Below are 57,671 nucleotides of genomic sequence, written 5' to 3'. Positions count from 1 at the left end.
AGACACATTTACGTCAGTGTAGTTGACACCATTAAAATTAAATGTAAATCCAATTGGCGTAGCAACAACAGCGTTATCCCAGATACCTGAAATTAGTTGTGTTTTTGTGCTTTCATTCAAAAGGGTCATAGCGGCACCACCTGGATAAGCCGCAGCCGAAGCAGTATAATTCGATGCAACCTGACCATAGCCAGTAAATCCGAAGCAAAAAGTAAAAAGAGCGGCAAAAAATAAAAACTTGCGAAATGCCATAGAAACAGGCACTCCAGTTTGGGGGAATGTTTTTATCATGTTGGGCGTTTTAGGGTTTGTGGTATTTTTTAGAAAAATCCTTAGCTTACCGACACATTTACGCAACTCACCGCAAGAATTCTTAATGAATTAACCTTAATGTAATAGATAAGCGGATAAATTTACACTAAACTTCGAATTTCAAATGTGGACAACTCTTAAAAACCGCACTTTATCGACCAACTCTCTGGTTTCCTCGACGAACGGTAGTATTTTAACTTTATAATCAGTTGGTTAAAATCTTTTATGTAAGAAATCTTACCACAGTTTTCAAAAATGACAACGGTTCAAATTTAAATAAAATTTAACACGATAAATTAGGATTTGGAGTGACTTATCAACAATGCGAATTGGTTGCTAACACATTAAGATTCTCGTCCTGAGAATTTTTCGTTCGCTGTAAGGCATAAAAAAAACCTTCCTGCCACAGAAGGTTTTTCGTCCAACTAACTTAACCTAAAAATTATAAATACTATTTCTTATGCGATGTTGTTCTCATACTGCATTGCCTTTTTGAGCAAAGTGCGGCTCAAAATTCTGTTTGGCGTCATGCCACAGTTGATAAGGATTTTCTTTGGAGTTTCATTTTCCTTGGCAGATTTGGCCTGCATAACCGGACTAACCTGTTTTGCACCCATAAACCATTGTACCAACTCCATCTGGCGGTTTGAGTTTGTAGTAGTTTCGGCTTTTGCTTCGCTTCCGCCAACTGTAACATTCTCGATTGCAACCGATGTTTCAGTCGAGTTGATCTTGGCTTGTTGCCCAAAAACACCTGAGCAAGAAAGCAACAGGAAAGCCAACATCACGAACAAACGCATAGCTGTCGCATCTGCATTGGTCTTCAGGACATCCTGACGTGTTGAAGTTAGCTTTAGTGTTTTCATTTCTTTCGTTGGTGTTGGTTATTTTCTACATGTCAAAAGTAGTTCAGCGATTTGCCTGTGTGAAATATTTCCGACCAATGACCCGAAAACTCGTTCAAGCTTGCATTTCATCGAATCGAAATACTTTGGCCGTGCAAAAGTGTTTTTCGTCGACCGGAAATCACTGTAACCGACACTTTATCCCAACAAAAAACCCTTTCGATGTGAAAGGGTTCCTGATTTTTAAGAGTGAAAACGATCAGTTGGCGACCTTTTTTATCACTTCCTGCTTTTCTGCGGAGTAGATCTTGAAGATCAACATCTGGTTCGATCCGCCGACGGTAAATACAGCCTGTGTAGCGTTGATGTCCTTGATTTCCTTGACAAGTTTGCCAAGTACATCATAAACCTTGATCGAAGCCATATTCATGTTTCCGCTGTTCACGACGAAATTCTCCTTGTCTTTGTAGACGATGACCGAATTGTCGTTGAACACAGGATTTTGCGTCTGAAGTGGATTTTGGTACAAGATCTCGAAACGGGAATTGAAAACGCCTGCGTCCGAAGCAAAGCTGTAAGCGCCGGTGTTAAGATCGTGAACCGTTCCGGTAGTGTTGTCGCGAACAAAAACGTCCTGTCCGATTTCAAACAATCCGTCTTTGTGGTCAATGGCAATCTGGAAAGTTCCTGCAGTTGTCGCTTTGAAACCCATCGGAACCACATCGGTATCGACGAAAGGCAAAGGACGACCTTGGATCACGAACCGCTCCTGACCGATCATCGAGTAAAATGAAATCTCTCCGTCGTTGAAGAATCGTCCGTCAATTTGGGCATCGTTATCCATTGTCGAACCTTCGATGTATCCGACAAGCGTCTGACAGAAAGCATTGTTCGCACCCGTGGCGTTCAGCCAAACCCTGTGTCTCTCGATCGTATTTGCCGAACGGAAGAATTGGTTGGCGTTGTCGCCGGAACGCTGGCCATTGTTGAAAGTCACTTGCGAGCCGGAAGCCGAAGCCTCGACGAAGAAACCTTGTCCCGTGCGGATGATTCCCTGAGGATCGAAAACCTGAGCCTCGCCGTTTGCGACGAATCCGCCGCCTGATGTCCAGGAACAATAACTAGGACTTACCGGATTATTGGTTTTTCTCCAGAAATAAAGCGTTCCGGTAATATTCGAACTGTTGTTGCTGACGAAAGTCTGCATGTCGATAGACGAAGGATAAGGATTTCCGACAGCGTTGAAACGTTGTCCAACCGCAATATTCGTCAAAGGCACAGTCACGTTTCCGTTGTGAAGCACGCCAGTGAATTCTCCCGACCAAATCGTTGGAGTCGTCGGATGGTTGTTTGGTGTTCTTATCAGATATCCGACACCCGAATCAAACAAAGTCGTAGCCGGAGCCGCGATCGTGTTGTATTGGTTGATTCCGACATTATACGTGTAAAAACGCGTTGCCAAAGTCAAAGGCGAGAACGGTTGCAGGTTTTGTCCGCTTACCGGAGAAGACCAAAGCGTGTAATCCTGACGGATCAAAGCCGAGCTGTTGCGCTTCACTTTCGAGATTCCGGTGTTGGCCACGTTGTTGATCTGGATCAGGTTCGAGTTGTTCTCGGCCGTGAAAGTTCCTTGCGAAAGGATCGCATCGGTTACCGTCAAATCGTTTCCACTGGTTAGCAAAAGTGTTGTGGAAGACGCCATTGTGATCGAATACGCGAAAGCATCGGCACCAATTATCGGCTGATTCGTAGCACTTGGAATCGTTACGACCGTGTAATTCTGAGGCACTTCGTTGCAAGTCCAGTTTCCGGCCACGTGCCAGTTCGTATCGACATTTCCGGTCCATGTAGAATTGTTGTTGACCGAAACCACGGCAACCGAAGAATATTGGACCGGGCAAGCCGCGTTAGAAACAGCCACTCTATAATAGGTAGTCTGGCTCACGTTCGAATAGTTGTAAGTCGCACCCGAGTTCACAAAAGGAATTCCCGCAGTCGCGAAATTGTCAAACGAATATTCCCAAGACAATTGCGTTCCTGTGTAACCCGTCAAGGTCAAAGTTCCGGAATTGGTGTGCGAGCAAAAAGTTGCGTTTCCGCTCAAAGTTCCACCAACGTTCACAGCAGAAACAGTTATGGTCGCCGCAGACGAAGTTGCAGTCGCACAAGATCCGCTTTGTACGATTGCGCGATAGGAAGTTGTTACCGAAATATTGGTGTACGTCAATGAAGTCGTCGTATTCGCGATTGCAGTGAACGTCGCAAAGTTGTCAGTTGAGGATTGCCATCCGATCACGTTTCCGACATTTCCGGTCAAAGTCAAAGTGCCTGAATTCGATGAAGCACAAACCGTGGCGCTCGTTCCAACCGTTCCACCAACCGAAGCCGGAGTTACCGTGATTGTCGCAGCAGTTGAATTTGCTGTCGTACAAGTTCCGCTTTGAACAACCGCACGATAAGAAGTCGTGGTCGCCAAGTTCGTATAAGTCAATGAAGTTGTCGTGTTCGAGATCGAATTTACCGTTGTGAAGTTGTCCGTTGAAGATTCCCAACGAATTACGTTTCCGACATTTCCTGTCAAGTTCAACGTTCCGGAATTCGTCGGAGCACAAACCGTGGCGCTGGTTCCAACCGTTCCACCAACCGAGGCCGGAGTTACCGTGATTGTCGCCGCAGTCGAATTTGCTGTCGTACAAGTTCCGCTTTGGACAACCGCACGATAAGAAGTCGTGGTTGCCAAGTTCGTATAAGTCAATGAAGTTGTCGTGTTCGAAATCGCCGTAAAAGTCGCGAAGTTGTCAGTTGACGACTGCCATCCAATCACGTTTCCGACATTTCCTGTCAAGTTCAATATTCCGGTGTTCGTCGGAGCACAAACTGTCGCGCTCGTTCCAACCGTTCCACCAACCGAAGCCGGAGTCACAGTAATTGTCGCTGCAGTCGAATTTGCCGTAGCACAAGTTCCGTTTTGAACAACCGCACGATACGAAGTCGTCGTTGCCAAGTTCGTATAAGTCAATGAAGTTGTCGTGTTCGAAATCGCGGTAAAAGTCGCGAAGTTGTCCGTTGACGATTGCCATCCGATCACGTTTCCGACATTTCCTGTCAAGTTCAGTGTTCCGGTGTTCGTCGGAGCACAAACTGTCGCGCTCGTTCCAACCGTTCCACCAACCGAAGCCGGAGTTACCGTGATTGTCGCAGCAGTTGAATTCGCCGTTGTACAAGTTCCGCTTTGAACAACTGCACGATACGAAGTCGTCGTTGCCAAGTTCGTATAAGTCAATGAAGTTGTCGTGTTCGAAATCGCCGTGAAAGTCGCAAAGTTGTCAGTTGACGATTGCCATCCGATGACGTTTCCGACATTTCCGGTCAAGTTCAGTGTTCCGGTATTCGTCGGAGCACAAACCGTAGCGCTCGTCCCAACCGTTCCGCCAACCGAGGCCGGAGTTACTGTGATTGTCGCCGCAGTTGAATTTGCTGTAGCACAAGTTCCGCTTTGGACAACCGCACGATAAGAAGTCGTGGTCGCCAAGTTCGTATAAGTCAATGAAGTTGTCGTGTTCGAAATCGCCGTAAAAGTCGCGAAGTTGTCAGTTGACGACTGCCATCCGATCACGTTTCCGACATTTCCTGTCAAGTTCAGTGTTCCGGTGTTCGTCGGAGCACAAACCGTCGCGCTCGTTCCAACCGTTCCGCCAACCGAAGCCGGAGTTACAGTGATTGTCGCCGCAGTTGAATTTGCCGTTGCACAAGTTCCGCTTTGGACAACCGCACGGAACGAAGTCGTAACCGTCAAGTTCGTGTAAGTAAGCGAAGTCGTCGTGTTCGAAATCGAAGTTACCGTTGCGAAGTTGTTCGTTGAAGATTCCCAACGGATCACGTTTCCGATATTTCCCGTTAAGTTCAATGTTCCGGTGTTCGATGTGAAACAAACTGACGCGCTTGAATTCACTGTTCCGCCTGCAGATGCCGGTGTCACTGTGATTGTCGTTGCCGTCGAATTTGCCGTGGCGCAAGTCCCGTTTTGGACGATAGCACGGAAAGATGTCGTAGCAGAAAGGTTCGAATAAGTAAGTGAAGTCGTCGTATTGGCGATTGGCGTTCCGGCCGTCGCGAAATTGTCGAGCGAAGATTCCCATCCAATCACAGATCCAACATTCGATCCAAGCGTGATCGTTCCGGTATTTGTTGGTGCACAAACCGTAGCCGCGCCCGAAGTCGTTCCTCCAACAGAAGCCGGAGTTACGGTAATCGTAGCAACCGAAGAAGTCGCAGTTGCACAAATACCACTTTGTACGATTGCACGATAAGCTGTTGTGGCCGAAAGGTTCGTATAAGTCAACGAAGTCGTAGTGTTCGAAATTGACGTTATCGTTGCGAAGTTGTTTGTTGAAGATTCCCAACGGATAACATTTCCAACATTGCTTACAAGATTGAGCGTTCCGGTATTAGTGGGTGCACAAACCGTGGCACTCGAATTTACCGTTCCGCCTACAGAAAGCGGATTGACAGTCAAACCTACCGTAGTCGAAGCAGTACATCCGGTTCCATTCGTGGCTGTAAGCGTGTAAGTTTGGCTCGTAGTAGGATTCGCCGATGGATTTGCCGATGTCGTGCTGCTCAAACCGGTTGCCGGCGACCAGGAATATGTGACGTTTCCGCAAGTACTCGTGAAAGTCATCGACCAAGAGTTGAACGTTCCCGAGTCGTTGGCCACGTTATCTGACACGACCAACGTCCAGATTCCTGTTGCGTTTCCTGTCAGTGTAGAAAAAGCTGTTTCCGGAGTGTAGGTTCCATTGATTGTTACGTTACCTGTAGGCAAAGCCGTTCCGCCGGCTTGAAGTGTAGCCACAATGTTGTCGCCGCTTCCTCCTTTTTTGGTGATCAACGGAATCATTTGTCCGTAAGGTGAACTCAGGTAAAGTTCCAAATCACTGTTATACGTGTGGGTCACGTTTACCGTCATCGATGTCAATTGAGCTGCCGTAGCGCAAGTCGAAGGAATCGTGATTGCCGAATAAACGGTCGTCAAATCGGCGATGGTTTGGGCTGTCGTATTGTTTCCTGTCGGACTTCCCGGCAAAGTCGTAACCGACGAAGCGAGAGCCGAAGAACTTCCGACGCAAATTGTAGCCGGAGTTGCAGTTGCGCTAACAGTTACAGGATTGACCGCCAAAACCGGACCAACTCCCGTTCCCGCAGCATTCGTCACTCTAACATTTCCGGCAGTGTTTCCAGCGGCCAAAGTCGCAGAAATGCTTGTCGCGGAATTCACTGTGTAAGAGGCGACCGCCGCACCGTTAACCGTAACACCGGTAATTCCAGTGAATCCGGAACCTGTAATGTTAAAGGTTGAACCCGGGCAACTTGAATATGTGGACAGACTAGTGACGATTGGTTTCGCGGCTGTATCGGTCAGGAAACAGTTATCAACATAGTAGGTTCTTGCGCCACCGGAGAAAAAACCATTGGTATCATCGGTAACTTTGTAGATCTGAATGATGATGTTCGAGGCGTTGTTGAAAGTCGCCGGGAGTGTCAGGGTTCGGGTCGTAAACGTCGTTGCTGCGGAATAAATTGTCCCATTTGTCCAAGTCGTTCCATCAAGACTCGCCCTGGCACGCACCGTACCGGCATTTCCCGTGGCATTGACCCTATCGCAGTACGAGAAAACCAAGTTGGAATATCCGGTTGCGTTTACAGTAAACTGATAATAAGCTCCCGTGTCTACATTCGCGGACGTGATTGAATTCGTGTTGAGACAGGCCGAAGTATTGTCGTAAGCGTATTCGGGTACGTTGGCTGTAAAAGTTGGAGTGCCGACCGCATTGTCCACCGAAGCGACAACGGTGTTTTCAAAGTCGAATCGGAAAACTGTCGTCTGAGCGAAAGCCTTCGATCCAAACAACATCAGCAACAGCACAACAAAGACGTTTCCGCAAAAGCGAAGTAAAGTTCCTTTCATAAGGTGGATTTGAGAGATATACCCGACAAATGTAGACATTCTTACAAATAAAAAAACCCTTTCTCGACGAAAGGGCTTTTTAATGAGGAGTTTATCGATTAACGTACGGTTTTTCGGATAATTGTGCGTCCGTCGGTTGTTTGTATACTGAGAATCATCACTTGATTAGCTGCGGTTCCCGCCAGTGTCACGGTATTGGCGCCGATGTTGTCGACTTGCTGCAACAGTTTTCCGACCACATCGTAAACCTTCACAGACGACATCTCGAGAGCGCCGCTGTTGATGATAACGTTATTGGCCTGAGTGTAAACTACCACGGCGTTGTCTGCCGGCACTGGATTGTTCGTTCCTAGCGAGTTCTCGTAAAGCACTTCGAATCGGCTTTCGAAAACACCTGCTTCCGAAGTGAAACTGTAAGCTCCGTCATTCAGGTTGTGAACCGTTCCTGACAGATTATCTCTTAAGTAAACATTTTGTCCCGATGCGAAAAGACCGTCGGCCTGATCAATCGCGATCGCGTAAGTTCCGGCTGTCGTCACCTTGAATCCCATCGGAACCACATCGGCTGCATCAAAAGGAAGCGGACGTCCTTGAATAGCGAATTTTCCTTCCGTAAGTTTTGAATAAAACTCGATTTCGCCATCGTTGAAGAATCTTCCGTCGATTCCGTTGTCTTTGGCAAGCGTTGCTCCAGTCACATATCCGATAAGCGTCTGTGAAAACGCACCTTGCGCTCCTGTAGCATTCAACCAAACGCGGTGACGCTCCACGACATTGGCCGAACGGAAAAACTGGTTCGAGTTGTTGCCCGAGCGCTGTAGGTTGTTGAAGTTCACTGAAGCATCGTTGTCTGCCGATTCCACGATAAAACCTTGACCTGTACGGATAATCCCGTTCGGATCGACGTTTTGTGGTTGCCCGTTGCTTACGAAACCAAGACCTTCTGTCCATGTGCTGTAAGTCGGATTGGCTGTGCTGTTGGTTTTTCTCCAGAAATAAAGCGTTCCGGTGATCGCGCCTTCGTTATCGTTGACGAAAGTAAGCATGTCAATCGGAGACGGATAAGGGTTTCCTACCGCGTGGAAGTTCTCGCCTTCTCCAGCCGCGGCGATTGAAACCGAAACCGGACCGTTTCTCAATGTTCCGTTGAATTCCCCGTTCCAGATTGTTGCAGTTGTTGGATGATTGTTAGGCATTCTAATCAAATAACCGACACCTTCGGCGAAAGGCGTAGTATTCGGATTGTTGACCGTATTGTATTGATTCGAGCTAGAGTTGAAAGTATAGAAACGTCCAACGAGCGTGGCGGGAGAAAACGGCAACAGATTTTGTCCGATTACAGGAGAAGACCAAAGCGTATAATCCTGACGCATCAAAGCCGAACTGTTTCTCTTCACCTTAGTGACTCCAGAATTCACAGCATTGCTGATCTGGATAAGGTTGGCGTTGTTTTCGATAGTGAAATTGCCCGTAGAAGTGATAGCGCCGTTAACCGTCAGGTCGCGACCTGAAAGAAGCGTAAGCAAAGTGCCGCCTTGAAGCGTGATCGTGTTTGCGAATGCATCTGCGGTGATTGTCGATTGTGGTGTTCCTTGCGGAATCAAGACATCGCTAGTAATGATCGGCACAGAGCCGCAAGACCAGTTTCCGGCCGTGTTCCAGTCAGTGTCGACATCACCCGTCCAAACCGTGGCGTTAGTCAAAGTGATCGTAGCATTTCCTGTCATGGCGGCAGTGACGTTGCAAGTTCCGGAGTTGTTGATCGCGTTTACGGTGTAAGTTCCGGCGATTGCCTGGTTTCCGAAGTTCAAAGCCGAGCCTGTTCCCGCAACGACCGATCCTACATTCACATTTCCATTTCTGACCAATTGGTAGCTGATTCCCGTTTCAGATCCGGAAAGTCCTACTGGAATTCCGTTGCTATTGCAGGTTGATCCGCCTCCTGTTACTGTGAAAGCCGATGGTGTCTTGCAGATTACGTTTCCGGAGAAAATAAAATCATTTATACTAAAAGTCCCGCCGGGAGCACTGGCTCCATAAGCATAAAACCTAAATGTCACAGCACTTTGAACTTGCTGAAAAGATGAAAGAGATATTGTAGTTCCAGAACCAGTTGCCGTTCCGATGTTGGCTGTAAATCCATCAATACTTGATCTGAATGCAAAACTCGTCGGCCCCGAACCTGATGCTTGTGCGTTGTACACAAAACTAGAAAAGTCAATTTCATATCCTGAGGCAGGTGTAAGTGTAAATTCAAAATAATCATCAGCATCAAACGAAGTAGAATTCCAACCTTGCGCGCTATATCGGTCATTTGCGGAAGCTGCAGAAATTCCAGGCCCGCGCGAAATTCCGCTTACCGTAAGATTCGAGGCGAAAGTCTGACCGATAATATAAGGGTTCGACGTAGAAGGATTCGTTCCGGTGATGGTATTGGCGAAAATAGAAACCGGAGCCAAAGTAATAACGACATTTCCTGTAGTAGCCTGAGTAAGCGTTCCGCTGTTCGCGTGCAAAGTGTAAGTTCCGGCGGCATCGATCACAACGTTCGAGAAAGTTGCAACACCTGCAACAGCCGAAGCCGTCAAAGTGCCACTAATGCTTCCCGGTCCTGACGCTTTCGTCAAAACAACCGAGCCCGTGTAATTTGTATCTGTCGAGTTGTCCGGACGTTTGGCTTCCACGGTAAAAGATGTCAAAGCAACACCTACGTTTCCGGTTGCAGGAAATCCGTTGAAGGCAAGATGGTTGGCCGCGGCCAAGGTCGTAAACGTCAAGACCGGTCCGTAATGGTAGGTTGTTCCGTCAAGCGCGTAAGCTCTGAACGAATAAGAAGTTCCAGGAGCAAGTGAAGTTAACGCCAAAGAATAATTTCCTGTGGTCAAACCTGCTACGGGCGTTGTAGTTGTTCCGGTTCCACCGTTTGTAGGTGTTCCGTTTACCGACGTCTGAGAATAGACGAAACCTTTCGCAGAAGTCGACGGACAGCTTCCCAAAGAAGTAAGCGCTCCGTTAAGCGTTGCAATTTGGTTATTGATTGCCGTCGCAGCGGATGTCGTAACCACGGCATCGACTTGAGAAGCGCCCGATCCGGTAAGTCCGATTGTTGGTGAATTACTTCCTGACGTGCTGCTTGTAACTGTTATCGTACCTGAACTTGGCCCAGCCAAGGTTGGCGTGTAGATTACGTTAAAGGTTGCTGAACCGGATGCCGGAATCGTCGTGCTTGAAAGTCCGCTGAAAGCAAACTCCGGATTGCTCGTCGCCAATGAAATTCCGCTGGCCGCAGCCGAACCCGTGTTGTTGATCGTATATTGTACCGTGCTGCCTGAGCTTCCCAAACAGATGTTTCCATGAGCGGTTGGCGTTCCTGAAATCGTCAAAACCGGAGATGAAGAACCAGTAACAGTAAAGGCCGCACTAACTCCAGGAGCAAGATTTTCACCACTTGTGCGCGTAGCCGTAATCGTGGCGCCCGTGCCCGCAGATGAAAGCGTAACGCCACTAACGGTGACAGAAGAAGTTCCTGCTGCGATCGTTCCAGTTGTCGTTCCACCGATTACACCTGCAGTTCCGTTTGTGGAAAGTGCGAAAGTGGATGCGCTCGTAAGGTTGACTGCAACTCCGTTGTAATTTTGGGCTTGTACCGTCACACTGAACGACGAGCCTGCAATTGGCGACGCCGGAGAAATTGACGTAACTCCATATTTATAAGCCGGTACTATTTCGCCTGTTGAAAGCATTATGGCTGAATAGTCTACCGATGAAATCGTGAATTTGATTTGTGACAACTGAGCCGCAGTCAAACCTGCCGTAGAAGTTCCCACCAAAACTTTTCCCGCAGTTCCGGTTGTTGCCGCTCCCACAGTTCCAGTCCAACCCGTAATCGTCAACGTTTTTCCTGCCGTCCAAGACAATGCATTACTGGCCGCAAATGCTATCGTGTGATTTGTAGATCCCAATGCCAATGTCGAATTTTCAGAAAGCGCCAAAGTTCTTGTTACGGAAGTTCCCTGAGTAAATCCTCCCGTCGTTAAAGTTCCTCCGTTAAAAGTAACCGTTCCTGATGTCGGCAATGCATTTGCAGCTCCAAGTGCGAGCGAACCTGATGTAATAGTAGTTCCACCGCTGTAAGTGTTTGCTCCTGAAATCGTGAGGATACCTGTTCCTGCTCCTGTTTTGGTAAGTTTTCCTGTTCCGCTAAGAATTGCGGTTATGTTAATGTTTCCGGTGTTGTCGGTGGCGACAATATTTTCGGTCGTATTGCCCAACAAAACTCCCATCGGTCCAGCCTGAGATGCTTGCAAAGTAAGTACGCCTGTACCGTTGTGCCTAATAATCGTATTCGGTACTGAATTGATGGGCGCTCCAAAAAGACGAAGAAGACCTGATGAGCTACTGCTACCAATGTTCAAAGCAGTAGTTCTTGTGTTATCTACAACAACAGCTCCAAGATTGAGACTGCTGGTATTCATGTTGATTCCGACAGTCGTACCGCTAAACGCACTTGTAAACGTGGCAACATGCATGTTCGATGTCGTTGTGGTGCTTTGAGAACCCGCATAGCTTCCGCCGACCCAGTTATTTCCAGTGTACCAAGCAGAGTTACTGTTGGCTCCCCAAGTTGCACTCGTATTTTGGGCCGATAACTTCCCCGAAAAACCTAGCGTCAAGAGGCAAAGCAATGCCAACGCTTGAACAAAACGTACTTTTTTTCCCATTAGGTTATATTTAAGTTTGGACATTTTCCTACAAACAATTGACACTGTAAGCAAAAAAATGACTGTAAAAATACTCATTTAAAGCACAAAGCCTAGTTTTCGTGAATTAAAAAAACCTTAATAAAAAAAGCCCTCCGTTTCCGGAAGGCTTCTTTTCAAAAAAAACAACACAACTTTATCTTTTGATAACTCTCAAAGTCTTTATGTTCTCACCTTGGCTTACAATGATGTTGTAAACTCCAGATGGATAGCGTTCACCGAATTGTTGCATTTCAACAAGTTCAGTAGCGAATTGACGCTCTTCGACAAGCTTCCCGATCATGTCATAAACCTTTACTTTCACGATTTCTTCACCCGTTACGTCCATGTCAAGCGCAAAGCTTTCGGCGTATGGGTTTGGATAAACGACAGCTCTGAAAGTACCTTTTGGCAAACTCTCTTCACCTTTCACGACTTCTCTGGTCGCGCCTGGTGCAGTTACCAAACAAGCTTCTCCGTATGGACTCCAAGATCCGGCAGTCATTACCGCCACACGAACGGCATATTGTCCGCCTGGAGCGTAATTGGAAACCATGTTGAAGTTGAAGAAGTGGTAAGGTTTGTCAAGTACAAGCGTAGTGAAATCTGTGAAGCTCGTGATTTCGAAACGGTAAGATGTTACGCGGTTCAAGCTTACAGTCGGGATGAAAGTACCAGGATTCGGAGCCACGTAATCGCAGTTTACCAAAGTTGGAACAACCGGCGAACTCACGAAACAAGGCGTTCCGTAGTTTCCGTAAGCACCTGTTGTCTTCATGGCAACTTCTATTGAGTAAGTCGTTCCGTAGTTGAAAGTGTTCAACATGGTCAAAGCGAACCAATGAAGCGATCTGTCGATGGTTTGCACCTGATTGGTGTTCGTATCGGTAATTCTGAAACGGTAGCCGGTAACGTTTTGCAAACTCGTTGTCGCAATCAAAGTGCTAATCGAAGCCAAAGTCGCTCCACATTGTGATGGATTGATTGCCGATGCGCCGCCCGAACCAGCAATTGCCGGAGTCGAAACATTACAAGGCGCTCCGTATTGTCCCGCCCAGTTTCCTGAGATCGCGATTTCCACTTCAATCTGGTAAGTCGTCGCGTAATCGTAAGAACCAAGAGACGTCAACTGGAAGTTTGGCGAAGTTCGGGTCGTAACCTGAACTTGGTTCGTAGCAAGATTCGTCACGCGGAAACGGTAACCCGTAGCGTGATTTTTCGTGATCGCTCCAATGTGCGTGCTGATTGACGGCAAAGTCGTTCCGCATTGCGATTCGAGGATTTGCGTGAAAACCGGCGCTCCGCCTTCGTCTGTCTGACCGTTGCAGTTATCGTCGATTCCGTTGCCAGGAATTTCGGTCGCTGCCGGATTGATAGCCGCGTTGGTGTCGTTACAATCGATCCCGATGTTGGTTGTAGTGTATCCGACAGGGATTGCCGCACCGTAACAAACAGTTTCAGTCGCACCTGTAGTGTATCCGTCTCCGTCGAAATCAACGAACAAAGACGCACTTCGGTAAACGTTCGCATTGTTGTCGTTACAGTCCAAACCGATGTTCGAGGCCGTAAAGCCAGCCGGAACAACCGATCCGTAACAGATCGTTTGCGTAGTTCCGTTGTTGTATCCGTCGGCATCATTATCCACATAAAGCGCTGCAGATTGCCAAACGCTGACATTTCCGTCGTTGCAATCTGTGTTGTTTGTCACGCCACACGCAACCTGAATCAACGATCCGAAACCGTCGTTGTCAAGATCTGCATATTGGATCTGGTTGTCGTTGCAATCTGAGTTGTTTGTCACGCCACCGCAAGCCACCAAAGTAGTCGATCCGAAACCGTCGTTGTCGACATCGGCATAACGCAATTGGTTGTCGTTGCAATCTGTATTGTTTGTCACGCCTCCGCAAGCTACCAAAGTAGTCGATCCGAAACCGTCATTGTCAAGATCTGCGTAACGCAATTGGTTGTCGTTGCAATCTGAATTGTTCGTCACGTAACCTTGTGGTTGTGTACAAGTCTGGATTGAGACGTTAGGATTTCCGAATCCGTCCGCATCCAAATCCTGATAAAACGTAGTTGTTCCGACAAGGGACAAGCTAGGATCTTCTCCATCGACAAGTCCGTCACAGTCGTTGTCGATTCCGTCGCAGATCTCGACCGCACCCGGATGCACCGCGCTGTTCAAGTCATTGCAATCGCCGCTGACAGTCACGTAACCCGCAACCGGAACGCAGCTTGAAATCGAATCGTCTGGATTTCCATATCCGTCTCCGTCAGCGTCAGCGTAATAAGCGATTCCGCCGGCGTGAACCGTATTGTCGTTGTCGTTGCAATCGTCGTTGTTCGTAACGCCGTCGCAAGCCGCAAATGTATTTGATCCGAAACCGTCACCATCGGCGTCAATGTAAAGCAAAACGCTGTCATCACAGTCGATGTCGATGTCTTGGTCAGTATAACCTTCAGGATTCGAGTTTCCGTAGCAAACATCCACAGATTCACCTGTATTGAAACCGTCTCCGTCCGCGTCGACGTAGAAAGTTCCCATTCTCCAGATATTGGCATTCGAATCGTCGCAGTCTGAACCATTGTCGACTGAAGTGTAACCTTGCGGCACAGTCGCACCGTAGCAGATCGTTTGCGATCCGTCGTGGTAGCCATCGCCGTCCATGTCGACGAAAAGTGTCGCGCTTCTGTAAACTGCATTGTTGTTGTCGTCGCAGTCCGATCCGTTCGTGGTCAATGAATAACCGTTTGGAGCAGTCGCGCCGTAGCAAACCGTGATTTGTCCGACGTTATAACTGTCGCCGTCATTGTCGATATAAAGCAAACCTGATGTGTAAACACTCGAGTTGTTGTCGTTACAGTCCGTGCTGTTCAAAACCCAACCTGGAAGCGGCGTACATCTTACTTGGGAAACCGATGCGTTTCCGAAACCGTCTCCGTCGTTATCCGCGTAATACGTTTGGTTGCCGCTTACCGTGAAAGTCGCTTTGTAGTTGGCACCGTTGTTTCCGGCGTAGATCGTTCCTCCGTTGCAAGTCACAGTTGCATCCGAATAGACCTCGAGCGTGTAATTCCCGACCGCAAGTCCGTTTAGCAAATTCACTGTCAATCCTGCGTTTGACCAGATTTGGTCAGCTCCGCCGCATCCGTTGTTGAATCCGGACGAATAGGGCAAAGAACTGTTCGAGAAAGTCCCGCCTGCGCCAGATGTCAGGTAAACGCGGTAGTAGATTCTTGTGCTTGACAAGTCGCATCCTCCGCATTTGTAAACCTTGTGTTCGGCTCCTTTCAGGACAAGTCCTGTGGTAGATCCTTGACAGAAAGTCCCAAGGTTCGTGCCTTGAAGATCAGGATTGGTTGTAGCGGCTTGCAAGTCGTAGTAGGTGTTGCCTCCGCCATTGACGTTCAACACGACGAAAGTCTCATTGAACCCGGCCGATTGTGCATAAGAACCGATTCCTGACAAGAGCAGGACAAGGCAACACACTCGGCTAATCGAGAGTAAAAGTTTAGTCATACAAATCAAATAATTAAATTAAGTGGACGTGATCTTTGTGGAACTTCCTTGTCGGGGCAAGACTATCAGGCGATTGCCTGTTGGACGGACCTTTCGGATTTCACGCGGCTAAAGTATATAAATTAACAATTCATTAGCAAAAAAATATTACAGTTCTCTTTACTACAACGTTTTCGTGTTGACAAATGCGGAAAATCAACGGCAAAAAATTACGTATCTCTTATTGCCAATGTTTTGATTTGCAAGAAAATCCGAACAAAAATACCTTTCCGAAAGGGTTTTCGGCTTTGGAAAAAATATCGGGTACTGAATTTATCGCAAACAAAAAAGGCCCCGGTTTCCCGAAGCCTTTTGCTGAATATGGTTTGTTTACGCTTGCCCCGCCGGACCGAAGTTCAACGGAATGGGCGCTTGTTCAAACTCTTTGATCTCACCGTGGACCGATTCGAATCTTTGAATGTTCTCTGCCAAAGCCTTGAGCAATCTCTTGGCGTGTTGTGGCGTGAGCACAATTCTCGATTTTACTTTGGCTTTTGGCGTGCCAGGCATAATACAAACATAATCGATGACAAATTCAGATGCCGAGTGGTTGATGATGGCCAGATTGGAATAAATTCCCTGTGCCGTCGCCTCGTCGAGCTCAATGTTGATTTGCCCTTGCTGTTGATTATTGTTATCAGACATGATTAATAATTGTATTCTTCTTTGTTAGCCATCATCTCATTGTAGTCTTCTTTCGAACCTACGATAAGGTTGTCATACTCGCGCATACCTGTTCCCGCAGGAATTCTGTGTCCAACGATGACGTTCTCTTTCAAGCCTTCCAGTGTATCGACTTTACCTGCAACGGCAGCTTCGTTCAATACTTTGGTAGTTTCCTGGAAGGAAGCCGCCGAGATGAAGGACTTGGTCTGCAAGGAAGCACGTGTGATACCTTGAAGGATCGGAGTTGCCGTAGCCGCGATTGCCTCACGAGCCACAACAAGGTTCTTGTCGTTTCGCTTCAACAACGAGTTTTCGTCGCGAAGATCACGTGGCGTAACGATCTGGCCCGGTTTCAGGTTGTCTGAATCTCCGGCATCTTCCACGACTTTCATTCCATACAATTTATCGTTCTCGATAAGGAAATCTTTCGTGTGGATCAATTGGTCTTCAAGGAACAATGTGTCTCCCGGATCCTGAACCTGTACTTTGCGCATCATCTGACGGATGACAACCTCAAAGTGCTTGTCGTTGATCTTAACCCCTTGCAAACGGTAAACTTCCTGGATCTCGTTCACCAAATACTGCTGTACTGCAGACGGTCCTTGGATTCTCAAGATGTCTTCCGGAGTGATCGCTCCGTCAGAAAGTGGCATACCCGCTTTTACAAAGTCATTCTCCTGAACCAGGATCTGGTTCGAAAGTTTCACAAGGTATTTGCGGATGTCACCGAATTTTGACTCGATCACGATCTCGCGGTTACCACGTTTGATCTTTCCGAAAGAAACCACACCGTCGATTTCAGAAACCACGGCTGGGTTCGATGGGTTACGCGCCTCAAGAAGCTCGGTAATACGCGGAAGACCTCCGGTGATATCGCCCGCTTTTGACGAACGACGCGGAATCTTCACGAGGATTTTTCCGGCCTTGATCTTCTCTCCGTCGTCTACCATAAGGTGAGCTCCGACAGGCAAGTTGTAAGAACGGATCAATTCACCGTCTTTTCCGTAGATCAAAAGCGTCGGGATGAGCTTTTTGTTACGTCCTTCAGAAATCACTTTCTCCTGGAAACCTGTCTGCTCATCGATCTCTACTTGGTAAGATTGACCTTGTTCGAGATCTTCGTAAGCTACTTTACCCGTAAACTCAGAGATGATAACTCCGTTGTATGGATCCCATTTACAGATCACGGCACCTTTGTCGACAGTATCACCGTCTTTTACGAAAATGCTCGATCCGTAAGGAATGTTATGTGTACTCAATAGAATTCCTGTAGTCGTGTCAACCAACTTCAATTCTGTAGAACGAGAGATTACGATGTCGACAACATTGCCTTCTGAATCGTCTCCTTTTACTGTTTTGAGGTCTTCGATTTCAACGCGTCCACCGAATTTTGCGACGATGCTCGATTCTTCAGACAATCCACCAGCAACACCACCAACGTGGAAGGTACGAAGTGTAAGCTGTGTACCAGGCTCACCAATTGACTGTGCTGCAATTACACCGACAGCTTCTCCTTTTTGGGTCATACGGCCTGTGGCAAGGTTACGTCCGTAGCATTTCGCGCAGATTCCTTTGTGGGATTCGCAAGTTAGAGGCGAACGGGTTTCAACGGCCTCAACCGGAGATTCCTCGATAGCTTTGACGATCGCTTCGGTAATTTGCTCACCTGCATGAACAAGGATTTCGTTGTTCAACGGGTTCACTACGTCCTGAAGTGCCACGCGTCCTAAGATACGCTCACCAAGAGATTCCACGATTTCCTCGTTTTTCTTCAAGGCTGTGATCTCGACGCCTCTCAACGTTCCGCAATCCACTTGGTTTACGATAACGTCTTGGGAAACGTCGTGGAGACGACGGGTAAGGTAACCCGCATCGGCCGTTTTCAAAGCCGTATCCGCAAGTCCTTTACGCGCACCGTGAGTTGAGATGAAGTACTCGAGGATCGAAAGACCTTCCTTAAAGTTGGAGAGGATCGGGTTCTCGATAATTTCACCACCACCGGCTGTCGATTTCTTCGGCTTTGCCATCAAACCACGCATACCTGTCAACTGACGGATCTGCTCTTTGGAACCACGGGCTCCGGAATCAAGCATCATATAAACCGAGTTGAAACCTTGCTGGTCTTCACGGATATTCTTCATCGCCATTTCCGTCAACTGCGCGTTGGCAGAAGTCCAGATGTCGATAACCTGGTTGTAACGTTCGTTGTTAGTGATAAGTCCCATGTTGTAATTCGTAGAGATACCTTCTACCTGCTCGCGGGCGTCGGCGATAAGTTTCTCTTTTTGCTCCGGGATACGGATATCACCAAGTGAGAAAGACAAACCACCGGTGAAGGCGAATTTGTATCCCATATCTTTCATGTTGTCCAAGAAGGCAGCCGTCGTAGGAACATTGGTTACACTCAAAATGTGACCGATGATGTCTCTAAGGTTTTTCTTGGTCAAGACGTCGTTGATATAACCTGCTGCTTCCGGAACTACCTCGTTAAACAAGACACGTCCTGCGGTAGTTTGGATCAGTTTGTATACCAATTCTCCGTTCTCGTTGAAATCTTTCGCACGGATTCTCACGCGTGCGTTCAACTCAACACGTCCTTCGTTCAACGCGATGTTACACTCTTCTGCAGAGTAGAAAGTAAGTCCTTCGCCCAAAATTTTCTTTTCTGGAGTCGACAAACGCTCTTTGGTCATATAATAAAGACCAAGTACCATGTCCTGTGAAGGTACAGTGATTGGAGCACCGTTCGCAGGGTTGAGGATGTTGTGTGAGGCAAGCATCAAAAGCTGTGCTTCAAGGATCGCCTCTGGCCCAAGTGGCAAGTGAACCGCCATCTGGTCACCATCGAAATCGGCGTTGAAGGCCGTACAAACCAATGGGTGAAGCTGGATCGCTTTTCCTTCGATAAGTTTTGGTTGGAACGCCTGGATTCCCAATCGGTGCAAAGTAGGGGCACGGTTTAGGAGCACTGGGTGACCTTTGATCACGTTTTCCAGGATGTCCCAAACTACCGGCTCTTTCTTGTCGATGATTTTCTTGGCAGATTTTACCGTTTTGACGATCCCGCGCTCGATGAGCTTACGGATGACGAACGGCTTGTATAGCTCGGCAGCCATGTCTTTCGGAAGACCGCACTCGAACAATTTCAATTCTGGCCCAACGACGATTACCGAACGTGCAGAATAATCGACACGTTTTCCAAGCAAGTTCTGACGGAAACGACCTTGTTTTCCTTTCAGGGAATCCGAAAGGGATTTCAAAGGACGGTTCGATTCAGTCTTGACTGCCGATGCTTTACGCGTGTTGTCGAATAGTGAATCCACTGATTCCTGCAACATACGCTTTTCGTTTCGAAGGATGACTTCTGGAGCTTTGATCTCCATAAGACGCTTCAAACGGTTGTTGCGGATGATGACGCGACGGTACAAATCGTTCAAATCGGAAGTTGCGAAACGACCACCATCAAGCGGCACCAACGGACGCAATTCTGGCGGGATGACCGGAACGACCTTCATGATCATCCACTCCGGACGGTTTTCGCGGTTTTGGTTGGCATCGCGGAAAGATTCCACAACCTGGAGACGCTTCAACGCCTCAGTCTTACGTTGTTTCGAAGTTTCGTTGTTCGCCGAGTGACGCAAGTCATAAGACAAGCTGTCAAGATCGGTGCGCGCCAACAAATCCATGATACACTCTGCTCCCATTTTGGCGATGAACTTGTTAGGGTCGTTATCGTCAAGATATTGGTTGTCTTGCGGAAGCGTATCGAGGATGTTCAGGTATTCTTCTTCTGTAAGGAAGTCGAGTTTCGTAAGCGTTTCTCCGTCAGGATGCTTGGCAATACCTGCCTGGATCACGACGTAACGCTCGTAATAGATGATCATGTCGAGTTTCTTCGAAGGAAGACCCAAGATGTATCCGATTTTGTTCGGAAGCGAACGGAAATACCAAATGTGGGCGATAGGCACGACAAGATTGATGTGTCCGACTCTGTCGCGACGCACTTTCTTCTCGGTGACTTCCACTCCGCATCGGTCACAAACGATTCCTTTGTATCGGATGCGCTTGTATTTTCCGCAGGCACATTCGAAATCCTTCACAGGTCCGAAGATACGCTCACAGAACAAGCCGTCACGCTCTGGTTTGTGCGTACGGTAGTTGATGGTTTCAGGCTTCAAAACCTCTCCTCTCGATTCTGCCAGGATTGACTCCGGAGAAGCAAGACCGATAGAGATCTTATCGAACCTTTTGATTGTTGTATTCTTATCTTTTCTGTTATTCATTGTCATAATAACTGATCTTTAAATTGAAAGTTGTCCTTAGAGTAGTGAGTATTCAGATAAGAGTACTGAGAAGTGTCCGAAGACTTATCCCAATACTCAAATCTTATAACTCAGGTTTACTCTTCCAAACGGATATCGAGTCCGAGACCTTTTAGCTCGTGCATCAATACGTTGAACGATTCAGGCAATCCAGGCTCTGGCATGGTCTCACCTTTCACGATAGCTTCATAAGTCTTGGCACGTCCTATTACATCATCCGACTTCACTGTCAGGATTTCACGCAATGTAGACGACGCACCGTAAGCTTCGAGCGCCCAAACCTCCATCTCTCCGAAACGCTGACCACCAAACTGGGCTTTACCACCAAGCGGCTGTTGCGTAATGAGTGAGTAAGGTCCGATAGAACGCGCGTGCATCTTATCGTCAACCATGTGACCAAGTTTCAACATGTAGATCACACCGACTGTCGCTGGCTGGTGGAAACGTTCTCCGGTTCCTCCGTCATACAGATAAGTGTGTCCGAAGCGCGGGATTCCGGCCTCATCGGTCAAGGCATTGATCTGGTCAAGAGACGCTCCGTCGAAAATTGGCGTGGCGAACTTTTGTCCTGTCTTCTTCCCTGCCCATCCTAGTACAGTTTCGTAAATCTGTCCGATGTTCATACGCGATGGTACACCAAGCGGATTCAATACGATATCTACCGGAGTTCCATCTTCGAGGAACGGCATGTCTTCTTCGCGAACGATACGTGCTACGATACCTTTGTTTCCGTGACGTCCTGCCATCTTATCACCTACTTTGAGCTTGCGCTTCTTGGCGATGTAGACTTTGGCAAGTTTCAGGATTCCCGCCGGCAATTCATCACCGACAGTAATCGTGAATTTCTCACGGCGCAAAGCACCTTGCAAGTCGTTCAACTTGATCTTATAGTTGTGGATCAAATCGTTTACAAGCTTGTTCGTCTCGTCGTCGGCAACCCACTGACCTTTTGAAAGGTGAGCGAAATCTTCTACGGCGTGAAGCATCTTGAGCGTGTATTTCTTTCCTTTCGGAAGTACTTCCTCACCCAAATCGTTCATGACTCCTTGCGAAGTTTTCCCGTTTACGATGTTGAACAACTTGTCTACCAATTTGTCTTTCAATTCGACGAATTTTACTTCGAACTCCATTTCAAGCGCGCCCAAATCGTCTTTGTCCTTGGTGCGTTTGCGCTTGTCTTTCATGGCTCTTGCGAACAATTTCTTGTCGAGTACGACACCGTGTAGCGATGGAGAAGCTTTCAACGAAGCATCTTTCACGTCACCGGCCTTGTCACCGAAGATCGCGCGAAGCAATTTCTCTTCCGGAGTTGGGTCAGATTCACCTTTTGGAGTGATTTTTCCGATAAGGATATCACCCGGCTTCACTTCCGCTCCAATGCGGATCATACCGTTTTCGTCCAAGTCTTTTGTAGCCTCTTCGGAAACGTTCGGGATGTCGTTTGTCAATTCTTCGTTACCCAATTTCGTGTCGCGCACTTCCAAAGAATAATCGTCAACGTGGATCGAGGTGAAGATATCTTCACGGACAACTTTCTCGGAGATCACGATCGCATCCTCGAAGTTGTAACCTTTCCAAGGCATGAACGCCACCTGAAGGTTACGGCCAAGAGCAAGCTCACCGTTTTGGGTTGCATAGCCTTCGCAAAGCACTTGACCAAGTTTCACGCGGTCGCCTCTGCGGACGATCGGCTTAAGGTTGATTGAAGTACTTTGATTGGTTTTGCGGAATTTGATGAGTTGGTACGTTTTCTCATCCGGATCGAAAGATACTGAACGCTCCTCGTCGGTGCGGTCGTACTTGATCGTGATGATCTGTGCATCAACGTATACGCAGGTTCCGTCTCCCTCGGCGTTGATCAGAACGCGGGAATCGGAAGCGACTTGTCTTTCAAGACCTGTTCCTACGATCGGAGCTTCAGGACGCAACAACGGCACGGCCTGACGCATCATGTTCGATCCCATCAACGCACGGTTCGCATCATCGTGTTCCAAGAATGGGATAAGCGATGCGGAAATCGAGGCGATCTGGTTAGGAGCAACGTCGGTATAGTGGATAACTGTCGGTTCAACGACCGGGAAGTCACCTTCTTCACGTGCAATGACACGCTCGGCAGTGATCGTTCCTGTGTTTTCCATTTCGATGTTTGCCTGAGCGATCAACTTTCCTTCTTCTTCTTCGGCAGACAAATAAATCGGCTCTGAAGCCAAATCTACTTTACCGTTGACTACCTCGCGGTACGGCGTTTCGATAAAGCCCATTCCGTTTACTTTGGCATAAACCGAAAGCGAAGAGATCAAACCAATGTTCGGACCTTCGGGAGTTTCGATCGGACACAAACGACCGTAGTGCGTGTAGTGAACATCTCGAACCTCAAATCCTGCTCTCTCACGTGACAAACCGCCTGGTCCAAGTGCAGAAAGACGACGCTTGTGCGTGATCTCGGCAAGTGGATTCGTCTGGTCCATGAACTGCGAAAGCTGGTTGGTACCGAAGAATGAGTTGATTACCGACGAAAGTGTTTTCGCGTTGATCAAATCGATTGGCGTAAACACCTCGTTGTCACGAACGTTCATACGCTCACGGATCGTTCTGGCCATACGGGCAAGACCTACTCCGAACTGCTGGGAAAGTTGCTCCCCAACTGTACGTACACGACGGTTTGACAAGTGGTCGATATCATCGATTTCCGCTTTGGAGTTGATGAGCTCGATAAGGTATTTTACTATCGTGATGATATCCTCTTTCGTCAAGACCTGCTTTTCGATTGGAATATCAAGATTCAACTTCTTGTTCATTCTGTAGCGACCTACTTCACCAAGGTTGTAACGCTGATCGGAGAAGAACAACTTCTCGATGATTCCGCGTGCTGTTTCCTCATCAGGCGGTTCTGCGTTACGCAATTGACGGTAGATGTGCTCAACAGCTTCTTTCTCCGAGTTCGTCGGGTCTTTTTGAAGCGTGTTGTGAATGATCGCGTAATCTCCCTGGTTTGCATCTTCTTTGTGCAAAAGGATAGATTTCACGTTAGATTCGATGATCTCTTCAACATTGTCCTTATCGATAATGGTGTCGCGATCAAGGATGATCTCGTTGCGCTCGATAGAGACAACTTCGCCCGTATCTTCATCAACGAAATCCTCGTGCCAAGTGTTCAAGACACGTGCGGCAAGACGTCTTCCGACATATTTTTTAAGACCGGTTTTGGAAACTTTGATCTCTTCGGCCAAGTCGAAAATCTCAAGGATGTCCTTGTCGCGCTCGAATCCGATGGCACGGAAAAGCGTCGTGACCGGCAATTTCTTTTTACGGTCGATATAGGCGTACATCACGTTGTTGATGTCTGTAGCGAATTCGATCCAAGAACCTTTGAACGGAATTACCCTTGCAGAGTAAAGTTTCGTTCCGTTGGCGTGGAAAGACTGCCCAAAGAAAACGCCAGGTGAACGGTGAAGCTGTGATACAACCACACGTTCGGCGCCATTGATAACAAATGTACCACTTGGCGTCATGTAAGGAATGGTACCGAGGTACACATCCTGCACTATCGTTTCAAAATCTTCATGTTCCGGATCTGTACAGTACAATTTCAGACGTGCTTTCAACGGCACGCTGTACGTCAGACCTCTTTCTATACATTCCTGAATGCTATAACGCGGTGGGTCGACAAAATAATCGAGGAATTCCAATACGAACTGATTTCTTGTATCAGTGATTGGAAAGTTTTCCATGAAAGTGTTGTAGAGACCTTCGTTGCCTCTTTCGTCGGATTTGGTTTCCAGCTGGAAAAAGTCCTTGAAAGATTTTACCTGAACATCGAGGAAATCCGGGTATGCCGGGATGTTCTTAGTGGAGGCAAAATTCAATCTTTCATTCTGATTTGTTATCATCAATAGACAAAATTTTGATTTAAAAAAAAGTAGTTTTTGTGTAAAACACTCTGAATCTTTACTTTCTTTTTTTAGACCCGAGACATCTTTAAAAACGGACCGAAAGCAGATTTGTCCATTTTTTTTCTTCGTATTCGGGCAAAAAGTTTTTCGGATCCTAAACGCATCGGCCAAAAAATCTGACCTCAAATTTATTATACGAAAAATGGTTTAGGCCTTTGGGAGCGTTCCCAAGGCCTAAACCTAGCTTATATAAAGCGGTTGGGCTTACTTAAGCTCAACTACAGCTCCAGCCTCTTCCAAAGATTTTTTCAAACCTTCAGCTTCGTCTTTAGAGACTGCTTCTTTTACGTTTGATGGAGCAGCATCAACTAGATCTTTAGCTTCTTTCAAACCAAGACCAGTAAGTTCTTTAACTGCTTTTACTACAGCAAGTTTAGAAGCACCAGCATCTTTCAATACTACAGTGAATTCTGTTTGCTCTTCTGCAGCGGCAACATCACCACCACCAGCAGCTGGACCAGCAACTACAGCAGCAGCTGCAGGCTCGATTCCGTACTCGTCTTTAAGGATTGTAGCAAGTTCGTTAACTTCTTTTACTGTAAGGTTAACTAATTGTTCTGCGAATTGTTTCAAATCTGCCATTTTTTCTATCGTTTTAAAAAATAGTTTGTAAAATATAATTTATAAATAGTGCGCGAAGGCGGGTGTTGACTGATGTCGAGAGCCGAAAGTCACCAGTCGAAGGACTGCACTTCCGAAGCTTTCAATCTTATCTTTCAGACAACGTTTTAACAAGTCCTGCGATAGTGTTACCACCCGACTTAAGGGCAGATACAACATTTTTGGCAGGAGATTGAAGAAGACCGATGATCTCTCCGATAACTTCGTCTTTCGATTTAAGGGCGATCAATGCATCCAATTGGTTGTCTCCGACGAAGACAGCTGAGTGAATGAAAGCACCTTTCAAAAGAGGCTTGTCAGATTTCTTGCGGAATTCCTTGATAACTTTTGCAGGAGCGTTTCCGTTCTCTGCGATCATGATGGCCGAGTTTCCAGCGAGAACAGTCGGTAGTTGACCGTAATCGAATTCTGCAGCTTCCATCGCTTTCTCAAGCAAAGTATTCTTGACTACTTCTAGTTTGATACCCGCTTTGAAGCAAGATCTTCTTAAGTTAGAAGTCGTTTCTGCGTCAAGACCGGAAATGTCTGTCAAATAGACAACATTAGTTCCTGCCAACTGTGCAGTCAAGTCTTCGATAACTTGTGATTTTTCTTGTCTAGTCATGATTAAAAACTTTAACTACTTATACAGCTTTGGTATCCAAAGGAATCGCAGGGCTCATTGTACTAGACAAGTGAATGCTCTTGATGTAAGTTCCTTTGGCCGCAGATGGCTTCAGTCTGATTAGTGTTTGGATGATTTCGTGGGCGTTCTCAGAAATCTTTTGAGCGTCGAAAGATACTTTCCCGATACCTGCGTGAACGATTCCTGTCTTGTCCACTTTAAAGTCGATCTTACCAGCTTTTACTTCGGTTACAGCTTTCGCTACGTCCATAGTAACTGTTCCGGTTTTAGGGTTTGGCATCAAACCACGTGGTCCCAAAATACGTCCCAACGGTCCTAGTTTACCCATAACAGCCGGCATAGTGATGATTACATCTACATCTGTCCAACCGTCTTTGATCTTTTGAAGATAGTCATCCAAACCTACGTGGTCTGCACCAGCAGCTTTGGCTTCCGCTTCTTTGTCTGGAGTAACGAGCGCTAGAACGCGGACGTCTTTTCCAGTTCCGTGTGGCAATGTTACCACGCCACGTACCATTTGGTTCGCTTTACGAGGATCTACTCCAAGGCGAACAGAGATATCAACAGACTCGTCGAATTTTGCAGAAGCGACTTCCTTAACCAAGGTAGAGGCATCTTTCAAAGAGTACAGCTTGTTTTTCTCGATTTTTGAAGCAGCATCTTTCTGCTTCTTTGTCAATTTTGCCATGTCTTAAATCCTGATTTAGAACGGAGCATCTCCCGTTACGGTTATACCCATTGACCTTGCAGTACCTGCAACCATGCTCATTGCTTTCTCGATGGTAAAGGCATTCAAATCTGCCATTTTATCATCAGCGATAGTTTTGATTTGGTCCCAAGTAACGCTAGCCACTTTTTTGCGGTTAGGTTCACCTGATCCGGACTTTAGCTTCGCAGCGTCCATCAACTGGACAGCGGCAGGAGGAGTTTTTACGACGAAATCGAAAGATTTGTCTTTGTACACGGTAATCTGTACCGGTAAAATCTTGCCGGGCTTGTCTTGGGTTCTAGCGTTGAACTGCTTACAGAACTCCATGATGTTAACCCCAGCAGCTCCCAAAGCAGGTCCAACCGGTGGCGACGGATTCGCAGCACCTCCCTTAACTTGTAGTTTAACTACTTTACTAACTTCTTTAGCCATTGTTTAAAAAATTTAGCACATCTATCAATTGGAAGCGATTGATGTGATTATAAAATGTAACAAATTATACTTTTTCAACCTGCATGAAGCTAAGCTCCAAAGGTGTCTTGCGACCGAAAATCTTTACCATGACCTCAAGCTTGCGCTTTTCCTCATTGATCTTCTCGACCGTTCCGTTGAATCCGTTGAACGGACCATCGATAACTTTTACGGTTTCCCCGATGTTGAACGGAATGGTTTGGCCGTCAGTTTTGACAGACAGTTCGTCGACTTTACCTAGCATACGGTTCACTTCCGAAATACGCAAAGGCACAGGATCGCCGTTTTTGACTTCTCCCAAGAATCCGATAACTCCTGTAATGGACTTGATGATATGGGGGATTTCTCCGATAAGGTTAGCCTCGACCATCACATAGCCCGGGAAATATACGCGGTCTTTTGTGATTTTCTTTCCATCGCGGACCTGCACCACTTTCTCGGTAGGAACCAATACCTGAGAGATATGGTCACCCATTCCAAGACGGTTGATCTCTGTCTCGATGTAATTCTTAACCTTGTTCTCCTGACCACTTACGGCGCGGACAACATACCATTTTTTCACACTACTTTCTGTCATCGCGAACGAATTATCCTTTTAACCAATTGTAAAATCCGGCGATAGCTTTAGAGAAAGTCTCGTCAACTCCCCAGGTAGCCAATGCGAATACTACAGAGAACACAGCCACTACGATTGTGTATTTCTGAACTTCTGCCCACTCTGGCCAGGTCACGTTCGATCTCAATTCCTCGAACGATTCGGATACATATTTAAAAACACTCATGTCTTTACGTTTTGCACGGGTGGAGGGATTCGAACCCCCATCAACGGTTTTGGAGACCGCTATTCTACCCTTGAACTACACCCGTTTATTAAAAACCAGCAGCGTAGGGTAACGCTGCTGGTTCAGTATTGCTAATTGTAATTAGTCAAGGATTTCAGTTACCTGTCCTGCACCAACTGTACGTCCACCTTCACGGATAGCGAAACGAAGACCTACGCTCAAAGCGATTGGAGACAACAAAGTAACTTCGATAGTCAAGTTATCACCTGGCATAACCATCTCAACTCCTGTTGGCAACTGGATAGTTCCAGTTACGTCAGTTGTACGTACGTAGAACTGTGGACGGTAGTTGTTGTGGAATGGCGTGTGACGACCACCTTCTTCTTTTTTCAAGATGTAAACCTCTGCCTTGAATTTAGCGTGTGGCTTAACAGATCCTGGCTTGATGATAACCATACCGCGACGAATGTCAGCTTTATCGATACCACGTAGCAAAAGACCTACGTTATCACCAGCTTCTCCACGGTCAAGGATTTTGCGGAACATCTCAACTCCTGTAATAGTAGAAGTCAATTTGTCAGCACCCATACCGATGATTTCAACTGGATCACCTGTGTTGGCAACACCTGTTTCGATACGACCTGTAGCAACAGTTCCACGACCTGTGATCGTGAACACGTCTTCAACTGGCATAAGGAATGGCTTGGCAACATCACGCACTGGCTCTTCGATCCATACGTCAACAGCTTCCATCAATTCAAGAATTTTAGGAACCCAGTTTGGATCGTTGTTCAATCCACCTAGAGCAGAACCTTGGATAACTGGTCCGTTATCTCCATCGTACTCATAGAAAGACAATAGATCACGGATTTCCATTTCAACAAGCTCCAAAAGCTCAGCATCGTCAACCATGTCAACTTTGTTCATGAAGACAACGATTCTTGGAATACCAACCTGACGTCCCAAAAGGATGTGCTCGCGAGTTTGTGGCATTGGACCATCCGTAGCAGCAACTACAAGGATAGCACCGTCCATCTGAGCAGCACCTGTAACCATGTTCTTAACGTAATCCGCGTGACCTGGACAGTCAACGTGAGCGTAGTGACGGTTAGCAGTTTCGTATTCAACGTGCGAAGTGTTGATTGTAATACCTCTTTCTTTTTCTTCCGGAGCGTTATCGATCTGGTCGAAAGATTTAGCTGCAGTCTTCGAAAAACCGGCTTCTGCCAATACTTTAGTGATAGCAGCAGTCAAAGTAGTTTTTCCGTGGTCAACGTGGCCGATAGTACCGATATTAAGGTGCGGCTTGTTCCGGTTAAAATTCTCTTTTGCCATTTTAAGTGATTTTAATCTTAGTTATATAATAGTGTTCAAAATTCAAAATTGAGCCAATGACGGGATTTGAACCCGTGACCTCTTCCTTACCAAGGAAGCACTCTACCCCTGAGCTACACCGGCAAGGACTTTTTCAACTCTAATTTTGAACGCAAACAAGTGGAAGCTGTTCACGTTCAAAGGTTTAGAATCTAGGCTTTCTTGCGAAAACCGAAAAACTATCGGCAGACACCGGTAGTTTTTATCTCTTTCAGAGTCTTTACGACAGCACTTAAAATCGCAAAAGCCATGTTTGAAGTGACTTTGAATTTCACGCAATCCGCAAGGGAGAACTCTTTTCAATTATCATAGTAAGACGACCTAACAAAAAACACTGGTTTCTTCCGATCACTCCCTACGGAGCCTTACTAAATCTTTTTATTTTGCTTCAAACACAAAAGCTATGCTTTGGGCGCGATCAAAATAAAAAGCTTTGTGGGGAGAGCAGGATTCGAACCTGCGAAGATTGCTCAACGGATTTACAGTCCGTCCTCGTTGGCCGCTTGAGTATCTCCCCTAACTTTTTTTATACCAATACTTTAAAGAACAAGTCAGTAAAAACTGACACCTTTTTTCTTCATTTGAGCCGATAGAGGGACTCGAACCCACGACCTGCTGATTACAAATCAGCTGCTCTAGCCAACTGAGCTACACCGGCATTATCAATAAAAAAAGTCCGCTATTTCTAACGGACTGCAAATGTATAGCATTTAAATTGTTATTCAAAACATTTTTCTGAAAAACTTCAATCAAATATGGGTGCGTATTTTTTCCTTTCTTTTCGTCAGTAAACGCTCCGCCGATTCTGCACATGAGTCAACTGCTTCCTCAAAACTTTTACACTGTTTTTTCACGATGAACTCGTCTCCGGGCACGTGAATCTTGAGCTCGACGATCTTGTTTTCCTTCTCACTTCCGTTATCGAGTTTCATAAACACATCCGAAGAAACAACTCTGTCATAATACTTCTCCAATTTATCCATTCTTTGTTGGACAAAATCTACCAGCTTTCCGTCGACAGTAAAGTTAACTGCATGCACATTTACCTTCATAATCAAAATTTTAATGGTTAAACTTAGGAATCACGTTGACTTCTGGGGTGAGCATTTCCGTACACCTGTTTCAATTCAGCCAAACTGCTGTGCGTGTAAACCTGTGTCGATGCCAGACTGGAATGTCCCAATAATTCCTTTACTGAATTTAGGTCGGCGCCGTTGTTTAGCAAATGCGTAGCGAACGTGTGCCGAAGAATGTGCGGGCTTTTTTTTACTTTCCCCGACACATTACTAAAGTAGCCATTTATGAGTCGATACACAAAGGAATCCGTCAATTTAACGCCTTTTAACGACAAGAAGAACAGGTCGTTGTCGTTAATCTGTTGTAAACCCGAGCGTTCCTTCAGATAGCCCTCGAGCTGTTGTGAAATTATTGGCAAAACGGGAAGAATCCGTTCTTTGTTTCGTTTTCCGACGACCTTCAAAGTGCCGTTCGACAAATCGAGATTCGAGACTTTGAGCGAAATCAGCTCGGCCCGCCGCATTCCCGTCGTGTAAAACAAATCGATGATCAGCTTGTCCCGTATTCCCTCAAATCCGGGCGCGAACTCCATTTCGTTCAGCACCGCATCCAATTCGTTTTCCGAAAAAGGTACCTGAATTTTCGTCGGAGCCTTCAAAGCCTTGTGTTTCAACAAAGGATTTCCCTCGATTTGTCTGGATTTGAGCAAAAACCTGTAGTAAGCCTTAAGTGATGAAATTTTTCGGTTGACCGATGTGTTCCCGATTCCGGCATCGACCAAAGAAACGATCCACGAGCGAATCTGTCCATAACCCACTTCATCGACATTGGCGTCTCCGAATTCCCGTTCCGCGAAAGCGCAAAAAGCTGAGAGATCGGTCACATAAGCCATAACCGTATGCACCGAGTAGTTTTTCTCCCGACGCAAATAGTCCTCAAAAGCCTGCTGATTCGACACCATAAAAAAAACCGCTTGCCCAAATATAGGCAAACGGTCTTTATTGTTTTAAAATCGGATAGACTAGTTTTCGAGGCCGTCCTTCATGTGCTGGATGTAGGCAGCTTTTTGCACCTGCATGCGGCGAGATACGGATGGTTTCACGAAAGCCTGACGAGCACGCAACTGACGTACAGTTCCAGTTTTGTCAAATTTTCTCTTGTAACGCTTTAGCGCGCGATCAATGTTTTCTCCGTCTTTAATTGGTATGATTAGCATGTGGACACCTCCTTTCGTTAAAATTTTGAGCGGCAAAGATACACCTAAATTATTAATTAACAATTATTAATTATTAATTATTTGGGCGTGCCGGCGGCGGGGTTTTCAGCAGCAGAAAGCAGTGGCAGTGGCAGATCGTTCCAAAACAAAAATCATGGAAGCCGCCGTCGGGCTGCGGGCACTCGCTTTTTTGCTGGGAAAAAAAAGGCGAAAACACCAAATACCGATTCAGCAAAAAGAGCTCAAACAATGCCAGCATCCCTCACGCATATCCGGTCAAGCAACAAAAAATCGGCAAAAATCAAATCCCCGACGTCACTCGAAAACATACACATACGTAATAATAATTATGAAAAAAAAAGAGCCAACCTTACCTTTTCTTTCAATGCCGCTATCAGCAAAAAAAACGGAGCCCATATCGAGCTCCGTCCATTATCTATAGTCCATCAGTCTATTATCTATAATCTCATTTCAATAGATTTCGCGAAATTACCAACTTTTGGATTTCAGTCGTGCCTTCGCCAATCGTGCAAAGTTTTGAGTCGCGATAGAATTTCTCTACCGGAAAATCTTTTGTGTAACCGTATCCACCGTGAATTTGGACAGCTTCGTTTGAAACGCGAACGCAAACTTCCGACGAATACATTTTCGCCATCGCGCCCGCGGTCGTAACCGGTTTTTTGTTGTTCTTGAGATGCGCCGCCTTGTGCAGCAAAAGTTCCGAAGCCTCAATTTCGGTTGCCATATCGGCCAACTTGAACGAAATGCCCTGGAATTCGCTGATCGGTTTCCCAAATTGGTGGCGTTCTTTGGAATATTTCAAAGCGGCTTCGAAAGCGCCTTTCGCGATGCCAAGCGACAACGCTCCGATAGAAATCCGGCCGCCGTCGAGAATCGCCAAAGCCTGTTTGAAGCCCTCGCCTACTTTACCCAAACGATTTTCGTCCGGAATGCGGCAATTGTCAAAAATGAGTTCGGCCGTCTCACTGGCGCGCATTCCCAATTTGTTCTCTTTTTTCCCCGATGAAAAACCAGGCGTCCCTTTCTCGATCACGAAAGCGGTCATGCCGTTCGAATCGCCTTTCTCTCCCGTTCTGGTAATCACCACTGCGACATCTCCCGAAATCGCATGCGTAATAAAATTCTTGGCTCCGTTCAAAACCCAGTGATCACCGTCTTTCACGGCGGTCGTGTTCATTCCGCCCGCGTCCGAACCTGTGTTGTGCTCGGTCAATCCCCAAGCGCCAATCCATTGTCCTTTTGCGAGCTTCGGAATCCAGCGCAATTTTTGCTCTTCATTTCCGAAAGTCAGGATGTGGTTTGTACAAAGCGAGTTATGCGCCGCCACCGACAATCCGATAGACGGATCGACTTTCGAGATTTCCTCGACAACGGTGATGTATTCGTGATAACCCAAGCCCGAACCGCCTAATTCTTCGGGAACCAAAACGCCCATGTAACCCATTTCGCCAAGTTGGTGAAAAAGTGCTACCGGAAAGGTTTGGGCCTCGTCCCATTCCATGATGTGCGGACGGATGTGCTGTTCGGCAAAATCGCGTATGGAATCCGCTATCATCGATTCGGTCTCAATAAAATCGTAGTTCATATTTGGTTGTATTTTTTAATATTCCAAATATAAACTAATTATTTTTACATTTTCAACAGGAAAGTCGGTGATTTCTACCAATTCATCAGAATTTGTGATTTTTCCTTTCATTGACCGATGCGTCACTATCGCCTTGGCAACTTTATATCGGAAGTAAGGAAAAGCCGCGAGTTCCTTTAGCGAAGCCTCATTGATATTGATCTTTTTGACCGAAGGAACGCGCATCACCAAAAACCTTTCGGCAAGTTTCGCGACGACTTCATCAGACAAACCCCAAACGTCTTTCATCTGATCCATCGAAACGAATCCGCCAAGCAATTCCTTTTGCTTGAGAATCCTTTCGGATAAAGCATCGCCGATTCCGTAAACCGCGACCAATTGTTCTTTCGTGGCTTCGTTTATGTCAGATTTGACAATAGGCTTTCTATCGAACTTTGTGTCGGAATAAAAATTGCCGTGCGATTTCTATCGGTTCACCCAATCCGGAAATTTGAACCAAGGCGAAATCTTGGCCAACAACGTGTCGTGAACTTTCGTAACGCTCTGAAATTCCTGGACTGAATTTACGAATTTGCCTTCCTTGCGAAAAGCCAGCAACCGATCGATTTCGGCCAATGTCATGCCTAGCCGATAGCCTTTGTAATCGGTAATGAAATTCGGATTGAATTTGTAGTTGATTCCATTGCTGGACTTCGCGGCCAAACGCGCCGAATCGATTTCGCGTTGCAAAGCCAGCCACTTTTGAGCTTCCGTATCCGGGATTTTTTCAGGCGTAAAATCGGCAAACAGACAAAAAACCTGTGCGATGATGATCAGAATGGCAAGCGAACCGATAGCGATTTGCTGCGACCTCGTGAAGTCGAGGCGAGTGAGGATTGATTTCATTTTGGCGGATAATTAATTTATATGGCATGTAAAAAAGATAATAGCTGATAGACGGATAGACAATAGACGCAGCGACCAACGAACAACAGACTTCCTACCTAATTTGGCCCTCAGAGATCAAAAACCGAACTCCGTTTGGCGCGAACCAAATCCTTGAGTCTGATCCAAAATGCTAATGTCAGATAGACTCCAAACCAAAGTCCGGCGGTCACGAACGAGATGTAAATGAAAAACAGTCTTACGCTCGTGGCACGCATTCCGAGTCTGTCGGCGAGTCGGGAGGAAACCTGAAAGCCGTATTTCTCGAAAAAATACTTGATCTTTAGAACGATTGGCGTCTTTTGATTTTCCACACTCTAAAAGTACGTTTTTTGGATATATTTACAACGATGAAAAACCACAGATTTTTATTCCTTTTGGCTTTCGCGCTTTTGCTTGTTTCTTGTAAAGACGAGGAGAAAGCCTATTTCGATCCGCGTGGTACCGACTATGCCGGAGCCGAAAGCTGCGCGAAATGCCACACCGACATTGCGCACTACAGCGCGACGACATCTCACGTCAAGGCGACTGCGCCCGCGAATCTGGCGAGTGTCTTGGGAAGTTTCAAATCTGGCAAAAATGAATTCGTCTACGGAAGTGACTCCAAAATCACCTTGGAGCAAAAAGGCGACAGTTTATTCCAGACGTGGCACAAAAACGGGAAAGTCGTGACTTCGCATCCGTTTGACATCGTCTTTGGCGGAAAAAACGCGCAGACCGCGGTTTACTGGAAAAACGGAAACACTTTCGAGTTGCCGGTTTCTTTCTATCATTCGGCAAACGGTTGGGGAACAAGTCCGGGATTTTCACCTACCGAACCCAATTTCGACCGAAAAATCCTCAAGGATTGTTACGGCTGCCACAGCTCGAACGTCAGAAATACCGATCCGAATGCCAGTTCCGACAAACGGAATTTCCTGCAACAGGACATCCAGGACATCATCGTCAAAGAGAAGATCATTTTCGGGATCGACTGCGAACGCTGCCACGGACCGGCCAAAAAACACGTCGATTACCACACTGAATTTCCCGACGTGAAGGTTTCCCAGTACATCAAAAGTTTCAAAAGTCTTAGCAAACAACAAAAACTCGAGGCTTGTTCCATTTGCCATTCCGGAAACGACGGTTTCAAGATGAAGTCGCGATTCGATTTCAAGCCTGGCGATGTCCTGACCGATTATTACCGTCCGATGGGAAATGCCGAAGTCGACGTGCATGGCAACCAATACGGCATGCTTACGCAAAGCAAGTGCTTCACGAAAAGCACCAATTTCGACTGTACGACTTGTCACGATCCGCATTCAGATGCGCCGCGCGATCCGGAATTCTACGCAAGAATCTGCTCGAGTTGTCACGCCTATCCGACGCATTCCAAAAAGACTTTGGCCGAAAATTCGGTTCAGGACATGCAATTCAAATGCGTCGAATGCCACATGCCCAAACGGGATTCGCGCGCGATCACTTTCTACACGGCTTTCAATTCGCCTTTGCACAGTTACCAACTCCGCACGCACAAGATTGCGGTTTATCCTAAGAAATCAGCGAAGTAAATACAGTTTGGCGCAAGCTCTCGCATCTGACAAAGCTTCGTGGTGATTGAGCTGGATGCCGTGCCTGTCAGAGCAAGCTTTGAGATTAAAGGGTTTGTAACCTTTGGCGCGATAGATTTTGGCCGTGCATTCCCAACGATCGGAGATTTCGAGTTCGTCGTAGTACAAGCCGTAATATTTCATGGTTCTGGACAGCACATTTCGGTCAAAAGATTCGTTGTGCGCGACGATCGTTCTCCCAAAAATTCGTTTGTGGATCTCGGGGAAAATCCCATCGAAAGTCTTCACCTGCAAGGTCTGCACAGGTTTGATGCCGTGAACCATGATGTTGCGATACCAATATTCGTTGTTTGGCGGTTGGATCAACGTGTGGAATTCGTCTACGATAACGCCGTTCTCGACAGTCACGATGCCAACGGCACATGCGCTTTCAAAATGTCCGGTCGCGGTTTCGAAATCTATTGCGGTAAAGGTCATGGGTAAATTTTGGATTCGCAAGATACGATGCTATCTTTGCTTTCGACCAAACGTTCGCCATGAAAAAATATTTCGTTTCGCTGCTGATTTTACTGTCGGTTGCAGCCTTTGCCCAAAAGAAATCCCAAGAGTTAAAAGTGACGTATTTGCGTTCGTCAAACGGAAAACTTCTCGAAAACCAAGAACCTATCCTTGTTTTTGCATCCGATGCCACAATCTTGGTTTCGAACGACAGAATACTATCGGGCAAAGCCGATATCCCAAATGAAAACATGCGAATAGACGTAAAAGCGAAACAAGTGTTCCAGATGGCGCAAATCGGAAAAAACAGATTCATCGGAACAAAAGACTCGACTTCGATCGCTTCACAAAAACTCGAATTGCTGCCCGACACCAAAAAACTTTTGGGCTACAATTGCAAAAAAGCCAAGACGGTAATCAATTCGAACACGATTGAAATCTGGTATACGACCGAAGCCGGCGTTTTCGGCGCACCATCTTCCTTGGGAATTTCGCTTGGATTGGTTTTGGAAACGGTTCGCAACGGAAACTTCGTCGTATCGGCCACGAAAATCGAAAAGGTCAAGAACAAAAACCTAAAGAACATTTCTACCTACAAATTCGTCGACGCTTTGACCTATCGTGATCTGGTATGGAAAAGCCGATTCACCACGATCGAGGTTTTCAAAAAGGAAATCGTAAACTTCGGAGGCGACCAGAAATCGAACGACAGCATTTTGCGGTTCGCCAACGGAACTATCGTCGTCAAAAAGGTAAAATTTCCCGAAATCAAAAGCGGAAGCCAAGTTTTTGTTGACGTAACCGAACAATCGAACGGCGATGCTTATGACAGAACGGGCTCGGTTTTCGTGATTCCGACCGACGCAAAACTATCTTTTCTCGACGGATTGAACAATGGAAAAGAGAAACTTCCGGTTTACGAAAACGGAAACGGCAAACATTACCAAGGTGTCACCAAAACCGATGATTACGAACCGTTGCTCGAACTAATGCGCTTTTTCACGCCTTTCGGAGTGAGTCAATACAATACTTTAAAGCTGAAAAACAAGGTTTGGCAAGACAGTGTTATGTATCGGCAGGATATTTCCGATTTTATTCCGAGGTTGAGCAACAAAGAAGTCTACATCGGACTCAACATAGGAAATTATGACAAAGGCGGACACAAAGCCAGCGTGAACATTACGATCCACAAGGAAGAAATCGCCAAACCCGAAACGGTCGCGCTCCCGATTTTCAACACGAATAATGTCATGGAAATGGCCGGACAGGAATACGGCACGATGTTCAGCAAACCGAAAGGCCTCGAAGTCAAATTCAAGCTCGACCTAAAGATCAAAAACGCCAAACTGCGCTATATCACGACCGGTCACGGCGGATGGGAAAATGGAGACGAATTCGTCCCGAAACAAAATTCCATCTACCTCGACGGAAAACTCGCTTTCGCCTTCACGCCGTGGCGCACCGACTGCGGCTCTTACCGATTGAGCAATCCGGCGTCCGGCAATTTCGAGAACGGTCTTTCTTCATCTGATTACAGCCGCTCGAATTGGTGCCCGGGCACGACGACGAATCCGGTTTGGATCGATTTGGGCGATTTGGACGCTGGCGAACACACGATTGCCATTGACATTCCGCTTGGTGCTAGCGAAGGCACGAGTTTCAGCGCCTGGAATGTTTCGGGGGTTTTGGTTGGGGTAAAACAATAATTGAAAAATTCCAATAATCAAATTCCAAATTCCAAAGCTGTTGTTCAGGACTTTCTCAAAGCTTCGCTTTGCTCAGTTGCTTCACATGCTTTGAAAAAAATGGCTAGAAACGAAAAACTCCGAACATTACGTCCGGAGTTTTTGTTTTTTAATTTCTCCCTTTTGGAAGCCCGAGGCAAAACCGAAGGTTTAAGCCGAGTTTTTCACGATCCTACTTGGAATTTGGTCCCGATAGCTATCGGGATGGAATTTGGAAATTATTTTATGGAACCAATGATATCATACTTGGTCACGATATGATGACGTCCATCGGCCAATTCGACAAGAACGGCCTGATTTTCCTTCGTGATCAATTTTGAGATCGCTTCTACCGATGTTCCGGCTTTCACGATTGGATAAGGTTTTCCCATGACTTCGCGCAACGGTCTTTCGGCTGTGTTTTTGTCTTCAATATAACTTTGGAACAAGTCTGTTTCGTCTACCGAACCCACGAAGCCGTTGATGTCGATTACCGGAATTTGGGAAATCTTGTACTTGCGCATGCGTTCGATGGCGTGAGAAACCAATTCTTCGGTTCTGGCCACGACTAGCGGCTTGTCTATATGGTCTTTGATCAGGTCTTCGGCTTTGGCGATATCTTCTTCGAGGAATCCGCGCTCGCGCATCCAGTCGTCGTTGAACATTTTGCCTACGTAACGGCTTCCCGAATCGTGGAAAAGTACGACCACGACATCGTCCGGACCAAAGTGTTCTTTTAGTTGCAACACGCCTTTGATCGCGGCTCCGGCAGAGTTTCCTACGAAAATACCTTCTTCGAGCGCCAATCTGCGTGTGTAAACCGCCGCGTCTTTGTCAGTGACTTTCGTGAAACCGTCGATCAACGAGAAGTCGACGTTCTTTGGAAGAATGTCTTCGCCGATTCCTTCAGTGATATACGAATAGATTTCGTTTTCGTCGAAGATGCCGGTTTCGTGGTATTTCTTGAAAACCGATCCGTAAGTATCGACGCCCCAAATTTTGACGTTCGGGTTTCTTTCCTTGATGTATTTCGCGACCCCTGAAATCGTTCCGCCCGTTCCTACCCCGACGATGAAATGCGTGATCTTGCCATCGGTCTGTTCCCAGATCTCAGGTCCGGTTTGCTCATAGTGCGCTTGTGTGTTCGACATATTGTCGTATTGGTTCACATACCACGCGTTTGGCGTTTCTTCGGCAAGTCGTTTTGAAACCGAATAGTAAGAACGCGGATCTGTCGGTTCGACGTCTGTTGGACAAACCACGACTTTCGCCCCGACGGCGCGCAAGATGTCCATTTTTTCTTTGGACTGCTTGTCGGTGATCACGCACACGAGTTTGTAGCCTTTCACGATCGCTCCTAGCGCCAAACCCATTCCTGTGTTGCCCGACGTTCCTTCGATAATCGTTCCTCCCGGTTGGAGTCTTCCGTCGGCTTCGGCGTCTTCAATCATTTTCACGGCCATTCTATCCTTGACTGAATTGCCTGGATTGAACGTTTCGACTTTCGCCAGAACCAGCGCATCGATGCCTTTGATGACTTTGTTGAGTTTTACCATGGGCGTGTTGCCGATGGTTCCCAATATATTTTCTGCGTATTTCATTGTTGGATATTTGATTGCGGACTTTTGGCGTGAACCGAAAGTAGGGCGCAAAGGTAGGAATTAGTTTCGAGGATTGGAATTGGGCTAAAACGATTTCGGGAAACGACTTCTGCTGACGATCGCGTTCGCGGGAACGGATTGCTTGAGGGATGCTGGCATTGTCTAAGCTCTTTTTGCCGACATAAGATTTGTTGCTGCATGAACTTTACCGGCAAAAAAGCGAGTGCCCGCAGCCCGACGGCGGCTTTAAATAAGTAGCAGAAGCAGACGCAGTAGCAGAAAACCGGAAACGATTGCAGTCGCGGCGATAAAAAGCGAGACAAAGACAGAAGTATGTAAAAAGCTAAAACGAGAAACGTCAATTGTGCGGCAATCGTTATGCGTTACAAAACCTGCTTTCTGCAACTGCTACTGCTACTGAAACCGGCCGCCGGCACGCCCCAAAAATCCTACTTGAAGAAGTTCCACTCCATCCCTATGCGGAACAGGAAGTCGCGGTACGGATAATTGGGTGCGGTCAGGTAATTGTTGCCCGTCCAGGCCGCGTTGAAATGCTCTGCCTTAAAGTAGATTCGCGCGGTTTTGATTCGCATGTCGAGGAAGAAATCGAGCATTGGAAAGCCTCCGATTTCCTTTTGGTTCTGCACGAAAAATTCTCCAATGACCGGATTGTAGTCGTTTCCGTAATACTTCGTGAAATAGTTGAAGGTGACGCCAGTCTGGATGAAAAGTGCCTTTCGGAAGTAGGCGTCCTGAAAGTATAGCGTGTTTCTGGTGACGAACTTCGGAACGTTGAGAATGTCGTCTTGCTGATCGACTTGCTGGTACAAAAAGGTGTTGTCGAGACCGAACTTTCCGACTTTGATTTCCTTTCCGATTTTGACCGAAAAATACTTGATGTCGTTTCCGTATTGGAAAGGCTTTACGATCAAAGTGTCTGAAGTTGTCGTGTTGGCGAAATACAACATGTCTTTGTAGGACGAAATTTGTGCCGATGCCGTGCACCACTGCGTATCGGCCTTTATGTTGATGCTGTTGATCTTTTCGTTCTTGAAGGAATTCGTCCAGACGTAACCTTTGTAAGAACTTTGGTTAAGGTTGTAGATCGCATCGGGGATTTTGCTCATTCGCTCGTACTGGAAAGACACGACGTTTTTGTCGTTGAACCTGTATCGCACGCGGCCTTGGATATTCGACAACGATTGGTTCGTGAGCGATTGGGAGACGAGTGCGTTGGCTGTCCATTTGTCTTTTCGGTATTCGTATTCGCCTCCGAAAGACTGGATTTCATCTGACAGCGAACCTGTGTTGGGTTGCGCGCTGTTCAGGATGACGCGATCGAAGTAATAATTGTATCTGTAGTCTTCGAGAAATCCTTTGAATTTACCCAATGTCTTGTTTTCGTAAACCGCTCCGACCTTATTGTACATGCGGTTGTAATGCGTTTGGTCGTTGATCGATCCGGCGCGATAGGATTCTCCGTACCGTTGGATTTGCGTAGTGGCGTCGACGACCGTCAAAAGATTGGTTTGGTTGTATTGGAAGAACTTGTTCTCGTAATTGAATTGGTGTGTGATGTGCAGGTTGTTTTGGGCGTCATTTCCGTTTACGCGGAAACTGTGGTCGAGAAAAAGGCGCTTTCCTCTTTCGAAAGATTGGGCGTCGCGAGAGTATACGTTGAAACGCAATCTATTGTCGTAACGTGGATTTCCGTCTTCGAAGTCAGCGATGTTGACGACGCCTCCGTTTTCTCCGTTGAGAAAATCGAAGGACATAAAATGGAAATTGACCATGTAGCGTCTCGATTCGGTGTGGTAGCTTGTCGTGAAGCGGAAGTTTCCGGTACTCGTGACCTGATTGATGAACTTTCCGTCAGATCGCAGTCCTTTGTAGGCAATCGAGAAATTGAGTTGTGGTGAAATGTTCGCGCTGACAAAAGCGTCGACATTCTGGCCGCGTTCCATTACCGACTTGAAATAGAGTTCCGTAAATGGAGTTGCCATCGAATAGTAGCGGATGTCCTCGGCTGAGAGTAACGGAAATTCTTTGGCCGTATGTCCGAAGCCTGGATAAGGATTGAACTTCTTGAGTCCGAAGTCGAGTGTTTGGTAGGTTTGTCCTTCGTTGGCAAAAGGCAAAAGCCCGAAGATGTCTTTTCGCAGGTAGTTGTGCCTGTACTCATCGTGAATAGTGAGCGAAGTGTCTACGTAAGTGGTATCGCGGTCGAGCGTGACGATCCTGTACATGTCGATTGTCGCCTTTGGAGCTTCGGTTTTCGCATTCGGATCTGATGGTGTATTTGGACTGCCTTTTGGAGCGCCTCCGGATTGCGGCTTTGGATTTTGGGTTTTGGCCGGTTGTGTGGCCGGCACGACAATATCGTCCTGCGCGTTGGCAAACAATCCGACAAATAGAAACAGAAACGACAAGAATATCTTCATAGCCTGGGAATAGGCACAAAAATAAACAAAGTGGTGTTATAATTTTCCAAAAGAAACAAAACCCATAAAACAAAAAGGCCATCCTTTCGGACGGCCTTTTTTATCGCTTATTACACTGATTAGTGTTTTCTAGCTTTGATTTTAGCAATGATTTGCTGTTTTAGACTGGCGCCACGGCCTGAACCAAGAACTTCGTTTGTGTTGAAATCTCTTACTGTGTAAGTTGTTCCGACTTTCTCGATAAGGACGATTGGAATAGCTCCGTCAGGATTACCTTCCTCAATTCCTCCGACCGTATACGACCAAACGTTATCGAGGTTGTAAACTGTTTTGAAAGCTCCTGGTCTTCCCATTTCTACGAAAGCCTTGAAGTTGATCTCACCACTTTTCGGTGGTGTAGGACCGTCTGCAGTGTAGAAACTTGGTACCAATAGATATTCTCCGTCTGGATCTGTTCCCAAAAGAGTCAAACTCTCTGGACAATCTGTGTAAGAAACCGCTTGGTAATCAAGTCCTGGCCATGTATACAATTCCAAATCGAAATCGAAATCGCAATAGGCGTGCGTTGCGTCGTCGTCTCCTGCATATTCACCTGCAACCAAAGTTCCGTAGTAGTCAGCATTGGTTTGAGACCAATCGAAATTAGCTATGAAGTCGTCAGTTACCGTATTGTTAACTGTCAACGTGAAGAACTCTGATCCTTCGGCAACTTTACCTTTAGCGTTACCGTCTCCGTAGAATCTGATGTTGAATGTCTCAGCTCCTTCTGCTTCAAGATCTACAATCGGAACGATCGTGAACGTATATGAAGTTGTGTAAGCCGGCATAACGATTTGATATCCAAGAGCACCGAAACCAGCACCAACTTCGATTTCAATACCTTCTGCAGAAGACAAGTCGCGGAAACCGCCCGTGCTTCCAGCCAACACCTCAAACTTGAACTCCATAGGATCGCTGATCGCTTTGTCTGAAGTAAGTGTAACGGTGATGGTGTCACCTTCTGATACAGTCGTTGCAGATAGGCCAGTTGTTATTACTGGTTTCTCAACTCGTGTAGAAAGTGTTTTGTCATCGTCATCGCTACAAGAAGCCAAAGAAGCTACGAGTGCGGCGGCGAAAAGAAATTTATATCCAAAGATTTTTCTCATTTTTCCAGATTTAATTAGTTGTTTCTAGTGTAAGTACTTGTAACGGTCACGAAACCGGTAGCACCACCATAATTAGCTTTGTAGCGAATCTTGAATTGGTTGTCGCTAATAACGGCACCTTCAAGGCCAGCGTAATCACCCGAATCCATAGGAACACCTACAACCTCGTTAGGGTAAACCCCTTGGAACAAACCTTGTGATGGCACTGTGATTTCTCCACACAATACGTTGAAGTAAAACCCTTGTCCTGTACCGATTTGGTTAGGAGTCAAAGTGGCAGTGTTTTGCGTAAGGAAGTAGTTCGTACTCACCTCAGTGATCGTTTGGTTCACTTGATTCAATACACTTCCTGTAGATTCTCTAACTGTTGCGACAGAGTAAGTACCGGCCAAATCAGCCTGACATCCTACGAAGTTAACCGTGAAAGTACTGTTGTTTTGAGAAACGATCCCGTCTGCACCAGTTACGCCAGTAAGCTTGATGACAAGAGTAGTTTTCACTTCAAGGTCCAAACAACAAGTGTTGACAAGGATGGGGAAGTTTACGAAATCCTGACCGGCAGGAATAGTCAACTGTCCGGAGTTATCCAAAAAGTCAAATTCAGTTCCTTCAGTAGCTGTACTTCCTGTTCCGGTTGCAGCGTCAAACGGTACAATTTCGTAGTTTACGACCAATGGAGTATCTGACGGATTTCCGGCATTACCACCAATCAAAACAACAGGAAACTGTCTTTGAACTGCTCCTTCGTCGGCAAAGTAGCTATAAGAAACAGCCGCTTCTGGGAAACCAACTATAAAATCGGTACTTGGTTGAAGATTCGGCCCTTGGCTCAAATCATCGTCTGTACATGCAATGGCCGCTGCCATTACGAATGCTAATGCTAATAACTTTTTCATATTGTTCAATTTTTATTGTTCGACAAACCAAAATGGCCCTTCAGTAAAGATTTGGTTCAAAGTCAATACCGGAACGTTTGCTGAATTACCTACCAATTCTGAAGTCGGGTAAAGCAATCTTCTCATCTTGTTAGGTTGCGTAGGTGAAATTCCACCAGGAACACCTGTACCTGCCAAAGGAACCTGATCGATAAGACCAGTACGAGTATACTCGATGAATACCTCCATAGCGTTAACTCCAGTCATGGAAACATTCTTCTGCCACATGATAGCAGCGATGTTCTGATCTAGCGTGAAACCAGGATTATAACCTTTTCCAGCTTCGTTAGCCATTTGAGCGAGGTAAGTTCCAGGATTCGTTACACCCAATTGCGTGAAAGAGGAAGTAACACCAGCTGTAAACAATGCACTGACGTTTCCTGGCAAGAAACCGCGAAGTGCAGCTTCAGCCTGTAGCAAATAACTTTCTGAAGCGAGCATCATGTATCCGTCCTGAGCAGGCGAAGAAAGAACGCCAGGCCCAAGTTGCGAGATATTCAATGGAGCAGTTCCTCCGTTATTTTGCGAACGGTCTCCCTGAAGAACTCCAGAAACGTTGCCTCCAACCAAACCAGTCCAAATACGGCCTCTGCGAGGATCCGGCAAAGAAGAAAGATTCAAATTGTCAGCGAAATATTTTGACGCACCGTACTGGCGATAGATTGCCGTTACCGTACCATCGATGTTGTAGAACAAATTGTACCAAGGGTTAACTTGTCCTGTTTCACCATTCGAGTATCCAGGGTTGATAGTCACGTCTTCAGTAACGAAAGTAGCACTTGCCAATTCGCTGAATTCCTGTGCCAAATAACCATCGCTATCCGGAAGTTCCGATTGACGCAAAAGAATACGCAACTTCAAAGTGTTTGCGAAAACCTTCCACTTGGCCATATCTCCTTGGAAAATGACATCTTCATTACCAACAGCGATAGTCGTGCTAACCGGATTGTCGATAGTGTTGATAGCATCTTCAATCTGAACAACCAAGTCACGGTAAACCGCCATATCGTCATCGTAAGCAGGCGTTAGGTTGTCACTTCCTTTATGAGCTTCAGTGTAAGGAATGTCTCCGTACAAATCGACCAAGTACTGAAAGTAGAAAGACTTAAGGATCTTCGCGATTGCCTTGTGGTTTTCATAGTTTGCAGCCGGATGCTCGATGATATTGGTCAAGTTGACCGTACTTGTGTAAAGTCCGTCCCAAATACCTGAATACGTATTATTGGTAAGAGCCAACGAAAACTCTTCCGGGTTTGTGACCGCAAAAGCGTTAACGTTGAATCCCCAGTTGTTCAGGAATAAGTTACCAAAAATATTTCCGGTACGCGATAAAGTTCTGTAAGGACCTGTTTCCGCAGCCGCCAAAGATAGATTTGGAGTGATTTGCTCTCCTGTCGGGTTATTCACAGGAGCATTTACATCCAGATAGTCATCACAAGAAAACATTGTGAGAGCTAATGCCGGAATAAGATATTTAAGTTTTTTCATTGCTTTTTTTTTAGAATGTTACGTTAACCGCAAAACCGAATGTTCTGGTTAGTGGATATTGTCCAACAGCAGCAAGACCTGCGGCGTTACCAGTAGTGTTTGATTGCTCTGGGTCGCTGTAGTTACGGTTTTCTTTTGGAAGAACCATAAATGGATTACGTGCATTTACACTAAGTCTCAATTGAGTCAAGCCAAGACGCTCCAAAGTTTCCGGTTGGAATGAATAAGCAAGTGACAATTCGCGAACTTTGAATGCCGTTGCGTCCAATACGAAGTTTTCTGCAGTTTCTGCATACTCATCTTGGTAGTACGACAAATAGCTTCCGTAAGTTGTTCCTCCTGTAAGAACGCTAGTATTGGCAACATAATTACCTGAACCGTCGTCGTAAGAAGAGTTAGGGAATACGAAACCTGTACGACCTGTCAAAGCTGAGTCATACAAGTGACCTGACCAAGACAACCATTGTTTTGAACCTGACCAGAACTGGTGACCTGTTCTGTAGTCCATTGTCGCAGAAATAGCAAACCCTTTGTATTGGATAGATGTGTTGTAGTTCAAGATATAATCAGGAGTTGATTTACCAAGTTTAATATACTCAGTAGTTTTTACCGGATTTCCTGTTGTAGGATCGATAATTACACGTCCTTGATCATCGCGCTCGTAGCCGATACCTTTGATGAGTGGAAACTCTTCTCCTTCTTCAGCAAAAATTCCGATACCACCAGATGTTGCGAAGTTCTGAAGCGATACAGATGAAGTCTGGTCAGAAACCTTATCGACTTTCATGATAGCTCTAGAGTAGCCCAAACGGTTTGTCCAAGTAATACCCAAGTTTCCGAAATCTTCTTTTCTGATTGGAGTGAAGCCCAAATCGATCTCACCACCAGTTGTGTGAGCTCTACCGATGTTAACACCCAAAGATGTCAAACCAGAAGCGAATGAAGGAGTGATGTTCGTGATCAAATCCTTATTGTCTGAACGGAAGTAAGCAGCATCAAGCGTAATTCTACCGTTAAGGAATTCCAAATTGATACCAATCTCTTTGTTGGTGTAGAATTCAGGATTGATATACTGGAATACTGCGCTTGACGATTGTACGAAAGAGTTCAAATCTCCAAAAGCATATCCTGTACCTTGAACATATTGCTCAAAAATCTGACCGTAACCAACGAATGAATTTCCTCCAGTCTTTGTGATGTTAGCATAGATCTTCGCGCGATTCAATACTTTGTTGTCTTTCAACCCTTCAAATAGTTGAGTAGGGACGAATGAAAGACCCGCAGAAGGATAAAAGAAACTGTTGTTGCTTGTATCCAATACTGAAACCCAGTCGTTACGAGCTGTAGCGTTCAAGAAGATCCACTCACCGTAGTTCAAGTCAAGGTTACCGAATACAGAAGCAGCTCTGTCGCGTTGACGTAGGTTGCTTGCACGTGGAATACCTGTAACGTTAGATACGTTGTAAACTCCAGGAACAGTAAGGTTATCGCCACCAACAGCAGAAATACTGTAGTAGTTATCTCTGATGTTATTACCGACGTTCAAAACCATGTTCAACTTCTCAGTCAAATTGTATTTGAAGTTAACGATAAAGTCAGCATAGATATTTCTGGCCATAGTGTTCTGAGTATCAAAAGAAGATACTGTAGTTTGGTCACCACCTCCAACTTGAAGCAAGTCTGTGTAAGCGTTTGTGTAGCTCAAAGCGTCAGTTTGAAGCTGAACTACGTTGAAAGTGTAACGGGCATCGATATTGTCATTGAACTTGTAACCCAAATCCATTTGACCTCTAAAACGGTCACTACGACCTTCGTTGCGGATGTTCTCACGAGACCAATAAGGGCTGTTGTAGTAAGAAGTCCAGTGATACTGGTTGAACGGACTTGAGAATCTTTCCACAGGAATATTCGTTGCAGCTTGCAAAAGCTCACTGTAAAGAGCAGCCGAAGTAGTCTCTGTCTTTTGAGTAGTATAACTCGCGTTACCTTCAACAGTCCATTTACCAAGTTTTTTACCAGCTCTGAAGATAAATGCGTTTCTCTTAAGCTCGTCGCCCGCAACTACGAAATCTGTAGATTGACGGTTAGCCATGAAGTTAGCATACCCATTCTCAAGATTACCACCTGAAATCGCCAAGTTAGTCTGGGCAATAGTACCAGTTTGGAAGAATTCCTTGATGTTGTCTTTAATAGAACGGTAAGGAGTAGTAACATAAGTACCATCAGCCTGCATCAAACCAGTTGCGCGTGGCACACCGTCAAATTCAGCACCCCAAGCACCATTTTCATAGTTCACGTGTTGTCCGCTCCATCCTTGACCGTAACGACGTTGACGCTGAGGAACAAAAGAAACCTCTTCAAAGTCAATAGACGATCCGATTTGAACAACAGGTTTAGAGCCTTTAGCACCACGCTTAGTAGTCACGATGATAACACCGTTACCACCTTGCTGACCGTAAAGAGCCGCACCTTGAGCACCTTTGATTACGTTAACGCTCTCAATCATATCCGGCGGCAAAGCAGAATATGCGGCGATTGAAGAAACAGCGTTATCGATAACGACAAGCGCTTCGTTACTACCTGACAAAGAGCGGTTACCACGAAGGACCACACGAGTCGAAGAGTTCACACTTGTACTGGTAGTGTTAATCTGCAAACCAGAAACTTTACCTACCAACGCCAAAACAGCGTTCGGCTGAGCTGCTTTCGTAAGTTCGTCATTTTTGACAACCTGTTGGGAAGCAGTTTGCGCATCGGCTTTTTTCTGAAGACCCAAAGCACCGGTAATTAGAACCTCTCCGAGAGTAATTCCTCCTTCAGCAAGCTTTTGGTTGATTGTGCTGCCAGCACCAACTTTCACTTCTGAATCGGCCATACCGACGAAAGAGAAAACAAGGGTTTGCCCTTGATTAACCTGAATGGAATACTTACCATCCACGTCAGTTTGAACGCCGGCTTTAGTTTCTTTAACCACGACGTTCGCACCAGGTAGTGGCCCCGAAGCATCCGAAACCGTACCTGTGACAGTTTTCCCCTGAGCGAAAGAAAGCTGTACTGTTAACGCTACAAGTAGCGTAAAAATCCATTTAAACTTCGATCTCATATTAAATTTATTTGAGTTAGTTATTCCGCAAACTTCACAATTATTTCTTAATAAAACAAATATTACTTCGGATTAACATTGTTTTTTTTCAACGAAAAGACTGCAAACAGTAACATTTCTGCAAATAACTATGACATAGATGCGCCTATTTCGAAAAGGTTGCGTCATTTTCCTATTTTTGCTGAAATTTTAATTTAATGTTAATCAAAAGGTTTTCAGAACATTTACACGAAGCCGGAACAGACGAAGCCGGAAGAGGTTGCCTGTCCGGACCGGTAACAGCTGCAGCGGTAATTTTACCTGACAACTTTAACAATGAGCTGCTTAATGATTCAAAGCAGTTAACCGAAAAACAACGCCAATATCTTCGCCCGTTGATTGAAGACAAAGCGGTTTGCTTTTCGGTAACGCATTTGGATCACGCGGTCATCGATGAGATAAATATCCTGAACGCTTCCATAAAGGCCATGCAGGAATGCATCCTGAAACTCATTCCCGAGCCCTTACATATTATAGTAGATGGAAATCGATTCAAAAAGGTTGGAAACATCCCACACAATTGTATCGTAAAAGGCGACAGCAAATATTTGAGCATTGCCGCAGCTTCTGTTTTGGCCAAGACGTATCGGGACGACCACATGGAAATGCTGCACGAGGAATTCCCGATGTACAACTGGAAGCAGAACAAAGGTTATCCGACGTTGGAACACCGGCAAGCCATCCGCGAGCACGGAACAACACCTTACCACAGAATGTCATTTAGGCTTTTGCCCGATCAGCTGGAGTTGGATTTTGAAGAAGATCTGAGTTTTGAAGGACTTCGGCTGAAAATAACGCACTGAAGTGTTTGAGGATTTTCGATTTCACTTCCTCGATCGGAACTTCGGCCACGCCCAATTCCACATTTAACGAAGCCACCCCTTTCCCGCGGATGCCGCACGGAATGATGTTGTCGAAATAACCAAGATCGGCATTGACGTTCAACGCGAATCCATGCATCGTCACCCAACGCGAGGCACGAACTCCGAAAGCACAGATTTTTCTCGCGAAGGGCGTACCGACACCAAGCCAGACTCCGGTTTCTCCTTCGCTCCTACCGCTTTCAAGTCCGTATTCAGCCAAAGTCAAAATAATGGTTTCCTCAAGAAGCCGAAGGTATTTATGGATATCCGTAAAGAAGTTTTCAAGATCGAGAATCGGATAACCCACGATTTGTCCCGGACCGTGATACGTGATGTCGCCGCCGCGGTTGATTTTGTAGAAAGTCGCGCCCTTCGCCTCGAGCTGGGATTCATCCAGCAACAAATTGGTCAAATCGCCGCTTTTCCCCAAAGTATAGACGTGCGGATGTTCCACATACAAAAAGTAATTCGGCGTTTCGACAGTTTCGCCTTCGTTTTTATTCCGAAGTTTCCTGTCGACGATACCTTGAAACAACGATTCCTGAAACGCCCAGGTTTCCTTGTAATCCTTTTGCCCCAAATCCTCAAAAACGACTTTCTTGTTCATGCTGCAAAGTTAAGCACAAAACCCACATTTTTATCCTTACCGTTTCATGCCGACTTTGTGAGTTTACGACTTTGGCCGTCCGACTTTTGCCGTGCGACTTTCTGCTTTCGACTTTCGACCCAAATTCCTATCTTTGCGCCCTAAAAATCACACGCACAATGGCATTATCAGAACAGGAAATATTGCGTCGCGAGGCTTTGGCCGAATTGCGCAGGATGGGCATCGAGCCTTATCCGGCCGAACAATACCACGTGACCGCGCTTTCCAAACAGATCCAGCAAGATTTCGAGTCTTACGAAGGAAAAGAAGTTACCCTGGCGGGACGCCTCATGGGCAAACGCATCATGGGAAAAGCCTCTTTTGCCGAACTCAAGGATTCCGAAGGACGCATCCAGGTCTATATTTCGCGTGATGATATTTCGAACGACGAAGAAAAAACGGCCTATAACGTCCTGTTCAAGAAATTGCTCGACATTGGCGATTTCATCGGCGTGACCGGCAAAGTTTTCAAAACCCAGGTTGGCGAGATTTCGGTTCACGTGACTTCGCTCAAGTTTTTGGCCAAGGCGCTTCGTCCGCTTCCGGTTGTAAAAGTCGATGCCGACGGTAAAACCCATGACGCTTTCGCGGATGCGGAACAACGCTACAGAAGACGTTACGTCGATTTGACCGTGAACGATCACGTCAAGGAAACCTTCATCAAACGGACAAAACTGTTCAATGCGATGCGTACTTTCTTTAACGACCGCGGTTACCTCGAGGTCGAAACGCCTATTTTGCAACCTATTCCGGGAGGCGCATCGGCACGACCTTTCGTCACGCACCACAATTCGCTTGACATACCTTTATATATGCGTATCGCCAACGAGCTGTATCTGAAGCGTTTGATCGTTGGCGGATTCGACGGCGTATACGAATTTTCGAAAAATTTCCGAAATGAAGGCATGGACAGAACCCACAATCCGGAGTTCACGGCCATGGAAATCTATGTTTCGTACAAAGACTACAATTGGATGATGGATTTCTCCGAACAATTGCTCGAGTACTGCGCGATTGCCGTAAACGGAACATCCAAAGCCCAATTCGGCGAGTACGAAGTCGACTTCAAAGCGCCTTATGCCAGAGTCACGATGACAGACGCCATCATCAAATACACAGGTTTCGACATTTCGGGAAAATCAGAAGCTGAATTGTTCGAAGCTGCAAAAGGAATGGGAATCGAAGTTGACGATACGATGGGCAAAGGAAAACTCATCGACGAGATTTTCGGGGCCAAATGCGAAGGCAATTTCATCCAACCGACTTTCATTACAGATTATCCCAAAGAAATGTCGCCACTTTGCAAAGCGCACCGCGACAATCCGGAATTGACCGAACGTTTTGAGTTGATGGTCTGCGGAAAAGAAATCGCCAATGCCTATTCGGAATTGAACGATCCGATCGACCAAAGAGAGCGTTTCGAGGCGCAACTCGAACTGGCTGCTCGCGGAGACGACGAAGCCGGGGAATTCATAGACAACGACTTCCTGCGCGCCCTTGAATACGGAATGCCTCCAACGTCTGGAATGGGAATCGGAATGGACAGATTGATCATGTTCCTGACCGACAACGCCTCGATCCAGGAAGTTTTGTTCTTCCCGCAAATGCGTCCGGAGAAAAAAGCCGTCCAGTTGACAGACGAGGAAAAACTCGTATCGGAAATACTCAAAACTGCGAAATCACTCGCTCTGGACGCTTTGAAAACCCAAGCCGGTTTGAGCGGAAAGAAATGGGACGCGGCCATGAAAGGCTTGTCGAAACACGGATTGGTAAAAGTCGTTGTGGAAGGCGATACCAAAACCGTCGTTTTCCAACAATAATATTCTCAGGAATACGGACAGCGTCCGATGGAAATTGTAACGATTTTCATCGGACGCTTCTATTTTTACAATTGCCAGGATTCCATCTGAACAAAAATTCCCGAAAGTTCTTTCTGTTAACGGAAGCACAAATATCCGCTTGACGTTAAACCCTTTGCGTCGCCTCCTGTCAAATAGCCAAACTTTAAAACCGAAGAACATGAAAAATGTAATTATGGCCGCTTTGCTCCTTGTGGGAACAATCGGATTCAGCCAGGAACAAAAAGAGCGCGATCACAAACGCGGACAAAGAGTAGAATTGATATCGGAACAAAAAAGCGATCTTCGTCTCAAACGAATGACACTTGAACTCGATTTGACGGCTTCCCAACAAAAGGAAATGAAGAAAATCATAGCCGATCAGCAGGCCAAACGCAATGAGGCGAAGGCGAAAATGCAGCAAAACCGCGACAGTAAGACGAAACCTACCGCAGACGAGATTTACGCCATGCAAAGCAACAAACTCGATTTCCAGATCGAGCAGCGAGCCAGGATGAAAAAATTGCTGAACGACGACCAATTCGCAAAATGGGACAAAGGCAGCAGGGAACGCAAATCGCATTTCCGCCACGACGGCCCGAAACATTTCGAAAAAGGCCCGAGACAACACAAAAAAGGTGCTGAACCACAGGAATAAAACGCGAAAATAAATTTTGCCCTTTGAATTTATTCCGTTAGATTTGGAATCTATTTTTCACAAAAAACCAAATTCCAAAATGAAAAAAATAATCGCTGTTTTCGCTTTCATGCTTGCTTTTACGGTAAGCGCACAGGCTCAGGACAAGAAAACCTCTCCACAATCGAAAGGTCGCCAAGAAGCTGTCGAACTTGTGGATTATCTCAAACTGACAAGCACTGATCTTGAGAATTTCACGAGACTTTTCCAATCCAAGCACGAAATGCTTGCAGATCCAAACGTTTCTGCCGGGAAAAAGAAAGAGATTTCTGTAATCATGGAGAAAAAGATCGAAGGAAGCATCGACGGAAACCAGCTACAGAAGTTGCAGGCCAACAAAGAGCTTTGGGCAAAATTGACGCACTGATCCAAGTTCATCCGAAATAAAAAATCCCGCTTTCATGGCGGGATTTTTGTTTTTATAAGTTTCCGATTTTACAGCGTTTGGGCAACTTCGCCTGCAGCCTGAATCGTCTTGTCGAGATCTTCGTAAGTCAAGGCGTCGCACAAAAACCAGGTTTCGTAAGCCGATGGCGCGATGTAGACGCCTTTTTCCAAAAGTCCGTGGAAGAACTTTTTGAAACTTTCGTTGTCGCCTTTTGCCGCCGATTGGAAATCATGAACCGGGTTGGCATCAAAGTGAACCGAAATCATAGACCCGACGCGATTTATGGTGTATTCGATTCCATTTTCAGACAATACTTTCCGAAGTCCGTTCTCGAGATATGCCGTTTTTTGCTCCAAGCGCGCGAACAATTCCGGGTCTTCGTCGATTGCCTGCAACATCGCATAACCCGCGGCCATTGCCAACGGATTTCCGGACAACGTCCCGGCTTGGTAAACCGGCCCGATCGGAGCTAGATAATCCATGATTTCAGTTCTGGCTGCAAACGCGCCAACTGGCAGTCCGCCGCCAATTACTTTCCCGAAACAGACGATATCGGCTTTGATTCCGAACAGTTGTTGCGCCCCGCCTTTCGCCAATCGGAAACCCGTCATGACTTCGTCGAACACCAACAGGATTCCGTTTTCGTCGCACAATTTTCTCATTCCTTGCAAAAATTCTGCTTTCGGCGGAATGCAGCCCATGTTTCCCGCAACCGGTTCGATGATGATGCAGGCGATTTCATCCGGATTCTGCGAAATGATGTCCGAAACGTTTTCCAAGTCGTTGTAACGCGCTAAAATCGTATCTTTTGCCGTTCCAGCCGTTACGCCTGGACTATTTGGAGTCCCGAATGTGATCGCACCGCTTCCGGCCGCGATCAGGAACGAATCCGAATGCCCGTGGTAACAACCCGAAAACTTGATGATCTTGTCTCGTTTAGTGAAGCCGCGAGCGAGTCTTACCGCGCTCATACAAGCTTCGGTTCCGGAATTCACGAACCGTATCTTATCGATATTCGGAACCATGCTCACCGCCAATTTCGCGATTTTGGTTTCGAGTTCCGTCGGGGTGCCGAAAGAGGTTCCAAGTTTGGTTTTTTCTATGATGGCATCAACCACGGGCTGGAACGCGTGCCCAAGCAAAGTCGGTCCCCAGGAATTGATGTAGTCGATGTAAGTGCGTCCGTCTTCATCTGTCAAATAAGCGCCTTTAGCACTTTTCATGAAAATCGGATTCCCGCCAACAGCGCGAAAAGCCCGAACCGGAGAATTCACTCCGCCGGGAATAACCTGTTCAGCCTCTAAAAAAAGTTGGCTGCTACGTTGGTAAAGCATTTTATTTTATTTTGAGATTCTGGCCTATCGAAATGGCGTTGTCTGCCAAGCTGTTCAAGCGCTTGAGTTCGTCGACCGAAAGATTGAATTTTTTGGAAATCGAGTACAAAGTGTCGCCTTTGGAAACCGTGTAGTAGCCTTCGGAATTGTCTGCAATAGAGTTCGAAGTCGATACAGGCATTACCGGAGCGACCTGTCTTGGCGGCGCGACATAATCACGTCCCAAAACGACCGCATCGTGCCTTGTCAGTTCAAACCTTTCGATCAAACCGATGAGTTTGTCCGGATATTTCGGATCTGTTGCGTAACCGGCCGCTTTCAAACCTCTCGCCCACCCTTTGTAATCGTCTTTGTCGAGTTCGAAAAGTGCGGCATAACGGCTTCTTCCGGTTAAGAAAAGCGCGTGATCGCGATAAGATTCAGATGGATCGGAATATTTTCGGAAACACTCTTGTGCCGAATCGTCGTCGTGCCTTACACTTTCGCCTGTCCAATCCTTGTGGCATTTGATTCCGAAGTGATTGTTCGCCGATGTGCTGAGCGCGCCGGTTCCCGCTCCGGATTCCAGAATTCCCTGAGCCAAAATGATGCTCGCCGGAATGCCGTACTGCGACATATTGCCTTGAGCGACGCCTTTATAGCGGTCGATGTAAGCATAAATCATGTCATTTGTGACCTTGACCCGCGAAACCGCTTCGAGTGTTTGCGTCTCGCTTCCTGATCCAGAATTGGTTCTTGTATTTTCAGGCGTGCGCGTCACGGGTCTTGTCGTGCGTGGCTTGCGGGTTTGCACCGTACTTTGACCTTTGCGGTAGACAGGGCGTGAACTTGTGGTTTGTTTTTTCGATCCGCAGCTCGCCAACAGTAAAATGGTTAAAAGAAACAGGATTTTCTTAGCCATGTTCAATAATATGTAGGTTTTTATTCTTCAATCTTTTGTTCATTCCTGGAATTCCCTGGAGTCCGCCGGTGTGGATAGCGAGAATTCTGGAGCCGGATTCGAAACGACCTTTTGCGATGAGATCCTCGATTCCGAAAAGCATCTTCCCAGTATAAACGGGGTCGAGCTGCATTTTATTTTCGGTGGCAAACCGATTTATGAAATCGATGAGTTCCGAATTGACTTTTCCGTATCCGCCAAAATGATAATCGGACGTGATTTCCCAATTGTCTTTGTTCGCAAATTCGACTATCGGATCAAATTCTGAAACGCCCTTCAACGATGAAAACCCGATAATTCGCTGCCTCTCATCCGAAGCATTTATCAAACCCGCAAGCGTTCCGCCCGTTCCGACAGCGCAGCAAATATAGTCAAACTCAAGATCTTCGCCCGTCAGAATTTCTTCACAGCCTTTTACCGCGAGCGCGTTCGTCCCGCCTTCAGGCAAAATGTAAATGTCGCCGAACCTCGATTTCAGTGACTCGAGAAACGCTGGTTCGTCTTTACTGCGATAAATTTCCCTGTTGATAAACTCGAATTTCATGCCTTGCGCCTGCGCGGATGCAAGTGTCGGATTTTCGGAAATTTTCGATTCAAGTTCGTCTCCGCGAATGATTCCGACAGTTTCAAAACCGAATTCGTTTCCCGCCGATGCAACTGCCGCGATATGATTCGAAAACGCGCCTCCAAAAGTGAGCAATGTTTTCTTGCCTTGCAATTTCGCCTGTTCGAGATTGTACTTGAGCTTTCGGAATTTGTTTCCGGAAATCGTCTCGTGCAGTAAGTCTTCGCGCTTGACGAAAAGTTGCACATCTGAAAAACTTCGTATTTGCTGATTCAGGCTCACGCGCCAAAAATACCCATAAAAAAAGCAGCCCGTAAGCTGCTTTCTGTTAATTGTTGGTCCTGAAAACCGATATCTTTTGCCCTATGTCGCGATTGTCGGCCGTTACGACCTTGACGATATAAACTGCCTCGCTCAAGCCGTCGCTTGGGAATTGGTATTCGCCCAGCGCTCCGAGTTTCGATTTGCTCATCACCATCCGTCCGTTCATGTCGTAAACGAAAACGTCCTTGATCTCAAAATGGTTCGGGTTGGAAATCTTGATCTGTTGTTTCGGGTTGTCCTGAACGATCGTGAAGCTGTTTGCGTTCAAGGTTGGCGTTCCGAGTGCATTTTCCGTAAAGGTAAGCTCGAAACGATCGACGTTTGTTCCGGCAGGCATCGTCACTTCGTATACCGCGTTCGTGATCTCGAAATATGTTCCGTTCAACTTGTCGTGCACATAAACGTGTTGTGCACCACTGAAATTGATCATTTCGTTCATCGTGATCTGGAAAGTGGCCTGGGCATTGTTCCTAAGCCCTAGCGGAACTGTTTTATTGATGTTGAAATCGATTACTGAAATCAGATATTCGCCTCCAGGCATCGCAAAAAACATGTCAACTGCATTTGAATCGCCCGAAGCCGCGTCCATGGCGTGATCGACTCCATCGGTCGCCGCCGGATCAAAGCCCAACACCAAGCTTCTGACTCCGTGCCCGACCTTAGCCGACAAACGGATTTGAGGCACTGGCGCAGTACTTACGGTCGTGTAATCGAAGCCGGCCACATTCGGTATTTCTGGCAGATAGCCGTTTTGAGTTGAAGTAGTTGAAAGTCCGCCAAGATTCGCAGGCCTTTCGAATTGCGACAACGACGGCGCTTCTTTTTGGAAAACGCGGTATTGGTTGCGCATCGTGACCGTTCCATTGGCGCTTCCTACTATCATGAAACCTTGTCCTACCGGCGAAAAATATCTTGAATAACTTCCTCCGGTGCCCGTTGGACCCGGAATCAATGTTCCCGTGATGTCGTATTTGTAGAAAACCGCAGGAACGTAAATTCCCGGTCCGTTTTGCGTTACCGGAGAGTAAGCCCCGTAACCGCCGGAGTATCCGACGAGCAAATGCGTGTTCAACGTTTTGTCCTGTTCCCAGAAATAAGCGATTCCGGTAGAACTTGTCGCATCCCACAAAAACTGCGAAAGATTTATCGCCGATGGATACGGATTTCCGGTGAGTGTCCACTGATCGGTTGCGACGCTGATGTTGATATTGCCGTCATTCGGTTTGCCGCGAAAATCATAGCGCTGATTCGCTCCCGGGTTGTTTTGCACGCCCTGGACAGTCGTTCCGTCAGTACCGGCAGTGCCTTTCATTGTAAAGCCCTGACCCGCGCCAAGCGTCGAAGCCGCATTGACGGCAACCCATTGCGAATAGTTGTTTGACGTTATGAATTTGTATATCCAATATTGCGAAATAGCAAGCGGATTGGATTGCCCGTTCGTATTGTTTGGCGCGAGAATGGTCGCCGGATTACTCGTGATCAAGCCCGTAGGTTGGTTCAGCATCGTAATTCCAAAGTTCTCATTCCCGACTGTTGCAGAAGAATTTCCTACAGGAGAACACCAGTAATTGTACTCGAAATTATCGACAGTGCCTTCCTGAAAAACCGAAAGTTTTCCCGCACCGGCATTGGTAGAAGCGCCATTGACACCCTGAAGCAACTGGGAGCCGTTTCTAAGATATAGATTGCCGTTATTTTGCAGATTGACACCTTGTCTTACATAAATGAACTGATCATTCGAATAGACATAGCTGTTTGGACTTACGTACAATTGGGCACACAATCCGGCCGACAACAATAATGCTAAAATCGTAATTGTCCTTTTCATAGGTGAAAATTT

At 46.4% G+C, this 57,671-nt stretch carries 39 protein-coding genes and 4 tRNA genes; 6 read left to right on the top strand and 37 right to left on the bottom strand.

Annotated features, from left to right (window positions below):
- Window positions 1-770: 770 nt before the first annotated feature.
- The 25 genes from EOO49_RS01875 to EOO49_RS01755 form a co-directional block, all read right to left on the bottom strand.
- The gene (locus tag EOO49_RS01875) at window positions 771-1,178 is read right to left on the bottom strand and encodes a hypothetical protein (RefSeq protein WP_290842183.1); all 408 of its coding nucleotides are present in this window, start codon (window positions 1,176-1,178) and stop codon (window positions 771-773) included.
- 238 nt (window positions 1,179-1,416) lie between these two features.
- Window positions 1,417-7,125 carry a proprotein convertase P-domain-containing protein gene (locus EOO49_RS01870; protein ID WP_290842182.1) on the bottom strand — a complete coding sequence of 1,903 codons (5,709 nt, stop codon included), beginning with the start codon at window positions 7,123-7,125 and terminating at the stop codon, window positions 1,417-1,419.
- 98 nt (window positions 7,126-7,223) lie between these two features.
- Window positions 7,224-11,846: an autotransporter-associated beta strand repeat-containing protein gene (locus EOO49_RS01865; protein WP_290842181.1), complete on the bottom strand. Its 4,623-nt coding sequence runs from the start codon at window positions 11,844-11,846 to the stop codon at window positions 7,224-7,226.
- Between the two features lie 175 nt (window positions 11,847-12,021).
- A complete protein-coding gene (locus EOO49_RS01860; protein ID WP_290842180.1) occupies window positions 12,022-15,384 on the bottom strand; it encodes a MopE-related protein in 3,363 nt (1,120 codons plus the stop codon).
- Window positions 15,385-15,753: 369 nt separating this feature from the next.
- Complete coding sequence (locus EOO49_RS01855; protein ID WP_290842179.1) at window positions 15,754-16,068, bottom strand: DUF3467 domain-containing protein; 315 nt, start codon at window positions 16,066-16,068, stop codon at window positions 15,754-15,756.
- Window positions 16,069-16,070: 2 nt separating this feature from the next.
- Window positions 16,071-20,372: a DNA-directed RNA polymerase subunit beta' gene (gene rpoC / locus EOO49_RS01850; RefSeq protein WP_290842178.1), complete on the bottom strand. Its 4,302-nt coding sequence runs from the start codon at window positions 20,370-20,372 to the stop codon at window positions 16,071-16,073.
- A 116-nt stretch (window positions 20,373-20,488) separates the two neighbouring features.
- Window positions 20,489-24,301, bottom strand: coding sequence for a DNA-directed RNA polymerase subunit beta (gene rpoB / locus EOO49_RS01845; protein ID WP_290842177.1), 3,813 nt, complete (start codon window positions 24,299-24,301; stop codon window positions 20,489-20,491).
- A gap of 267 nt (window positions 24,302-24,568) precedes the next feature.
- Window positions 24,569-24,946 carry a 50S ribosomal protein L7/L12 gene (rplL, locus tag EOO49_RS01840; RefSeq protein ID WP_290842176.1) on the bottom strand — a complete coding sequence of 126 codons (378 nt, stop codon included), beginning with the start codon at window positions 24,944-24,946 and terminating at the stop codon, window positions 24,569-24,571.
- 127 nt (window positions 24,947-25,073) lie between these two features.
- Window positions 25,074-25,589, bottom strand: coding sequence for a 50S ribosomal protein L10 (gene rplJ, locus EOO49_RS01835; RefSeq protein ID WP_290842175.1), 516 nt, complete (start codon window positions 25,587-25,589; stop codon window positions 25,074-25,076).
- A gap of 19 nt (window positions 25,590-25,608) precedes the next feature.
- Window positions 25,609-26,298, bottom strand: a complete 690-nt coding sequence (gene rplA, locus EOO49_RS01830; protein ID WP_290842174.1) for a 50S ribosomal protein L1 — start codon at window positions 26,296-26,298, stop codon at window positions 25,609-25,611.
- 15 nt (window positions 26,299-26,313) lie between these two features.
- Window positions 26,314-26,751 carry a 50S ribosomal protein L11 gene (gene rplK, locus EOO49_RS01825; RefSeq protein ID WP_290842173.1) on the bottom strand — a complete coding sequence of 146 codons (438 nt, stop codon included), beginning with the start codon at window positions 26,749-26,751 and terminating at the stop codon, window positions 26,314-26,316.
- 64 nt (window positions 26,752-26,815) lie between these two features.
- Window positions 26,816-27,367 (bottom strand): transcription termination/antitermination protein NusG, encoded by a 552-nt coding sequence (nusG, locus tag EOO49_RS01820; protein WP_290842172.1) that lies wholly within the window; start codon window positions 27,365-27,367, stop codon window positions 26,816-26,818.
- A 10-nt stretch (window positions 27,368-27,377) separates the two neighbouring features.
- Complete coding sequence (secE, locus tag EOO49_RS01815) at window positions 27,378-27,572, bottom strand: preprotein translocase subunit SecE (RefSeq protein WP_290842171.1); 195 nt, start codon at window positions 27,570-27,572, stop codon at window positions 27,378-27,380.
- Between the two features lie 14 nt (window positions 27,573-27,586).
- Window positions 27,587-27,657 (bottom strand) — tRNA-Trp (locus EOO49_RS01810).
- Between the two features lie 56 nt (window positions 27,658-27,713).
- Complete coding sequence (tuf, locus tag EOO49_RS01805) at window positions 27,714-28,907, bottom strand: elongation factor Tu (protein WP_290842170.1); 1,194 nt, start codon at window positions 28,905-28,907, stop codon at window positions 27,714-27,716.
- Between the two features lie 51 nt (window positions 28,908-28,958).
- Window positions 28,959-29,030 (bottom strand) — tRNA-Thr (locus EOO49_RS01800).
- A 352-nt stretch (window positions 29,031-29,382) separates the two neighbouring features.
- Window positions 29,383-29,463, bottom strand: a tRNA-Tyr gene (locus EOO49_RS01795).
- A gap of 67 nt (window positions 29,464-29,530) precedes the next feature.
- A tRNA-Thr gene (locus EOO49_RS01790) sits at window positions 29,531-29,604 on the bottom strand.
- Between the two features lie 91 nt (window positions 29,605-29,695).
- Window positions 29,696-29,998, bottom strand: a complete 303-nt coding sequence (gene raiA, locus EOO49_RS01785; protein ID WP_290842169.1) for a ribosome-associated translation inhibitor RaiA — start codon at window positions 29,996-29,998, stop codon at window positions 29,696-29,698.
- Window positions 29,999-30,021: 23 nt separating this feature from the next.
- Complete coding sequence (locus EOO49_RS01780; RefSeq protein ID WP_290842168.1) at window positions 30,022-30,924, bottom strand: tyrosine-type recombinase/integrase; 903 nt, start codon at window positions 30,922-30,924, stop codon at window positions 30,022-30,024.
- Window positions 30,925-30,984: 60 nt separating this feature from the next.
- On the bottom strand, window positions 30,985-31,179 hold the full coding sequence (gene rpsU, locus EOO49_RS01775) for a 30S ribosomal protein S21 (protein WP_191021501.1): 195 nt from the start codon (window positions 31,177-31,179) through the stop codon (window positions 30,985-30,987).
- Between the two features lie 466 nt (window positions 31,180-31,645).
- The gene (locus EOO49_RS01770) at window positions 31,646-32,785 is read right to left on the bottom strand and encodes an acyl-CoA dehydrogenase (protein WP_290842167.1); all 1,140 of its coding nucleotides are present in this window, start codon (window positions 32,783-32,785) and stop codon (window positions 31,646-31,648) included.
- Between the two features lie 15 nt (window positions 32,786-32,800).
- Window positions 32,801-33,187, bottom strand: coding sequence for a helix-hairpin-helix domain-containing protein (locus EOO49_RS01765; protein WP_290842392.1), 387 nt, complete (start codon window positions 33,185-33,187; stop codon window positions 32,801-32,803).
- 63 nt (window positions 33,188-33,250) lie between these two features.
- Window positions 33,251-33,670, bottom strand: coding sequence for a hypothetical protein (locus tag EOO49_RS01760; protein ID WP_290842166.1), 420 nt, complete (start codon window positions 33,668-33,670; stop codon window positions 33,251-33,253).
- A 110-nt stretch (window positions 33,671-33,780) separates the two neighbouring features.
- Window positions 33,781-34,023 carry a PspC domain-containing protein gene (locus EOO49_RS01755; protein WP_290842165.1) on the bottom strand — a complete coding sequence of 81 codons (243 nt, stop codon included), beginning with the start codon at window positions 34,021-34,023 and terminating at the stop codon, window positions 33,781-33,783.
- Between the two features lie 36 nt (window positions 34,024-34,059).
- Between EOO49_RS01755 and EOO49_RS01750 the strand changes: the two genes are divergently transcribed.
- On the top strand, window positions 34,060-35,259 hold the full coding sequence (locus EOO49_RS01750) for a multiheme c-type cytochrome (protein ID WP_290842164.1): 1,200 nt from the start codon (window positions 34,060-34,062) through the stop codon (window positions 35,257-35,259).
- Here the strand turns inward: EOO49_RS01750 and EOO49_RS01745 are convergent.
- Window positions 35,248-35,736, bottom strand: a complete 489-nt coding sequence (locus tag EOO49_RS01745; RefSeq protein WP_290842163.1) for a 3'-5' exonuclease — start codon at window positions 35,734-35,736, stop codon at window positions 35,248-35,250. The genes EOO49_RS01750 and EOO49_RS01745 overlap by 12 nt on opposite strands.
- A gap of 59 nt (window positions 35,737-35,795) precedes the next feature.
- Between EOO49_RS01745 and EOO49_RS01740 the strand changes: the two genes are divergently transcribed.
- Window positions 35,796-37,463, top strand: a complete 1,668-nt coding sequence (locus EOO49_RS01740; RefSeq protein WP_290842162.1) for a PNGase F N-terminal domain-containing protein — start codon at window positions 35,796-35,798, stop codon at window positions 37,461-37,463.
- Window positions 37,464-37,720: 257 nt separating this feature from the next.
- Here EOO49_RS01740 and EOO49_RS01735 read toward each other — a convergent pair whose 3' ends face one another.
- The 6 genes from EOO49_RS01735 to EOO49_RS01710 all read right to left on the bottom strand — a co-directional run bounded on the left by EOO49_RS01735 (window position 37,721) and on the right by EOO49_RS01710 (window position 48,197).
- Complete coding sequence (locus EOO49_RS01735) at window positions 37,721-39,082, bottom strand: pyridoxal-phosphate dependent enzyme (protein ID WP_290842161.1); 1,362 nt, start codon at window positions 39,080-39,082, stop codon at window positions 37,721-37,723.
- Window positions 39,083-39,531: 449 nt separating this feature from the next.
- Window positions 39,532-41,523 (bottom strand): putative porin, encoded by a 1,992-nt coding sequence (locus EOO49_RS01730; RefSeq protein ID WP_290842160.1) that lies wholly within the window; start codon window positions 41,521-41,523, stop codon window positions 39,532-39,534.
- Between the two features lie 119 nt (window positions 41,524-41,642).
- The gene (locus EOO49_RS01725) at window positions 41,643-42,671 is read right to left on the bottom strand and encodes a hypothetical protein (RefSeq protein WP_290842159.1); all 1,029 of its coding nucleotides are present in this window, start codon (window positions 42,669-42,671) and stop codon (window positions 41,643-41,645) included.
- A gap of 14 nt (window positions 42,672-42,685) precedes the next feature.
- Window positions 42,686-43,567, bottom strand: a complete 882-nt coding sequence (locus EOO49_RS01720; RefSeq protein WP_290842158.1) for a hypothetical protein — start codon at window positions 43,565-43,567, stop codon at window positions 42,686-42,688.
- 12 nt (window positions 43,568-43,579) lie between these two features.
- On the bottom strand, window positions 43,580-45,094 hold the full coding sequence (locus EOO49_RS01715; protein WP_290842157.1) for a SusD/RagB family nutrient-binding outer membrane lipoprotein: 1,515 nt from the start codon (window positions 45,092-45,094) through the stop codon (window positions 43,580-43,582).
- 10 nt (window positions 45,095-45,104) lie between these two features.
- Window positions 45,105-48,197 (bottom strand): SusC/RagA family TonB-linked outer membrane protein, encoded by a 3,093-nt coding sequence (locus EOO49_RS01710; protein WP_290842156.1) that lies wholly within the window; start codon window positions 48,195-48,197, stop codon window positions 45,105-45,107.
- 197 nt (window positions 48,198-48,394) lie between these two features.
- Here EOO49_RS01710 and EOO49_RS01705 point away from each other — a divergent pair, with 197 nt between their 5' ends.
- Window positions 48,395-49,039 (top strand): ribonuclease HII, encoded by a 645-nt coding sequence (locus tag EOO49_RS01705; protein ID WP_290842155.1) that lies wholly within the window; start codon window positions 48,395-48,397, stop codon window positions 49,037-49,039.
- Here EOO49_RS01705 and lipB read toward each other — a convergent pair.
- Entirely contained in the window at window positions 48,957-49,706 is a 750-nt protein-coding gene (gene lipB / locus EOO49_RS01700; RefSeq protein WP_290842154.1) for a lipoyl(octanoyl) transferase LipB, read from the bottom strand. The genes EOO49_RS01705 and lipB overlap by 83 nt on opposite strands.
- 158 nt (window positions 49,707-49,864) lie before the next feature.
- Between lipB and lysS the strand changes: the two genes are divergently transcribed.
- The 3 genes from lysS to EOO49_RS01685 all read left to right on the top strand — a co-directional run bounded on the left by lysS (window position 49,865) and on the right by EOO49_RS01685 (window position 52,647).
- A complete protein-coding gene (gene lysS / locus EOO49_RS01695; protein ID WP_290842153.1) occupies window positions 49,865-51,565 on the top strand; it encodes a lysine--tRNA ligase in 1,701 nt (566 codons plus the stop codon).
- A gap of 199 nt (window positions 51,566-51,764) precedes the next feature.
- Complete coding sequence (locus EOO49_RS01690) at window positions 51,765-52,241, top strand: hypothetical protein (RefSeq protein ID WP_290842152.1); 477 nt, start codon at window positions 51,765-51,767, stop codon at window positions 52,239-52,241.
- Between the two features lie 79 nt (window positions 52,242-52,320).
- Entirely contained in the window at window positions 52,321-52,647 is a 327-nt protein-coding gene (locus tag EOO49_RS01685) for a hypothetical protein (RefSeq protein ID WP_290842151.1), read from the top strand.
- A 68-nt stretch (window positions 52,648-52,715) separates the two neighbouring features.
- Here EOO49_RS01685 and hemL read toward each other — a convergent pair whose 3' ends face one another.
- The 4 genes from hemL to EOO49_RS01665 are packed head-to-tail and all read right to left on the bottom strand — an operon-like array spanning window position 52,716 to window position 57,659.
- Window positions 52,716-54,002 (bottom strand): glutamate-1-semialdehyde 2,1-aminomutase, encoded by a 1,287-nt coding sequence (gene hemL, locus EOO49_RS01680; protein WP_290842150.1) that lies wholly within the window; start codon window positions 54,000-54,002, stop codon window positions 52,716-52,718.
- 1 nt (window position 54,003) lies between these two features.
- Complete coding sequence (locus EOO49_RS01675) at window positions 54,004-54,903, bottom strand: glucosaminidase domain-containing protein (RefSeq protein ID WP_290842149.1); 900 nt, start codon at window positions 54,901-54,903, stop codon at window positions 54,004-54,006.
- Window positions 54,896-55,783: a 1-aminocyclopropane-1-carboxylate deaminase/D-cysteine desulfhydrase gene (locus EOO49_RS01670; RefSeq protein ID WP_290842390.1), complete on the bottom strand. Its 888-nt coding sequence runs from the start codon at window positions 55,781-55,783 to the stop codon at window positions 54,896-54,898. Before EOO49_RS01670 ends, EOO49_RS01675 begins: the two co-directional genes overlap by 8 nt.
- Window positions 55,784-55,835: 52 nt before the next feature.
- A complete protein-coding gene (locus EOO49_RS01665) occupies window positions 55,836-57,659 on the bottom strand; it encodes a T9SS type A sorting domain-containing protein (protein WP_290842148.1) in 1,824 nt (607 codons plus the stop codon).
- Window positions 57,660-57,671: the final 12 nt, after the last annotated feature.

Origin of the sequence: Flavobacterium sp., assembly GCF_004295795.1 — a bacterium.
In the GTDB taxonomy this organism is placed as follows: Bacteria; Bacteroidota; Bacteroidia; order Flavobacteriales; family Flavobacteriaceae; genus Flavobacterium.
This window is presented reverse-complemented; position numbering and strand designations above follow the sequence as displayed.

What these genes read in the sequence shown, in the direction of transcription:
- EOO49_RS01875 (WP_290842183.1), bottom strand. Translation starts at nt 1,178, where the DNA reads ATGAAAACACTAAAGCTAACTTCAACACGTCAGGATGTCCTGAAGACC.
- EOO49_RS01870 (WP_290842182.1), bottom strand. Translation starts at nt 7,125, where the DNA reads ATGAAAGGAACTTTACTTCGCTTTTGCGGAAACGTCTTTGTTGTGCTG.
- EOO49_RS01865 (WP_290842181.1), bottom strand. Translation starts at nt 11,846, where the DNA reads ATGGGAAAAAAAGTACGTTTTGTTCAAGCGTTGGCATTGCTTTGCCTC.
- EOO49_RS01860 (WP_290842180.1), bottom strand. Translation starts at nt 15,384, where the DNA reads ATGACTAAACTTTTACTCTCGATTAGCCGAGTGTGTTGCCTTGTCCTG.
- EOO49_RS01855 (WP_290842179.1), bottom strand. Translation starts at nt 16,068, where the DNA reads ATGTCTGATAACAATAATCAACAGCAAGGGCAAATCAACATTGAGCTC.
- rpoC (WP_290842178.1), bottom strand. Translation starts at nt 20,372, where the DNA reads ATGAATAACAGAAAAGATAAGAATACAACAATCAAAAGGTTCGATAAG.
- rpoB (WP_290842177.1), bottom strand. Translation starts at nt 24,301, where the DNA reads ATGATAACAAATCAGAATGAAAGATTGAATTTTGCCTCCACTAAGAAC.
- rplL (WP_290842176.1), bottom strand. Translation starts at nt 24,946, where the DNA reads ATGGCAGATTTGAAACAATTCGCAGAACAATTAGTTAACCTTACAGTA.
- rplJ (WP_290842175.1), bottom strand. Translation starts at nt 25,589, where the DNA reads ATGACTAGACAAGAAAAATCACAAGTTATCGAAGACTTGACTGCACAG.
- rplA (WP_290842174.1), bottom strand. Translation starts at nt 26,298, where the DNA reads ATGGCAAAATTGACAAAGAAGCAGAAAGATGCTGCTTCAAAAATCGAG.
- rplK (WP_290842173.1), bottom strand. Translation starts at nt 26,751, where the DNA reads ATGGCTAAAGAAGTTAGTAAAGTAGTTAAACTACAAGTTAAGGGAGGT.
- nusG (WP_290842172.1), bottom strand. Translation starts at nt 27,367, where the DNA reads ATGACAGAAAGTAGTGTGAAAAAATGGTATGTTGTCCGCGCCGTAAGT.
- secE (WP_290842171.1), bottom strand. Translation starts at nt 27,572, where the DNA reads ATGAGTGTTTTTAAATATGTATCCGAATCGTTCGAGGAATTGAGATCG.
- tuf (WP_290842170.1), bottom strand. Translation starts at nt 28,907, where the DNA reads ATGGCAAAAGAGAATTTTAACCGGAACAAGCCGCACCTTAATATCGGT.
- raiA (WP_290842169.1), bottom strand. Translation starts at nt 29,998, where the DNA reads ATGAAGGTAAATGTGCATGCAGTTAACTTTACTGTCGACGGAAAGCTG.
- EOO49_RS01780 (WP_290842168.1), bottom strand. Translation starts at nt 30,924, where the DNA reads ATGGTGTCGAATCAGCAGGCTTTTGAGGACTATTTGCGTCGGGAGAAA.
- rpsU (WP_191021501.1), bottom strand. Translation starts at nt 31,179, where the DNA reads ATGCTAATCATACCAATTAAAGACGGAGAAAACATTGATCGCGCGCTA.
- EOO49_RS01770 (WP_290842167.1), bottom strand. Translation starts at nt 32,785, where the DNA reads ATGAACTACGATTTTATTGAGACCGAATCGATGATAGCGGATTCCATA.
- EOO49_RS01760 (WP_290842166.1), bottom strand. Translation starts at nt 33,670, where the DNA reads ATGAAATCAATCCTCACTCGCCTCGACTTCACGAGGTCGCAGCAAATC.
- EOO49_RS01750 (WP_290842164.1), top strand. Translation starts at nt 34,060, where the DNA reads ATGAAAAACCACAGATTTTTATTCCTTTTGGCTTTCGCGCTTTTGCTT.
- EOO49_RS01745 (WP_290842163.1), bottom strand. Translation starts at nt 35,736, where the DNA reads ATGACCTTTACCGCAATAGATTTCGAAACCGCGACCGGACATTTTGAA.
- EOO49_RS01740 (WP_290842162.1), top strand. Translation starts at nt 35,796, where the DNA reads ATGAAAAAATATTTCGTTTCGCTGCTGATTTTACTGTCGGTTGCAGCC.
- EOO49_RS01735 (WP_290842161.1), bottom strand. Translation starts at nt 39,082, where the DNA reads ATGAAATACGCAGAAAATATATTGGGAACCATCGGCAACACGCCCATG.
- EOO49_RS01730 (WP_290842160.1), bottom strand. Translation starts at nt 41,523, where the DNA reads ATGAAGATATTCTTGTCGTTTCTGTTTCTATTTGTCGGATTGTTTGCC.
- EOO49_RS01725 (WP_290842159.1), bottom strand. Translation starts at nt 42,671, where the DNA reads ATGAGAAAAATCTTTGGATATAAATTTCTTTTCGCCGCCGCACTCGTA.
- EOO49_RS01720 (WP_290842158.1), bottom strand. Translation starts at nt 43,567, where the DNA reads ATGAAAAAGTTATTAGCATTAGCATTCGTAATGGCAGCGGCCATTGCA.
- EOO49_RS01715 (WP_290842157.1), bottom strand. Translation starts at nt 45,094, where the DNA reads ATGAAAAAACTTAAATATCTTATTCCGGCATTAGCTCTCACAATGTTT.
- EOO49_RS01710 (WP_290842156.1), bottom strand. Translation starts at nt 48,197, where the DNA reads ATGAGATCGAAGTTTAAATGGATTTTTACGCTACTTGTAGCGTTAACA.
- EOO49_RS01705 (WP_290842155.1), top strand. Translation starts at nt 48,395, where the DNA reads ATGTTAATCAAAAGGTTTTCAGAACATTTACACGAAGCCGGAACAGAC.
- lipB (WP_290842154.1), bottom strand. Translation starts at nt 49,706, where the DNA reads ATGAACAAGAAAGTCGTTTTTGAGGATTTGGGGCAAAAGGATTACAAG.
- lysS (WP_290842153.1), top strand. Translation starts at nt 49,865, where the DNA reads ATGGCATTATCAGAACAGGAAATATTGCGTCGCGAGGCTTTGGCCGAA.
- EOO49_RS01690 (WP_290842152.1), top strand. Translation starts at nt 51,765, where the DNA reads ATGAAAAATGTAATTATGGCCGCTTTGCTCCTTGTGGGAACAATCGGA.
- EOO49_RS01685 (WP_290842151.1), top strand. Translation starts at nt 52,321, where the DNA reads ATGAAAAAAATAATCGCTGTTTTCGCTTTCATGCTTGCTTTTACGGTA.
- hemL (WP_290842150.1), bottom strand. Translation starts at nt 54,002, where the DNA reads ATGCTTTACCAACGTAGCAGCCAACTTTTTTTAGAGGCTGAACAGGTT.
- EOO49_RS01675 (WP_290842149.1), bottom strand. Translation starts at nt 54,903, where the DNA reads ATGGCTAAGAAAATCCTGTTTCTTTTAACCATTTTACTGTTGGCGAGC.
- EOO49_RS01665 (WP_290842148.1), bottom strand. Translation starts at nt 57,659, where the DNA reads ATGAAAAGGACAATTACGATTTTAGCATTATTGTTGTCGGCCGGATTG.